The organism is Streptomyces sp. NPDC002793 (genome assembly GCF_040295485.1).
Lineage (GTDB): Bacteria > Actinomycetota > Actinomycetes > Streptomycetales > Streptomycetaceae > Streptomyces.
This window is the reverse complement of record NZ_JBEOVL010000054.1, coordinates 1-44,823: the sequence shown is the minus strand read 5'-3', so window position 1 is coordinate 44,823 and position 44,823 is coordinate 1. Positions and strand designations below refer to the sequence as shown.

Genomic DNA, 44,823 nt, shown 5'->3' with positions numbered 1-44,823 from the left:
TGCGGAAGCTCCGCTGCAGCACGAACCGGATCACCGACATCGTGAAGGCAGTCCTCGTCCTCCACCACGCCTCAACATGAGGTTGGAAAAGGCTCACTGTGACGGCATTGGCCGCCGTCACCGGTGCGGTCGCACCGGGCGCCGCAGTCGCAGCGTCTTCCGAAGCGGTGGCGCAAGCCGCCGGAATCGGAACTACCGACGTCCAGCGCGTCGAGGCCGCCGCAGCGGTCCGACTCGACCCGACCCCTGATGTGCTCCTGCTCAGCGACTACGACTTCATCCACGCCATCTGGCAGAAGGCCCGGGACGCGGGTGAGGTGCTGGACTCCGTCCGTACCGCTGCTGAACAGGCGATGGGCAGCACCCTCCCCGAGGACCATGTCCAGTTCATCGTCACCGGGATCCATGAGGCCCACCAGCTCGACCAGCAGCGTGAACGGGATAAGGCTGAAGCCGAACGGGCTGCCCGCTACGCCAAATCCCAGGCGCTCCTGGCAATAGGCATCCCGGGCGCTCCAGAGCTTCTTGCACTCAGCGACGACAACTTCGTCCGCGCGATCGCGAAGCACGCTGCCTCCGGCCCTGAGGTCCGGTCTGCGGCCCTACTGGCACTGGTAGGGGAGGAGGCGGACTGGCGAGAGTTCATCATCAACGGCGCCCGCGAGGCTCACAAACGCGACGTGGCCAACGAACTCGCTGAGCTCGAGGAGCAGGACCGCAAGGAGGCCGAGCGGCGCGCGGAGTTGGCCGCCCGTACGAGCACCGCCGCGTTGTTCCGCATGGCGCCCACGGAGGCCATGCTCAACCTCAGCTCCGACAACTTCATCCGGGAACTGCTTCGCAGTGCTCCTGCCGACCTGCTCGGCACCGAGCTCTACGCCGAAGGCCAGCGTGCCGCCCTCAGCACGGACGCAGCCGACTGGAAGGAGTACATCCACACCGGTGCCGAAGCGGCGTACAAGCGCGACGACGCCGCCCGGCAAGCGAAGCTCGCCGAAGCCAACCGTAAGCTCGCCCTGCAGATCCAGGCCGCCGCGGAGAACAGCGGCGTCAACCCCAACCTGGCGGCAGGGGCCAAGAAGGCACTGGCCGGCAACGACAACGATGTCGCGAACTTCCTCAAGGAAGACACCCAGTACCGGCTCAAGAGGCAGTCCATCAAGGCGAACACCGTCGGCCCCGCCGGATACCTGCGTCAGTCCGCTGCGGACGGCGGCAAGGCGACCCTCGACGACCTGACGACCGGCAGCACACAGGCCGACCGTGAGGACGCTACCTGGGTCGTCGTGCCCGCCCTCGCCAGCAAGCCGGGTTGCTACTCCTTCGAGTCGGCACGCAAGCCCGGCTACTACCTGAAGTCAGGCTCGACGGAGACCGATAAGTTCGGGCTCCGCGTGCAAATCGCCGCAGATGACCGGAGCACGACGTTTCGTCAGAGTGCCACCTGGTGTGCCGGTGAGCCTCCTTATGGCCCCCTAACGGGAGTGGCATTCACTCAAACCATCGGTTCGAAGGAGCGCTGGCTGTCACCCACGACAGGTGACATCTACGCGCACGAGAGCTGGATGTTCGTTCTCGTAACTGGGTCCACCGCCGTTCGCTCGATGGCCACTTGGCGGATCACCTCTCCTCTCGCCTCCTGACCTGTACCCCACGCGCTCGCTCTACGGGCCGCCCCGAGACGGTCCAGCATGCGCGCGGGGCGCATCCCGCGGCCCGCGTCCGACATCCGGTCCCACCGTGACGTGACGACGGTGCCGCAGCTGCTGGGTTCGGCCTTCGAAGCCCCGTTGGCCGGAACTGGGTGGCCCTGCCCGTGCCGCAGTGCCGGCCCGTCTCCTTCAGCGACAGCAGGGGAGGCGGTCCGGCACTGCCGTGGTGAGCATCTGTCAGGCCCGCCGGTGTGCGGAGTCGGGGTGAGGGCGCGGGCCAAAGGGATGCGTCCGAAGTGGCCGACGGCAGCGGGCTCTGGGTGGAAGGGAAGACACGCGGCAGACCAGGTGTGCCCGCCGTCCTCCTGTCCCGTCTTCCGTGTGCGCGCCCCACCGATTTTCCCCTGCCGCCACCGTCGGCGGCAGGGGCTCGTGCTTCTCCCGACCGAGGGGTTTTCCCGTGACAGGCAGATTACGGCCGAGGGCCGGTGCCACAGGTATGCGAGGCTGGACGCGCACGGCGGTATCCGTGCTGATCGCCGTGGCGCTGATGTGCGGTCTGGCGGGGCAGGCCGCCGCCGAGCCGTCTTCTTTCTCTGACAAGGCGGCTGCGCTCCGGCTGCTGTCCGCTCTGCGACACCAGACACCACCTCCCACGGAACCGGTGCGGACCACGCTGGAACAGTCCGGTGCGGATCTGGACCGCCAGTTGGTTGAGGACTTCGCGGAGTTCGACGAGGAGGAGGAGGTTCGCGAGGCTGCCAAGGCAGCACTGGCGAGCACCGACCCAAGTGCCATCCGGTACTTCCTGGAGTACGGCGAGGCGGAAGCACGGCAGCGTGCGCTGGATAAGAAGAACAACACCGATGTGGCCAATCGGAGCCGGATCGAGGCACTGCGGGGTACGGGCGGCTCGTTTTTCAACGCCGAGGTCCAGCGTGTGCTGGCGGGTTCAGCGCGGGACCGAGCCGACTTCCTGGCGTTCGGTGCGGAGATCGCCCGGCAGCGGGACGCGGCCACCGAGCAGAACGAGCAGCAGCGGGCGACTGAGAACCGCAAGCGGGTGCAGATGCTTGCCGCGGTCGGTGGCCCGGAGGTGAAGCGCGCCGCGCAGGCGGCGCTGGCCAGCGGTGACGACGACGTGATCGAGGAGTTCCTGAAGACGGGGTACCTGGTTGCCGCTGACAAGGACGCCGCTGACCGGGCTGCTCATGAGGCGGCACAGAAGGAGGCGCTGGAGGCTGCCGAGCGGCTGAGGAAGCTGGCTGAGAACGCGGCCCGCGCGGCGGGCGCGCGCACCAAGCTGATCGCCGCGCACGGCGATGCCATGAAGGCGCTGAAAATCGCTTCCAACGCGATGAATGCGGCGGGTGCGGCTTCGCGGGAGGCCGATCGGATGCTCGCTGCCGACCGGGCTGGGAAGCGTCTGTCTGACTACGGGCAGGTCAAGACCGAGGTCGCCCGGCAGGTCGGGAACGCGGAGTTGGCCGCCAAGCAGGCGCAGGTGGCCGCCGGGCTGGCCAAGGCGCAGGCCGACGTGTTGGTGGAGACGGGGTTGCCGCACGGTACTCAGTGGTCGGAGGTCGCGGCGGGCACCGCGGCGGCGGTGGAGGCGGCGGTCGGAGCCGCCCGGACCGCGCAGCACGCGGTGGACGCGAGTGCGGCGAACGCCGCGGGACTGAATGCACAGAACCAGGCCGAGTTGCACGAGCAGCAGGCCATCAAGTGGCGGGCCAATGCGGAGGCGCACGCGAAGGCGGCTGCTCTGCTGGCAACCGCAGCGGCCAAACAGGCCGCGGTCGCCGCAGATGCAGCCGCTAAGGCCAAGCAGGCTCGAATAGACACGGAGAAGGCGGAGCAGGAAGCCTGGGACCACGCGGCGAAGACGAAGAGCGCCCGGATCGAGGCTCAGCAGCAGGCGAAGGTCGCAGCCGAACAGCGCGAGATTGCCGAACGCGAGCGTGACCTCGCCGACGCCGCGAGTGTGCGAGCCGAGCAGGAGCAGGCGATCGCGACCGCAGCCAACGCGCGTGCGCAGAGCGAGGGACGTACCGCCTCACTGAAACGGGCCGAGGCACAGGCCGCCGCTACCACCGCCGCTGAGAAGCGCGCGCTGGCGCAGACCCAGGAAGGCAACGCGGCCGAAGCGAGCGAGCGGGCGCGGGGCGAGGAGTCCAAGGCCGCCCAGGCGAGGAACAAGGCCTACACGGCGGAACGCCTGCACAAGGCGGAGGAAGCGAGAGCTCAGGCCGCCGAGGCGCTGGCCGCCGCGGCACGCGGCACCAGCGACGCCGCGGCGGCGCGGGCGGCCGCCGATGAGGCGCGGGCCGCCGCGAACGCGGCCGGGACAGCGGCTGTCGCAGCCCGAAGCGCTGCGGATGCGGCCTCCGGCGCAGCGACGCGGTCCCGGGCAGCGGCCATCGAGGCGACGGGAGCGGCAGCGCGGGCACGGGCGGCAGCGGCTGAGGCCACAGCGCACGCTTCACGTGCTAACGCGGCCGCGAACAAGGCCGAGGCCGCTGCTTTCGCTGCGAACGCGGCGGCGAACAAGGCCGAGTCCGAAGCGGCCGCGACACGCGCCGCGACGCAGCGGGCGCATGCGAAGGCGTCCGAGGCCACTGCGCAGGAAGCCCGGGCGGGGATCGCCGCGCATGAGACAGCCCGGCTGGCAGGGCTGGCCGCGATCAGAGCCAGCCAGTCTCTCCAAGCCGCCGGCAACACCCGGGCGGAGGCCGACGGAGCCGCCAACGAGGCAGCGACGGCGCAGGTCCAGGCCGCAATCGCTGTGCAGGCTGCTACGGCGGCCCGCTTCACAGCGGCAGGGATCGCTGCCCCGGCCGATACCGCCATCACGATGACGGCTCCCTTCACCGGTGAGGACGTTCTCGCCGATTTCGCCGCCGCAGTGGCCCGGTCCGCACTCGAGCTGGGCGCGCAGCAGGTCGCGGCAGCGGAGGCCAATGCCGCCGATGCGCTCAAGGCCGCCGATGCGGCCCAGGAGGCGGCGGAGCGGGCAAACGCGCAGGTGGCTCCGGCGTACGCGGCAGCCGCGGCGGCAGCGCGCTCGTCTGCCGCCGCGGCGCGTTCTTCGGTCGCTGCCATGAAGTCCGCTGCCCAGGCCGCAGAGGACGGTGCCCTGGCCAGAGCTTCCGCGGCACGGGCCGATGAGGCCGACGCCCAAGCCCAGGCCGACGCCAGACTGGCTCGCCGGGCGGCCGACGCCGCCGCTGCGGACGCGTCGGCCGCACGCACCGCGGCCACGCAGGCAGAGGCAGCGGCGGAGCGGGCACGGAGCGCGGCTTCCGAAGCGGAAAACCAGGCCGCGGCCGCCAACAGCGCCGCCTCCTTGGCGGAGAAGGAAGCAGGCGCGGCGCAGAGCGCCGCAGCACAGGCGGAGAAGGACGCCATCGGCGCAGCCGAACTCGCCACGTCCGCGGAAGAACACGCCAAGGCCGCAGAGACCGCGGCTAAGAACGCGGGCACCAGCGCGCGTGAAGCGGACGAAGCGGCGAAGAGAGCTGAGGCGTACCAACGCGAGCAGGAGCGCAAGGAGCAGGAGCAGGCCGCCGGAAGCAAAGAGGGGAGCGAAAGCCTCGTAACGGACGCCGAGGAAGCCCAACGCAAAGCCCTCGAAGACGCCGGCATCACCGTAGAGCAGTACGAGGCGGCGCTCGCTCTCTCGGGGAAGGATCTTCTCGACTACCTGCTGGAGAACGGTGCCGAGCTCTTGGTGGAGCTGATCGCCGAGGACATCATGGCGTGCATCGATGACCCGGACATTCCAACCTGCCTGTGGGCGATTGTCTCCGTCCTACCCGCCGGAAAAGCAATAAAAATCGCTGGAAAGATCCCGCAGATCACCAAGGCGATAATGGGAATAAATGACTTTCTCGAGAAGTCGGCCAAAGCCAAGAAACTGGTCGAAAAGAGCGAGGAAGTCATTGAGAAAGCGTGGAACAAACTTCCCGCCTGCGTGACCGACAAGAAGGAAAGCTCGCCGTCGCTCGCTTCGATGCGTCCGGCAGTTGGCGCGGAAGAACTGTCCACTTCCGCAGCAGCCGCCGAGGATCTGGGTCTCACCCGCGAGCAGTACATCGCGAAGTTGGTGGGAGGCGTACTCGCCAAGGATGAGAAGGGGCAGGATGTCAAGATCCACATGCCGAACGTGGGAGCTAGCGGCCTTGACGTCTACGGCCCCAACGGCGAGTATATCTTCGTGGGTGGAGCAGCCAAAGCCAAAAACCCGGCCGACTTCGGACAGCGTCTCAAGATATCCAAATACGCAGCCGACCAAGCTGGCGTAAAGGCTATTTACTATTTGGCCGACAATACGCCGGATAGTGCTGTGAAGCAGGCCAAGAAGGCATTCGGGGAAGAAAATGTACACATCTTCACACTGCCGAGCTGTTAGCCGTGGCTGACGCATTCATCCGGTGGTACCGGGAAACGGCAGCCGTCTCGGTTCTCGACGAGCAGGCCAAGGTGTTCAAGGAGCATGGCATCGCGCTCGCGCATCCGGTCATGGGCGCGGCGACGGTGCTCAACGTCGAAGGTGACGCCGTCCTCATGCGCCAAGAGGAGCTCAGCCGGCTACTCGGTCTGCGCATCGCGCCTTTGACGATCAACTGGTGGTTCTCCGCGGACACCAATGTGACGGACGCATACGCCTACGAGCCCCTCGGCTGCGAGATCCAGACTTTCTTTCTGGACGGCCTTCACCCCGAAGAGGTGGAGCACGTGGAGTCTGCGGTCATCGCGGCCTCGGTGGCACTTGACGTGCCAACCCGTGCGGTGATCGTTGACCGGCGCGGTATCTCCGATCCGGACGACTGGGACTCGCTCACCTTGTACGACGGAGAACCAGCCCCGCGGTTCCCCGACAGTGTGTGTGCCCAGGAGCAGATCGCAGATAAGATTCTGCAGACTTCACCGGGACTCCAAAAAATGAAGGGGAGGGGCGGACTGTACCGGCTCTCCCCCGCCCACCCGGTCTGACCTGCCCAACGCCGAAGGCCCCTGGTCGCGATTCCAGCGAGGCCTTCGGCGTCGTGGTCAGCATAATTAGGTCATAACTGACTTTTCGCCTACATCAAATGCCCTCTGAGATTCAGCAGGAACCGTTGTGCCACGTGACTGCGGTGACGTTCACGGGTAGGTAGAAGATGTTTCCGGAGTTACTGGGAACGCACAGCGTGAACGTCGACTTCGACCCGTCCGGCCAAATGTAGTAGTACTTCAGGTCTGCGTTGCTGGACGTGTGGTTGTAGTAGGTGAGTGCGGGGGCGTCCCCGGACCACTCCTCGGCGACGGCCACTGATGGGGTCTCCACGGGCGCAGGCTCAGGGAAAGCCCAGTGGGCCCAGACGCAGACCTTGCCCTGCGGGCAGTTGCCGGGGGGCCAAGCTTCGTCGGACGCCCCGTTGTCGGCGGCTGAGGCTCCCGGCGCGGAGAGCATGGCGCCTACGAAGGCGGCGGAGGCGAGTCCAAGGGTGAGGGATCGTGAATGCACGGATATTCCCATCCTGGTCTTTGCGTAAACGAACAAAGCGAAATGTGAATTTATCAAGTTGATATTGAAAAGTCAAGATGTAACCTTTCGGGTTATCGCCCCCATATTCGGTATGTCGCCTATGCGGCCTTGCGTTGAGGACGGCTGGGCCTGGACCTGCGATGTGCCGTCTTCGTGCCAGAATCTTTTTCATCTTGATCAGGTGGCGAGTTCGAGGGCGGCGATGGCTCGGACGACATTACTGAGCCTCGATCCGCCGAGTGAATTCTGATCTTGGGTTTCGGGTGCTTTCGCGTGTGCGGGGCAGGCCGGTTTTCCGGATGACCGTTCCGGTGGCGGGTTCTCCGAGGTTCATAGCCGAAGGAGGCGCCCTGCTTGGCCGGGCCGTAGACCTGCTTGACCTTGGAGTCGATGTCCACGAACCCCACTTCGTCACCTTCGGGACCAGGCCCGTGTGCGCGGCCAGATTGCAGGTGAACGCGCGTGTCGCGGACTGAAGCTGTCGTACGTGTCCCCAGGTGAATGCGCGCGCACCGTCGAGCGGTACGTGAAGGACCAGATCAAGAAGCCCCGCCCCGACGTCGCCAAACGCCTGGACCGTGAGGTGAAGGACCGGTGGCAGCCGCAGATAGCCAAAGAGAAGGCGACGTCCACGGGCGGCATCATCATCGACACCCGCGCCCGCCTCGGCTACACCGCCCCGATCGGCTCCACCCACCAGGACCGCATCCGCCACCTGACCATCGCCCTCCCGCCGGTCCACGCAGCCCGCCTCTTCGACGCCCAGGAGCAGAGTGCGTCCGACGCCCGCCTCCAGGAGATCGCGGCCGAAGCGCTCAAGAGGTCTACTTCCAGGACGGCGGCCGCCGCGCCGGCTCCCTGGACGAGGTCCGGTTCACCGACATCGAGCACCTCGAGTTCGACCTGTAGCAGACCGCACCCTCCAAGAACCCGGCCCCCGGACCTGCACCGATTCCCAGCTCAGGTTGATCGCACACCCCATTCGGGTGATCGAAAGGATGCGACTATTCGTGGTCCCCAGGCTCGTGTAGCTGTCCTGCGATCGAGGCCAGTTGCACGAACCTGGGGGCAGATGGCCGTCATGGGGCTCCGACTTGTCGGTGGCAGCATGACCGAGGCCCGCCGCTGGTGCTGTCAGGCTCCGGATTCCTGGTTCTGTTCCGCCTTCCAGGTGGCGGTGACCGTCAAGTGCGCCTGTCCGCTGCCACTGACGATGCCCAGTTTGAGGTCGTGCCCGAGCTGAACGCCAAAGGTGACGGATACTTCCGCGGGCGGGGTCGCCCCTGTGGTGATCGCGTCGTGCACGTCCTGGACCAGCGAGCCGAGGGGTTGCAGCGTGGTACGCAAGGCGGCGACGGCGGCGGCCGCTCGCCCTCGCCTGGAGACCGGAACGAGCTGGCCGATGCCGTCCGGTGCCCCCTGCTCCGCGTCGGAGGAGGGACTCTTCGCGGGCCGGATCAGGAAGTGGACTGTGGTTCCGTCCGAGAGAGCGAAATCCTGTGAATCGGTCATGCGGATCATTCTGCGGGAAGGACCCCGGCCGGACAGTGGTGTTGCCGGACTCGGTCGCGGGATCTTCTCGTGCCTCCAGGTCAGGTGCAGGGAGGCTGTTCCGGGGTTCCGTCCGGCAGGAGTTCACGCTCGGCGGGGGTGTAGTCGCGGGCCGCGACTTTGCACAGGGCGCGGAACTGGGCCTCGGGACGCAGGTCGAAGGTCCTGCGCCGCAAGGTGAAGGACTCCTTCACCCCTCCGATGAGTACCTCCAGACGGTTCCCCTGCACGGAGGCCACCGCTCCTTCGGGGACGTTCAATGAGGCGGAGTTCTCGGCGTCGGTCAGGTCGTGGATCGTCACCCGGCCTCCCTTGTAGGTGAGGACCCGGTCCCCGGCACCGACGCCGATCATGTACCCGTCCGTGGAGCTGGTCGCGCTGCCGGGCAGGGCCTTGCCCCGGTCGACGTCCCACACCCGGACCTTCCTGCCGCTGGTCTGGACGGCCAGACGGGTACCGCGCTCGTCGAAGGCGAGAGGGCCGGGTGACGGGTCGTCGCTGCTGATGAACGGCGCTGAGATTGGGAGCCCCGTCATGGTCCTGATGTGCCGGGGCGTGCGAAGGTCCCACAACACGATGTCGCCGAACGCGGCGCCGCGCCTGGTCACCGCCACGACCTGCCCGGGGTGGTGCGGCCGGGGGACGAGTCGGCCCTCGGTGAATATGTCGTCGAGGGTGCCCATGCCGGACCGGTCGGGATCTGGGTGGGCCGGGACCGGCCTCGTCAGCAGGGCCCCATTGGCTGTGTCGACCCGGGCGAGGCGTCCGTCGAGCGTCAGCAGGGCGATCTGGCTGCCGCCCAGGGCGGCGACTTCCTCCACCTCACCTCCCTGGTCGTATTCTTCCTTCTCCGCCGCCTTCGCCCCGGGCAGCGCACCGTCGAGAGGCACCTTGTCCTTCAGGCTTCCTGCCGGGTACGCGGCGAGCAGGTTGCCACCCCTGCTCCATACCACGACCCGTCGTGAATCTGCGGTCCAGGAAAGCGTCCAGGACGGCGCGTCGTCGATGAACGGGAGTGGCACGGACTGCCGCCGGGCGCCGGACGTGCCGACGACCTGCAGGCTGCGCTGGTCCGCGATGGCCATGAAGCGCCCGTCCGGGGACATGCTGGTGGCCGCGTCGCCGTGCGTGGCGGGGAACTGCTTGCGGTCATAGCGCTCGGCACGCACGACCATGAGCGCTGTGCCGAGCGGTACCAGGACCGCCGTCCCGCCGTCGTCGCGGGGGCACCACCGCGAGGCCCGCGTCGGAGAGATCCGTATCGCGGGCGCTGGGAACGCGGGCGATGTGGGTCTGCCCGGTCCCGAGGTCGGTCAGGATGCTCTCGTCGTAGAGTCCCTCGTCGGTGCCGCTCGAGGATACGCTCGACGACACGTGGAAGCGCTGAGTGCTGTCCGCGCCCCAGCGGACGTCGAGCAGTTCGGTGCGACGGCCGGGGGCGGTTCCCAGGGGCCGCGCGTACGCGTTGTCACCGTTCAGGCCGATGAGGAGCTCACCACCGGCCGCCAGTCTGAAGCTCGAGACCAAGTTGTTCTTGACGGTGGCGGTGTATCGCAGCCGGGAGGTGCGGAGGTCTCTGATCTCGAGGCGCTTGTGGCCCGGGTCGGGGGAGCTGATGGTCGCGACGGAATCCGGGTCGGAGGTGAAAGCTGCCTCCTGCGCCCCTCTCTCGGGGACGAGCCCGTCGGGTACGCGGATGGGGGCGCCCGATTTGGTCTCCCATGCCTCGGCGAACGGGGGCGGGCACTTGGGAAGGGGGGAGCAGCGGCCGGAGGGTTTTGCGGTCAGCAGGAGTCGCTTGCTGTCGCTGCTGAAGTCCAGGGTGCCGTTGATCGTTCCGGCCGCCGGGTGGATCACGGACAGCGACTCGGGGCGGGAGGAGCCATCCAGTCGCCACAGGAGCACGGCATCGGACGAGCTCGAGGCGGCGAAGAAGCGGCCGTCGGGGCTCAGAGCCTGTTCGTGCACCAGCCCCTTGGGTACGCCACTGAGCTCCCGTGCGCGCGGCGTGCCGCTCAGGGCGCTGGTGACCACGGTGAACCGGGGGCTGTCGCTGCTCCGCATCGAGGTGACCACCAGTACGCGGCCGTCCGGGGTGGACCTCATGCTCGTGGCACGTCCCTTCCAGACTGAGGGGTGACTGGCCAGCAGGTGCTGTCCGCGGACGTATTGGTTCAGCAGGGCCTGGCGTGTCGTGGCGGTCGGCCGGGCGTTGTAGGCAGCCAGCGCGAGTTGCAGTGCCGTGGCGGGATCGTCCGGGGGGCGCGCCTCGGATGCCTGGGCGAGGAGGCCCGCCGCCTGGAAGCGGAGCTGCCGTTCGGCGCTCTGCAGGCCGCTCCAGGTAAAGAGTGCCAGAACGACGGAGAGCACCGTGAGCGCGACAAGCGCTCCCACTGCGCCCCTGCGCACGAGGGTCCTGCGCCGGGAATGGCGGCGGCTCGACTGGATGTAGGCGTGCTCCTCCGCGGAGACGTCCTGGCTGTGTCCCTTGAGCTTGAGGTCCGCCTCGGCCAGGTCCGTGCCGCTGAGCAGACGCGTGGGATCGCTCTTCCGCGCCCGCCAGCGCTCAGCATCGGCGCGTAACTCCTCTTGCCAGGCGCGGAAGTCCCGGGACTCCACCAGCCAGGTCCGAAGGAGCGGCCAGAATCCGATCAGTGCTTCGTGCGCCAGGTCGACGATCTCCTCCTGTCCTGATTCCCCTGCGGCTTGCGAGAGGACGAGGAGTCTCCGCGATGACCGGGTCAGCTCGCGGGCGAGTTCAAGGAGTTCCGGAGCGAGATCGGTGGTGCGGGCGGGCCTGCGGACGAAGGTGTCGCCGTCACCCGGCCGGGCCAGCTGCGCGAACAATCTGGGAGCAAGCTCCTGCTGCTTCCGTTCTAACTGGGAGTAGACACTGTCCGCGTGTCCGGCCAGGGCCCCCGCGATGCCCTTGAACGCGTCATAGGCGGCATGGGTGAGCATCGAATTGCTGCGCTGGTGCCACAGCTCGGTCAGAGCGAACTGGACCAGAGGCATCCGCCCGGGCTCGTCACCCGCGTCCGCGACGATTCTCTCGGGCAGTCCCGGCTCGAACCACAGCCCCGGCACGGCATCGACGGGAGCAGTCACCGCGCGCTTCAAGTCGTCGTCGCTCAGCGGTGCGAGAAATCGCACGGCCTCGCTGACAGCGTCGGACGTACCGACCGTCACCAGCGCGTCGAGGGAGTCGGGACGTGCCGTGGCGACAACCCGCAGGGCTGTCGCACCCCGTCGGCCGGCAAGGCCGGAAAGCATGTGGAACAGCTCGCACGCCTCGGCGGGCACGGCACGTGCGTACTCCTCGAACTGGTCCACGAAGAGCACGTGCCCGGCACTCGGGCCGCGGGCCAGAATCCGTCCCCGCAGCGCCACGAGGACGTCCGGGCCGTCGGCGAGGAGCCAGGCCAGTTCCTCGGTCCTGACGAGGCGTTCGATCTCGTCGAGCCCCGGTTCCAGGACATCGGTCAGCACGTGGGCGAGAACGGAGGTCGCCCTGGCATCCGGGACAGGACGCAACTCGGACACCCTGACGCCCTGGTCCCGTAGCCGGGGCAGCACCCCGGCACTCATCAGGGAGGACTTCCCACACCCCGAGGGCCCGACCACCAGCACCACTGGCCTCTGTTCAAGAGCCTCCAGCATCCGGGTGGTGTCGGCGTCACGACCGTGGAAGAACTGCGACTGTTTCTCGGTGAAGGGCTCCAGCCCCCGGAATGGGCAACACGTCGGCATGATGTGCTCATCGATCAGATCGGCCGACGGCAGCAAATAGGCAGTGCTCTCCCCTCGGTGAGCGGCCACGGTCATGCCGACGACCCCGCCCTGGGCGCCGTCCCACACCGGGGATCCGCTGAACCCTTCCGTGACACGGGGCCCGGGCAGGTGCGCCTCCATCTGCAGGAGCCCCGCAGCCATGCCGGCGCGCAGAGTGCCACGCACCCAGACTCCGTGATCCGCACCGTCCGGGTGACCGAACGCACGGAACGGGTGCTCCCAGACTCCGGTGCCGTCGACGAGCCCCACCGGCCTTGCCCCCTCGACGGGCCGGTCGAGCCGCAGCAGCGCGACATCGGCTCGCCCGTGACGCCAGGAGACCACGCTTGCCCGCGCGGAGGGCCGGGTGGACAGGAGCGGGAAGTCGAGACTCACCGACCCGCTGGGGGCCTCGCCCATGGGCGCCGGGAGATCCAGGGCCTCTTCGACGACGTGTGCACAGGTGCACACCAGGTCCGCGGCAATCAGAAATCCGGCCCCGGCCACGTCGCCGTTAACCGAGAATATCCGCACCTGCGAGGCCCCCAGGACGTCACTCCGAAACTCCGCGGCCATGGCGCTGCTCCCTTCCCGTCCGGATGCCATACCACGATCCACCGCTACCGCTGGAAAGACAACTTGCCGCGCTGGTACCACTGTTGGCGTCACGCCGAGGCTGTCGGTGCCGGTGCGCCATGACACCTACCGCAGCTTTCGCAGACCGTCAGGAACTGGAGCCCGTCTGGGGCTTCACCCCCGCACTCTGAACAGCAGGAGGCCCTCACCGATCGCGGTGAGGGCATCTTGCCGTGCCACGGCGAGCGGCGGCCGGTACGGACAGCCGCCGACCGTGGTGCGGGGTGGTGTCAGTCGCCGATCTCGTGGGGGAGTCCGTCGTCCAGGACGATGCGGATCGTCTGGCCTTCTCCGTCGAGGGCGGTGAGCTCGGCGGCGATGCGGTTGTAGGCGGTCATGGCGAGCGCCCAGTCCGCTTCCAGTGGGGTGGCGGCGGAGCGCGTCTCCCACAGCTTGATGAGCAGGCCGATGAGGGAGCGGCCGGACAGGACGGTCTGGACGCGCCCTTCCTTGACGTCCTCGACCGAGGGCGGGGTGCGGAAGTGGTCGTGGTCGACGGCCAGGGCGGTGAGCCACTCCCAGGTGTCGCGGTGCGCGATGAGGTCTACGGAGGCCACCCCGGCGGCCTTGAGCAGCAGGACACCGTGGTCGACCCGCGGATCTTCGCCGCCGGTCGGCGCAAGGGCGGAAGAGGGCGCTGCGGGCGTGCCGTTGCCCTGGTAGGCGGCCTGGATCGCATGCTTGAGAGCGTCGTCCTGGTCCCGGTTCTGGCGCTCAGGTTCCGGCTGTGGCGGCTGCTCCTGGTTGCTCTCCATGGCTCCCCCCTGGGAGTCGGTGTCGGATGAGCTGGGCGGTGCCGTTGCGGAGGCGGCGGGCTCGTGGCCGGGCTCAAGGCTGGGCTCCGGGGCCGCAGGCTCCACCGGTGTTGGTCGCCGGTGTCGGGTTCGTCGGCCGGCCTCTGGAGTTCCCCGAGGGAGCGGAGGGTGTCGGCGAGTTCCAGCAGCTGGCGGAGCTCACTCCGGGTTTCGCTGAGGTCGCTGATCATCCGGTCCTGGCGGCGGCGTACCTCGCGGTTCTCCTCGCGCAGTCCGGTGACGCCTATCTGGACGGCCTCCATGATCTTCAGGCGGCTCTGGGTGACCTCTGCGTGCAGGGCGGTCAGCCCGACCGTCTTGTCCTCAAGCCGGGCAACCGGCGCCAGCAGGGCCCGTATCGCCTCCAGTTCCTTCATAACGCTGGGTGGGAGGTTTGTTGGTGTTCGGTGAGGCGGCTGGCCTGGTGTGTTGCTGGTTTGCTGAGTGCGTTGTGGCAAAGGGAGTCCCTGTTCGATGAGCAGGGGCTTCTTCATGTGCGGGGCATGATCGCGAGGGGGTAGGGGCAGGCAGCGGGCGGCTTGTTGTGGATCGAGGAGGTCGTGATGCCGTGGGTGCTGGGGTTGATGGAACGACGTGAGGCGCGGGCGAGGCAGGACCTGGAGTCCTGGACGGAGGTCCTGGAGCAGGCTCAGGCGGAGGTGGATGCCGCGCGGGAGCGAGTCGAGCGGGCCCGGGTGGGGCGTGAGGAGCTCGTGTCGGCGCTGGCCGAGGAGAGCACGGTGAATACGCCGGCTTCCGTGCCGTGTGGTGGTGAGGTGGCTGCCGCTTGGAGCAACAGTGTTGGGGCGGATTCGCAGACCGGGCGGCGGGCGCAAGTCCGCTGCCGAGCGCGACCCTGGTCTGCTGGCGGCTCTCGAGTTGCTGATCGAGCCGCGTGCGGTGGGTGATCCAGTGTCCCCGTTGCGCTGGACCACCGCCTCGCTGCGGGACTTGTCCCAGGAATTGACCGTTGCTGGTCATCCGGTCAGTGCCCCGGTAGTCGGTGGTCTGCTGCGTGCTATGGGCTTCAGTCTGCAGGGCATGGCCAAGAGGCGGGCCGGCAGTCAGGTGCCCGACCGAGACGCCCAGTTCCGTCACATCAACACCGCTGCCGAACGTTTCCTGTCGCAGGGCCTGCCGGTGGTGAGTGTGGATGCGAAGCAGAAGGAACCGATCGGCTGCTTCGCACGCCCCGGCCGCACCTACCGCCCCAAAGGGCAACCGATCACCGCTCCGGATCACGACTTCTTCCGCCCCGACACCCCGTTCGCCATTCCATACGGCATCTACGACCTGGGCCGCGACAGCGGCTGGGTGAATGTGGGCACCGACCGCAACACCGCTGCCTTCGCGGTGGAGTCCCTGCGCCGCTGGTGGAAGGTCCAAGGGCGCCTCGATCATCCCAGCACCGATCGCTTGCTCGTCACCGCCGATGCCGGAGGGGCCAACTCGGCGGACTCCCGCCTGTTCAAAATGGGCCTGGCCGACTTCGCCGACGAGTCCGGGCTGAGTATCACCGTCATGCACTTCCCACCAGGTACTTCAAAATGGAACAAAGTGGAACATCGTCTGCTCTCCCGGATCACCCACAGCCTGCGCGGGCAGCCGCTGACCAGCTACGAGGTACTGCTGGAGACCATCTCGGCCACTCGCACCAGCACCGGACTGACCGTCCAGGCCGTGCTGGACGAGAACGCATACCCCACCGGGCGCGTGCTCACCCGAGCCGAACGCCAGAGCGCCGAGCGACGCGTCGAACGCGATGAGTTCCATGGTGAGTGGAATTACACCATCGCCCCGCAGGACCCTGGCCAGCAGTCTCCGGAAGATTCACGGGCCGAGTCGGGCCCTCCGATCCCGGCCGGGGCCACCTTCCTCCTCACCCACCCCGCACTCACTGGCATGACCCGAGAACACTTCGAGCAGCTCGTACTCCAGCTCGAACCGTGCCAACTGCTCCTGACCGAAGCCGAACGCCAGAGCGCAGACAGGGACGGTCGCGGCCGCAACCCCGGTTTCGGCACCCTCGATCACCGCCACCGTGTCCTGGGCGCCGTGCTCCGCAGACGCAACACCGTCACCTTGACTCTCGCGGCCGAACTGATGGGCCGCAAGCGTAACGTGCTGAGCTACCACGCTGGGAGGTCCAAACCGATGCTGGCCTTCGCCGGACCCGAGCTCGCCAGAGTCCTCGTCTTCCACATGCCCCACCCTCCCCGCACGCTCGAAGCCTTGAAGCGCCTGATCGAGCACCACGATGAGATCAACTCAAGCAGTAGTTAAATTACGGGTCCTCTGAACCGCTTCCAGTGTGTCGCCGACCTCCAGCGCCGTTACGGCGTGAAGCGGCTGTGCAGCATCCTCGGCGTCAGCCGCTCGAGCTTCTACTACTGGCGGCGGACGGCCGTGGACCGGGCCGCCCGGCAGGTGGCCGACGCGAAGCTGACCGCCCGGATACGGGCCGTGCACCACGAGTCGGACGGCGCTTACGGGGCCCCGAGGATCACCGCCGAGCTCCGCGAGGAGAACGGTGTCGCGGTCAACCACAAGCGGGTCGCCAGGATGGTGCGGGCGTCCGGGATCGAAGGGGTCCGGTTGCGCCGCCGGCACCGCACCACCGTCGCCGACCCGGCCGGGGCCAAGGCCCCGGACCTGATCGGCCGCGACTTCACCGCGGACAGGCCGAACACGAAGTACGTCGGCGACATCACCTACATGCCCGTCGAGGGCGGGAAGTTCTGCTACCTGGCGACCGTCATCGACCTCGCCTCGCGCCGTCTGGCCGGCTGGGCGATCGCCGAGCACATGCGCGCGGACCTCGTCACCGACGCCTTGGCCGCGGCGATCCGCACCCGCGGCAGTCTCGCCGGATCGATCATGCACACCGACCACGGTGCTCAGTACACCAGCAGGATTTTCGTCGAAGCCTGCAGGTCAGCAGGGGTGCGGCGGAGCATGAGCGCGGTCGGGTCCAGTGTGGACAACGCACTCGCCGAGTCCTTCAACGCGACCTTCAAACGCGAGACCCTGCAAGGACGAAAGAGCTGGCCGACCGAGCGCGAGGCCCGACTCGACGCCTTCCGATGGCTCCACCGCTACAACACCCGCCGCCGACACTTCCGCCTCGGGCAACGATCACCGATCGCCTTCGAGAACGCCCTCCACCGCACACCAACTAACGCTGACACAAGCCGCTTAACCCGTGTCCAGGATTCGGGGTCAAGGCCCGACCCTCTGCTGCCCAAAGTGCTGGACAAACGCTGCTATTACAAGTGAACGAAGCCACTCCCGCCGAACGGAAGGCCACAGTCACTGTGCCGGCTGTACGGCGAGCGCCCGGGAGTCCGCGCTGTCGTCGGCCGTGTTGAGAAGGGCCACGTCGTGAGGGTGGAGAGCGCGGAAGCCCATACCTGCCGCCGCCCCGCCGAGGAGGTTGGCGAGCAGATAGATCCAGAGAGCGGACCAGTCGAACAGGCCCGCCATGGCTCCGCCGAGCGCCACAGCGGGGTTGAACACGGCCCCTGAAATCCCGCCCACCGTGACCGCGCCCGCCAGTACGGTGAAGCCGATGGCGAGACCGTAGAACGAGTTGTCGGGGTGACTCGAGCTGGTCGCCACGTTCAGGACGACATAGGCCAGTCCGAAGGCGAAAAGCGCTTCGACCACCAGTGCGGCGGCCAGCGCGCGGCCGGAGAACGACAAGGGCTGCACGGCATCGGCCGACACGGCCCACCGGGCGAGCGGTCCGGCTGCCAGGGCGGCCAGCGACTGGGCGCAGACGTACCCCGCCGCGGTCGCTCCACTGATCCGGCCGCGAAGGAGTACGGCGAGGGTGACCGCGGGGTTGTAGTGCGCGCCGGAGACGTGGCCTCCGGCATAGACCATGACCATCAGGATCGCTCCGACGGCCAACGGGGCTAACGGAGCCTTGGAGAGCACTACCGTGCCCACCGTGAGGACGAGAAAGAAGGTGCCGATGAACTCGACCGCATACCTGCGCATTGGGGGCTCCTCAGAACACGGGTTCGGGGGCTGACTCGCAGACACGTCGCGTCCCGGCCACACGTGTGCAAGTGCACGCTGGGGCCTGAGCGCAAGAACGCGATTGCATCGGAAACGTAGTCACCACCAAGGCACCGGGCCCAGGGGGTTGCGTCTTACGGAAGAATGACATCGGCCGGAGGACATCCGCCCGCCACCTGCAACGGACCTGGTGCGCGTAGTGCCGACGCTCTTGAGTCGGGAAAACAGCCCTGCCGGAGGTCGCACTCGCCGACTGAGCGGGGCAGGTGCTGCCCGGCCCGGTCTGCTGGCCGGGAACTCGTCCCACCCGGGCCACGGTGGGGCATTCGGTCGGCGATGTCCGAACCATGCATCCTTTCCGGGGATCGAGCGAGAAGACTGACCGCGTCCGACGCCTTTCTCGGGATCCGCGTCCCTTCAGTCCCGCAGTCTGCTTCCGGATCTCGTTCCGCCCGGACGGGGCGCTTTGCCACCCGCCGCCGCCCGTCAGGTGGGGCGGGGGGCGGTTGGGCCCTCCAGGGCTGGGTGAAGGGCATGCGATCTTTCCTTTGGTCCGGGGCGTGCACGAGTGGGACTGCACGTTCACCGCAAGGGGTGGTTTGGTCAATTGCTCCTTGCTTGTCTTGAGGAGAGGGAGCACGGTTTCGGGTGCTGGGTGAATCAGGGATGACTGCGCTCGGCGGACGGTGGGGACTGCTGCACGCGTAGGTGACAGTGGGGTTATGCAGCCAGGGCTGCGGGTGGGGTCATGATGGCTTCGTACTCGACGGGGGTCAATCGGGCCAAACGTTTCTGGCGTCGGCGGCGGTGGTAGGTGCGCTCGATCCAGGTCACGATCGCGAGCCGTAGTTTCTGGCGGGTGGCCCAGGAACGGCGGTCGAGGACGTTCTTCTGCAGCAGCGCGAAGAAGCTCTCCATGGTCGCGTTGTCGCCGGCTGCACCGACTCTCCCCATCGATCCGAACATGTTGTGACGTGCGAGAACGGCGACGAATTTCCGTGAGCGAAATTGCGACCCGCGATCGGAATGAACGATGCATCCAGCGACCTGGCCCCGACGGGCCACCGCGGATTCAAGAGCCCTCACGGCGAGGCTGGACTTCATCCGGGCGTCGATGGAGTAGCCCACGATGCGGCCGGAGTACACATCCTTGACCGCGCACAGGTAGAGATTGCCCTCGCCGGTGGCGTGCTCGGTGATGTCCGTCAGCCACAGCCGGTTCGGCCCGGCAGCAGTGAAGTCCCGCCGGACCCGGTCGTCATGGACCGGCGGGCCGGCCTTGGTGTTCTTGCCTCGGCCTCGGCGTTTGCCGAACGCGCTCCACCAGCGGTTGTCGCGGCAGATCCGCCAGGCGGTCCGCTCGGCCATGGCCTCACCGGCCGCCCGGGCCTCGTCGGCCAGGAAACGGTGTCCGAACTCCGGGTCGTCGCGATGCGCGTCGAACAGGGCATCGGCCCGGTATGCCTCGGCCCTCTCGGTGTCGGTGACCGGTGAAGCCAGCCACCGGTAGTAGGGCTGGCGGGCCAGATTGAGCACCCGGCACGTCACCGCCACCGGCACCCGGTCAGGGGCAGCGGCGGCGGCCAGCTCGCGGACGAGCGGGTACATCATTTTGACGGCAGGTTCGCCTGCGACAGATACGCCGCGGCCCTGCGCAGGACCTCGTTCTCCTGCTCCAGGAGCCGGATGCGCTTGCGGGCCTCGCGCAGCTCGGCCGACTCACCCGACGCTGTCGCCGGCACGGAGCCGCTCTCTTCGGTGTCGGCGCGGCGCAGCCACTTCGACAACGTGATCGGGTGGACGCCGAAGTCGGCGGCGATCTGTTCCAGCGTGACGCCGGGCTCGCGGTTGCGTGCGACCCGCACGACGTCCTCGCGGAATTCCTTGGGATACGGCTTGGGCACTGCGACATCCTTCCAGGCCGCCTCTCAGCAAGCCAGGTCAGGTGTCACCTATCCGTGCAGCAGTCCCTCTGTGGGTGCTGCCCCTCCCGTCACAAGGTGTCCCTGGATAGCTGGTCCAGTTGCACGGCGACCGGCCGCCCCGATCACCGGAGCTGGGACCGCCGCCAGTCATAGACGCGCAGCCCTTGGCACCGTCGCCGTCTGAAGTCAGCCCGCTTGTCTCTGACCCCCGCGTCCCCTGTGCGGATTCGGCTGCCTATTGTGCACGCGGGCCGGGTCCGGGTGCCGACAGTGCTGCCGCGGGTGGCGGCGGCAGCGGCCTTGAACGGCACGCGCACCAACGTGAGTCAGTCCACGTCCTCCAGGATGCCCGTCTCTTTGTCGGTGAGGCTGTCGAAACAGGACTCCTTCGTCGCCATGGCGGTGGATTCGACCCAAGGGTGCATGCTGCTGTGCCGGGCGTTCAGGATCCAGCCCCGCTTCTTGTACGTGGCTATGACGTAGACACTGCCGTTCTCCGTCGGCACGTCCTCGGTGGGCGTCGTCTCCTTCCAGCCGTGGGCGCCCAGGTTGGCCAGCATGGCGGCGAACTGCCGACGGGCCCTCGCAGCGGTGGCCTCGGAGGCGCCCGTGGCGTCGTCGGACGACCAGGTGACCACACAGGGTGACAGCCGGGCCGCGAGGGCTGCCACCTTCTGGTCCTTCTCCGTGGCCGCCGCTCCGGCCGAGTGGCGGGGCTTCGGGAAGCCCGCTTCGGTCTCTCCCTCGGGGAGACCGGCCGCCACGACGGCAGTGTCCATCTCCTGGCGTACGGTGTCCTGCCCGAATGGCGCCTGCGTCGAGGGCACGGCGGCGGATCGGGCGGGGTGTTCAACGGCGTCTCCGCAGCCGGCGACAAGCACCAGCCCGGCGACGGCAGCCGTCCATCCGGCTGCGCGCGCAAGGCGCCTCACCAGTCGTCGCCGATGTCGAAGTTGGCGGCGATGGGCGTGCCGAACTGATCCAACGCGATCAGCAGGTACGTGTCCAGGGCGTTCAGTCCGTCGTACAGCTTTTCGGCGAGTTCCCAGGTCGCCACCTGCTCGGACCGGGAGATCGGCAAGGCGGCCGCGGGGACCTTGTCCAGGGGCCACCCCTCTTCGGGATCGTCCACAATCACATGCACACTCATGTCGTCGTTCTCGAACCAGAAGCGGTAGCCCCCTGTGGGATCCCGTCCGTCGTCGGTCACCGAGAAGGATATGCCCAGGGCGCGCTCCACATCAGCGCGCAGTGTCGCTGCGAACGCCCGGCAGTTCCAAGCGGAATGCGCCGGGCCGACCCGGATGTCGATATCGGCCTTGTAACCGGTTCCGTGTTCCTCGAATTTTCCCACGCGTTCTTCCTTGTGTCGCAGAGGAGAGAGGCGGACGCCCGGCCAGTTTCACGCCGGGCGCCCGCCTCCCGCTGTTTGATACCAAGCCTGAGGTCAGCCCACGTTTTCGTCCACGATATAGTCGCGGCCGAAGATGATGACCCGCTGCATCACTCGTCCAGGCTTGTTGAACTGCCTGAACCCTTCCCTGGCGTCCTTCTCGCTCGTACCGCTCTGGCGTGTGTCGATGACGACCAGATCGACCTTCTGCTGCCTCTCCGAACTGCGCAGCGCGTCCCGCACCCGCGTCATCTTATCGCTATTCAGCGACTTGAAGTCGGTCCGCTTGTCGTCGACCCAGGCGTCACCCGCGTGCGGTGGCACCTGGTCGTCATTCCGGGACATCACCTCATGGCCCATGATCGCCAACGTCAGGGCGATCTGAAACTCGCCCGGCTTGTCGAATCCAAATTGGCTGGCGCCCTTCTTGGTGTTCTTGCGCTTCCAGGACTCGTCGATCCGCTCCATGATCTCTTCAGCTTCGTCGCGATCCATTCCGCCCGTCAGCGCGTCCCGCAGATCGTCACCGAGGTTGAACGCGCCGCAGCCGTCCCGCGCGCCACGGCGGCACATGTCCTCGTTCATCTCCTCGACCATCTCGTCGAAGGGGTTGGAGAGGTCGTACTTCCCGTCGAGGATCTGGTTCACCCTCTCCTTGCGGAGCATCGCCGCGATCTCATGGTTGGTGAAGAGGATCTGCTCCATGTAGCGCGAGTAGCGCGCCGCGCCCGGCGGGGCGCTGCCGGAGCGGCCGTCCTTGTTGACATACGAGGTGCCCGCGGTGCTGGTCCCCGACTTGTTCGGCTTCTTGCCCTTGGCCTTGATCTCGGCCGCGGTGTCCGGGCGGCCACCGGTGCAGGAGATCTCGCCGGTGTGGCACTCGGGCACGCCGAGTCCGGACGGGTCGGCGACGGTCGTCGGGTTGTTGTTCGCGTAGCCGTAGCCGTTGAGCGACTGGTGCTGATCCGGCATGAGCAGCGGGTCGATGCTGAGGAACTGGCCCGTGGAGGTGTCGTACTCGCGGGCGCCGACTTGGGTGAGGCCGGTGGAGCTGTCGGTGCTCTTGCCGAGGAAGCCCTTGTCGTTCGGCCAGGTGCCCACGACGCTGCCGCGGGTGGTTCCGAAGGGCGTGGTGTATCGCTTGCTGAGCGTCTGTGTGCTGTCGCTGGTGATCGAGAGGGCGCTGGTGCCGTGGTGGTCGCCGGAGAGGTAGTGGACCTTCTCGGTGCCCGACGCGTTGCTGCGCATCGCGATGTTGGCGCCGCCGACCGTGTAGTAGCGGTTGGCCCAATTCTTGCCGCTCTTCAGGTGGACCTCGGTGGCTCCGAGGTACAGCACGGTCTCGTCGTCCGTCGCGGTGCTGCGGCGGATGAGGAGGGTTCCGTCGGCGTCGTAGAGGTAGTTGGTGGCCGCGGTGCCTTCGGTGAGCTTGCTGAGGCGGCCCTCGGGGTTCCAGAGCAGGGACTGTTTGGTGATGGAGCCCGCTGACTCCACGCGGGTCTCGGTGTTGCCGGCCGCGTCGTAGGTGTATTGGGCGTTCGCCGCCGGGTCGCACGTGGCCGCGGTCGTGGTCGACTTCAGGGCGTGCTTGCGGGCGGGGTCGTAGCAGTAAGTGGTGGTGACCGGGGTCGGGACCGCTGTGTTGCGGGTCTCGGTGGCCCGCTGGCCGGACACGGTGTAGGTGTAGCTGGTCCAGTAGGGGGCCGCGCCGCCGAGGTTGGCCACGGTGCGGCCGGCCGTGGAGCAGTCGGCCGTCTTCGGCGTCCAGACCTCGCTCAGGCGCTTCTGGCCGTCGTAGGCGAAGCACTGGAGGTCGGGGCCGGCGCCGGTGTCGGCCCGGTCGAGGATGGCGGTGACGTTACCGGTCTGGTCGTAGCGGTACTCCAGGTCCTGGATGGGGCCGCGGGTCTGGTCGTCGGTGGCGGACGTCAGCAGCCGGCCGGTGCCCGCTTCGTAGGTGCGCGAGATGAACACGCGCTTGGCGGTGGTGGACGTGCCGAGCTGGTACTCGTGGACCTGTCCGAGCGCCGAGTAGTCGACGCCGAGCAGGTAGCCGCTGATGCCGGACTGCTGGACGGGCAGGCCCGCGTTGTTGTAGAGGGTCTCGACCGTTTCGGCGGCCAGTCCGCCGGCCGCGGGCTCCTTGGTGTTGTTGACGGTGCCGTCGAGCCGGTAGGCCGTGCCGAAGGTGAGCGTGGCCTGCGGGACGGCGCCCGAGGTGACCAGCGGGTCGTTCGCCGGCAGGGTCAGCGTGGTGCTGGTCGGTCGGTTCAGGCTGTCGTAGGCGTCGACGGACTTGATGTACGCCTTGCTGTTGACTTGGCCGACGCCGCTTTCGTAGCGCACGGACTGGTCGACGTAGCCCTTGAGCAGGGTGTCGTACGTCCAGGAGGCGAGCTTGTTGGCGTCGGTGCGGCTGGTGTGCCAGAGCCCGGTCTTGCGGCCCAGTTCGTCGTAGCCGTAGTAGAGGTACTGGTTCTTGGCGTCCTTGGTGTGGTCGACCTGGTCGAGGACGGTGTATTTGGTGGTCGTCGTGCCCTTGTCGGGGTCGGTCGCGGTGACCTGGCGTCCACCGAGGTCGTAGGTGTACGACCACTCGGACCCGTCGGGGCCGGTGACGGTCTTCTGCTTGCCGTCCAGGGTGTAGGTGTAGCCGACCTTGGTGTAGGAGGTGCCCTGGGCGGCGCCGTACTCGGTGTCGTTCGGGTTCGGGCCCGCGTAGGTGCGGGTTTCCTTGGTGCGGCCGAGCACGTCGGTGATCACGCGGGAGGCTGTGCCGCCTTCGAGGGCGCTGGTCGCCACCGAGTCACCGGTGTACGTGGTCGTGGTGTCCCACTTCTTGACGCCCCACGACGACAGCGTCGTCTTCACCGCGCGCGCGGCGCCATCGTAGAGGGTGTCGTTCTGCTTGGGTGACTGCGCGTACTCCACGCCCGTGTAGGTGCTGTTGGGCGCGGTGGCGTTGTCGTAGGCGTCGTTCTGCGTGGTGACGGCGAGACTGCGGGAGTCGTACCGGGTGTCGCTGAGCACCCGCCCGCCGCCGGCCGCAGCCGGGACCTGGGTCTGGATCGGGCGCAGCAGCGAGTCGTACAGGGCGTACGAGGTGCGGTAACTGGTGCCGTCTGCCTGGAGTTGGGCGACCGAGTTCCAGGACGGCTTGGTCTGGCTGATGCCGTAGTCGTACTTCGCGTCCGGTGTGTCGCCCGCGGCCTTCGACCGGTTGGACAGCCAGGTCGCGGTGAGCCGGCCCAGCGCGTCACGGGTGTACTCGGTGCGCTTGAGGTTGGCGTCGAGGGTGTAGGTGACCGTGCCTCGCGCCGGGTCGAAGTAGGTGTACGACTTGTGGGTCTGGCCGTTGGACGCCAGCTTCGGGTAGGTGACGATGACGCCGGTCACCGGTCCGCCGGTGGCCGGGTAGTAGGCGGTGCTGGTCGCGGTTCCGGCGGCGTCGACCACCTTCAGCGGACGGCCGAGCTTCGCTGTTGCGGTATCGAAGGTGGTGGCGGTGACCGTCTGCCAGGACGTGGTGCCGGGGTTGCGGTCGGCGGTACCGCTTGCGGCCGGGTAGCCCTTGGGCTGGCCGGTCCAGGTGGGCAGGCCGAGCGTCGGCGTCTGGTCGGCCTGCCAGCCGGTCGCCGCGGGATCGTCGAAGACGACGGCGGCGTCGGACAGGACGTCGCCGCGGGTCTGGGAGTCGGTGGGCAGGGACAGCTTGTCGTCGGTGTCCGCGCACTGCTTGGCCACCGTGCGGGTCCGGGAGATCAGCGAGGTCAGGCCCTTGGCGTCGTTGCGCGCATACCAGGTGCGCGTGCAGCTCTCGTCGCCGGTCGCCGACCAGTCGCCGTGGTTCTCGCTGTGGGTGACCATGCCGTACGTGTCGTCGTACGTGCTGGAGGTGGCCGTGGTCCGCCACTTCTGCCCTGCCGTCAGCCAGGTCCGTTCGTAGCTGCGGGCCGTGCGCACGAAGTGCGCCTTGGTGTGGGCGTACGACTTCTGCTGGCTAGCGGTCTGCTTGGACCAGAAGTTGTTGACGGTGAACGCGATCGGCGTGGCGCCGTCGTAGGTGATCTCCTGGCGCAGCTGCCCCGCGTACTGGTCGGAGTCGGTGGCCTGGGAGAGGGTGACGCCCGGCATTGTGACCGGGTCGACGCTCCCGGCGCGGGTGGTGCCGTCCGCCAGCTTGTCGCCGTTCATGCCCTGCATGAACAGCTTGACCGTCTTGGAGCGGACGGTGCCGACCTCACCGGTGTACGCGGTGACCTTCTGGTAGCCGCGCCACTCGGACCAGGTGCGCTCCTTTTCCTTGGTGAAGGGGTCGTTGTTGTAGTGCCAGGCCGGGGTGTCGTACGTGTAGCTGTACTCGACGGCCGGGTTCTTGGCGGCGGTGTCGCTGGTGGAGACCGCAGTGACCCGGTACTTGTGGAACCAGTCCAGTGCCGGGTCGCCGCCGTTGATCGCCCAGTACACCGGGTAGCAGGACATGGTGTTCTTGTCCGCCGAGGCCGGCATGCTGGTACCGCGCACGCACTCGGGGTGGGCCAGGTCCACGGTCGTGACGGCGCCGGTCTCCGAGGTGATGGTGGAGATGCGGGGCCGGGTCAGCGGAAGGATGTCGCCGCCGCCGGGCTGGGTGCCGCCGTCGACGCGGTTGGGTCGCTGCTGGTAGGTGAAGCCGACCTCCGGCAGGGACTCGTCCGTGCCGTTGAGGCCGGTGCGCTTGAGCGCAGTGAGGGTGAGGACCTGGTCGGAGCTGTTGCCGATGTCCTGGCCATCGAAGAAGGCCTGGGTCAGGGCGAAGGAGTCGACCGGCTTGAAGGCGTCCGGCTCGGCGGCCGTGGACCACCAGTGGGTGCGGATCTCGGTGAGGCGCTTGCGGGTGAAGAAGGCTGGGCCGCTGGACAGGCAGTCCGTCTCAGACGCCGAGCAGAGTGAGTCGAAGGGTACGTCCGGCCAGTTGACGGCGGTGTCCTTGGTGAGCGACTCGCACGAGGAGGCCGTGCAGCGCTCCTTGTGGCCGAAGGTGACCTTCGCGGAGGTCACACCGGTGAACAGGGCGTCGGCACGCTGTCCGTAGCGGATCTCGGTCGGGTAGCCGCCGCGGACGTAGGAGGCGAGGGCCGTCTTGTCGCCGTTCTTGGCGTAGTGGTTGCTGTCCTTGGTGTACCAGTACGTCGCCGCGTTGCCGTGGACGTCCTGCACGAGGTCGAGGTTCCAGCGCCAGGCCTGGGTCTTGGCGCGGCCGGAGTAGCCGGTGCCGGAGGAGTATCCGGGCTCGCCGCTGTCGTCGCCGAAGACGGGGGCGGTCCAGGTGGAGTCGGTTCGCTCGGTGCCGGCGCCGGGCAGCTTGTTCAGGCCGAAGGTGTAGGTCGTGCCGTCGCCGGTGACGACCTTCCAGTACTCGCCCTTGCCGTCGCCTTTGCCGCTGACGATGTCGTCGCCGTCGTCGCCGTTGTCCGCGCCGACCTCGTGGAAGACCTGAGAGGCGTCGTCGTTCTTCAGCCGCCACTTGCCGGAGGTGTCGTCCTTGACCAGTTCGTTGGCGACGCCGTTGAGCACGAGCGAGGCGTTCTCGTACTTCCAGCACAGGTCGTGCTTGCCGTTCTGCCCGTCGTCCTCGCACGAGCCGTACTTGCGCTCGATGTAGGACTCGGTGAGCGAGAAGCCTTCACCGATCTGGGAGGCCTGGTTGTTGGTGTTGGCGGTGCGGCCGTCGATGGAACCGGAGTCGTACGCCAGCGTCAGCGGCGGTACCGGGCCGGCCGGGGCCGGCGGCAGGGTCACCGGGTAGGACCATGTGAAGGAGCCGGACGACTCGCCTGCCTGCCAGGCGGAGGAGGCGGACAGCGGCGTGGCGGCGAGGTCGCCCGCGCCGGCCGGCGAGGTGGTGCCGGACTCGGCCGCGAGGGCCATCACCGTCGGCGTGGAGCTCGCGGCGACGGCGATGCGTGCCGTCACGGTCTGCGCGCTCGCGTCGTTGTCGGACGCAACGGGTGTTGTGGTGCGGCAGGCGGCCTTCTCCGGGGTGGTGAGCACGCACGCGGGCAGCTTCACCAGGCCTAGCCGGGTCGCCCAGTTGCCGCCGACGGCGGAGCCGAAGGAGCTGTAGTCGACCGTCAGCCGGGCGGTGCCGCGGCGCTCGGTTCCGACGGTGAACAGCAGGCCGGTGATCCCGGCCCGCTCGGTGGCCCGCCGATCCAGGACGCGTACGGTGGCCGCGCCGGAGGCCCGCTTCGCGCCGGCCTTCGGATCGGCGGTGACGTCCACGACGGCGTCGGCTGACCGCTGAGCCAAGGAGTCGCGCGTGGCCCCGGCGGCCGGCCAGGAGGCGATGCGCTCGTCGCGCGCCTGGGTGATCAGGCGCTGGTTGGCCTTCTCGTCCCGGGCGACCCTCGTGCGGGCCTTCTTTGCGCCGAGTCCGGTGACGGGGTGGACCTTGCTGACGCGGGTGTCGGCGGAGTCTGGGGCGCCGGGGCGGTCTGCCGAGGCGGCCACACCGGTGGGCACCACCGGCGCGGCGAGCAGTGTGAGGAGGAGAGCACCGACGACCGGCCGTCGGCCGGTGCGGTTCCCTCCCCTCGGGGAACGTGGTCTGAACACGGTCTGCTTTCTGGTGGGAGGTGGAGAGAGGGGTATGGCAGGTGGAGAAGAGAGGAGCTTGAGAGGAAAAGGGCGTGAGAAGAGGAAGGGGGCGCGGGCTGTGCGTCCCGCGCCCCCTTTTTCAGGGATGAGACAGGCCGGCCCCGACGGCCGCGATCAGTCGCCGACCACGGCCGACTTGTGGTGGGCGCTCTGCACGGCGCCCGCCCACAGGCGGATGTGGTGGACGCGGCCCGGGACGTGATTGCCCCACGCGCTGTTCAGCCAGCCCTTGCCGACCGCCGCGCCACCGCTGCTCGCGGTAGCGGTGAAGGCGGTGGGCTCTCCCTGGCGGTCGATGAGGAAGAGCGAGCTCTGCCGGGTGTGGGCGTCGTAGGCGCCGGTCAGTTCGACCTCGGTGCCGAGCACGGCGACCTCGTCGCTGCGCACCGACACGTCGGATCCGTCCGCGCTGAGCCGGCCGAAGTGCCAGCGGCCCAGCGCCCACGTCTCGGAGAGCGGCTCGCCGGTCGTCTCGTCGAGGACGGGGTCGCCGTTTTCGTCCAGGACCTCGTGGCCGGTGGTGTCGACGCCGGTCTTCTCGAACCACAGGCCCCAGGAGGAGCCGGTCGCCGTGCGCTGGCCGAGGATCTGGGCGCGGTAGCTGTCCGGCTTGTCCTTGAGCGCGGCCCCGTCGACCACCGTCTCCACGGCCACCGTGAAGGAGCCGGTGGCGTCGACGAGCGGCGCGCCGAACTCGGCTCCGCCGGTACCGTCCAGGACGACGGACTCGCCGTCGAGACTGGCGCCGCCGTGGAGGGTGAGCGTGGGGCCGTAGTTGCTCGTGGTGTCCTGGAGGGTGGTGCCGGAGGCGCCGTCGGCCTTCAGGTCAGCCACCAGTTCCAGATGCGGCAGGCCGGTGCCGTCCGCGCCGTCGAGAAGCCGGGCCTCGTCGGCGATCTCCTCGGCGGACTTGGCCGCCTGCCAGAGGGTGACCTCGTCGATCTCACCGGTGAAGGCGTCGGTGTAGGTGCCCTTGTACTTGACCCGGCCGATCTGGAACGCGCCGCCCGCAGGCCAGTTCGAGGTGATCGTGTCGGTGCCCTGGAGCTGTCCGTTGACGTACAGCGACAGGAGGTTCCTGTCGTGGTCGACGGTGACGGCGAGGTGCGTCCAGGCGCCGACCTGGGCGAGGTCCTTGGCGTTGACGCGCTGGTTGCTGAGCGAGGTGCTGGCGGCGTCCGCGTCGGCCAGGCGCACGCACCAGGTCTTCACGTCCTCGCAGTAGCTGAGGAAGAAGGGGCTGTAGTAGGTGCCGTCCTGGCCGGCGACGGTGAGGTTGCGGCCAGTGGCGCCGAGGCGGACCCAGGTGGCCACCGTGTACGCGGCGGCCGTCTGGAAAACCGGCTCGGTGGTCGCGGCGTAGCCCGTGTCGGACGTCTTCAGCGCCTGGTCCTGGCCCATGACCGCGGGGGTGGTGTCGGTGGCGGGCTCCTTGACGATCTCGCCTCGGCGTCCGTTCGGCGTGCGCACGGCACCGGACAGGGTCAGGTTGTCGCGCAGGGTGCTGTCGGTGGTAGAGGTGTCGACGGCGGCACCGCCGGACTCGTCGAAGTTCCAGTGGGCGACGGGCTTGGGGCCCTCGCTGACCAGGAACCGGACGATCTGCTCGTCGCCGCCGAGCGGGTAGGCGGTGGACTTCGCCTGGACGTGCAACAGGTAGGTGCCGGAGGACGGCGGGGTGAAGGTCGCCTTGTAGGTGGAGCCGGTCTTCCAGTCGGACCAGGCGGCGTCGGTGGAGAGCCGGAAGCGGTAGCCGTTGTTGGTGCTGGTCTCGCCGGGGGCAGGACCGAACACGGCGGTGCCGGCCTTGCCGGGCCCGCCGCCGGCGACGCAGCTGCCACCGGACACGCACTCGCTGTACGTGGTCCAGGACGTGATGCTCGGCTTCTGCGGTGCCTTGCTGTCCACCCGGAAGTAGCAGAAAGGGCTGGCCGCACTCGTCAGGGTGCTCTGGTCGCTGTTGTAGTAGGACTTGGTGAAGGACTGGTAGCGGTAGAGCTTGCCGTCCTCCAGGGCCGTGTCCCAGTCCTTCGTCTGCGCCGGGAAGCTCTTCAGCGTGCTGCTGTACGCGGCGAAACCGCTGGTCGGCTTGTACGAGGTGGCGCTCGGTTCGGGCGCGTCGGCCCAGGTCGTGCCGCTCTTGACGTCGACGTCGAAGTAGATGCGCAGACGAGCCCCGGACTCACCGCCGGCGGCCGTCTCCGGGGTGGCCAGCAGGTCGGGCCTTGGGTCGGTGATGGTGCTCGGCGACGACTCGGTCTTGCTGCACACCCGGCTGGCACCGGCCTTGATGCCGTACTCGGTGGGGGTGGCCGGCTTGCTGACGTAGTCGACCGTGAGGACGGCGTCGTCATCGAAGCGCTTCCAGGAGACGGCGTCCGACTCGTCCTTGGCCATGAGCATCAGCGTCAGCCGCGGGAACGAACCGTTGGCGAAGGACCGGACGGTCGGCGTGAGGTTCTCGTCCGTCTCCTCCGCGTTGTCGGCGAACCGGATCGGTGCCTTGGGCTGCGAGGGGGAGCAGGCGTCGCCGCGGCCGGCGGAGACATGGCGGTCGCCCATCTGGTCCAGCTTGGTCGGACCCGGCCACTTGCTGGACGAGGAGATATTGTTGGTGCGCTCCAGGTCGACCCAGCGCGCGGCGCAGGAGAACGACCAGGTCTCGGTGACCCGGAACTCGGCGGTGAGGACCTGCTTGCCCTTGAGCTTGTCAGGGGCGAACTCGAAGTACATGCGGTTCACGTAGCCGTTGCCGCAGTAGTACGAGACGCCGCCGATCACGGCGGAGCCGCACTTGCCGACGCTCATGCCGTTGGTGCCGCCGGAGAAGTTGTAGAAGACGTCGCCATCGGAGGAAAGCACCGTGCGCTCGGACTCGTTCAGCTCGACCGAAGGGTCGATGTAGAGGGGGAGTTCGTTCGCGGCGGTGTCGGTCAGGAGCGCGTCGTCGGGGGTGACGTGGAGGGCATCGTCGTCGAGGACGACACCCATCAGGGCCGTTTCGTCGCCAGGACCGGGGCCGTCGATCGGGTCCGCCTGGTCAGGGCCGGTCACCGTGACCGGGGCGGGCTCGGCGTCGTCGGTGGCGGTGGCGCCGAGCGGGCGCGTGCCGGCGGTCTGCGCCGACGGGCCGTCGTCGGCGGAGGCGGAGGGCGAGGCGGCAGAGGAGGAGGTCTGCGCGCTGTCGCCCGCGGAGTTCCACATCTGGGCGCTCGGCGAGCGGAAGACGACCTGGCCGTTGCCGTCGACGGCTTCCATGGTGCCGGCGGCGCCAGCCCGCACGGAGAGGCCGTCGATCTCCAGGCCGTAGCTGATGGTGCGCAGTCCGGGCGCGGCGGCGGCCTCCAGCGTCTCGACCTCAAGGACCTGGCGGAAGCCCTCGGAGGTGGCCGTCAGGATGAGGTTGACGTCGGGCCGGACGTTCTCGTAGACGGCGCGGTTGCCGTCCAGGCGCGGCTCGGGCAGCGTGCCGGGCCAGCCCAGGGAGACCGACCGTCCCTCCTCACCGATGGTCACCAGGCCTGCGCCGGGGCCACCGCCGGAGAAAGTCATGTCCACGGCGGCGGCCCGCGGGGCGACCGAGCCGTCGGCGCGCTTTTCCAGCGTGGCGTCGGGCTTAGTCCAGCCGCCGTCGGTGGTGGCGACCCGGACCGGGACGATCGACTTCTCCAGGGTGAACGTGCCGCCGTCGGGGTTGGCGAACACAGTGTCCCGCTCGGTGCGTTCCTCGATCACCTCCACGCGTTCGCCGCTCGCCTCGGCCCGGGCCAGCGCCTGTTCGGAAGGGGACAGGGCGGTGGCGGCTTCCGACGGCGCGGCGCTCGCCGAACCAGTGGTGAGCGGCAGGCCCGGAACGGCCGTCAGCGCGAGCGCCAGCACGACTCCGGCTCCCGCCAGGCGCGCTGCGCGCCGTCCAATCGGTGTCATGAGGGTCTCCGTATGAGCGAGGACATGGGCTGCACCATTTCGTGAGGACGCCCACACCGTGGGCAGAACAAGAGAACAATCAGCACACACATTCGAATTACAGGGGCGACCAATGCAGATCCCCGCTCGCGGACGAGCGTCAGTCGAAGGCAGGTACCGAGAACGTCAAACGGCGGCGAGCGACGGCCCGGCGGCCAGACGGCGGATACGTGACGTGGCCTGTCAGATCACTGACGGCAGTGACGTCCGAACCGGTCCCTTTGCATTGGACGAACAACGAGCACTCCCCTTGCCGCACCCCACCCCTGACGTGCTCGCAGGAAGCGTACATGGCGTGTTCACGTTTGCCGAGACCCTGCCCGACAAGCTCCCATCTGCTGAAATGTGGCTCTTGTGGCCCGAGTTCAGCCGTCGTGCGACTCTTCACCCGACACCCGCAAAGCCCGCGCCCGTCCCACGCTGAACCGGTCCGCGTTCCCCGGTGCGAACATCCACGAGGCGGCAACTGCCATCGAGGTCGCAGTAGTTGCCGCCTCGACTTCACACACCAAAACGCCATTGACCTCAATACACGGAAGGTCGTCGTCCTCGGTCTGCGGATGAAAGGGGGCATCCCTATTCGCCTGCTCGCATTCCCCCCGATCGGGGAAGCAGTAGTTGAGCGGCACCGTGCGGGTCCAACCACGACGGGTGATCTCCTCGGCGTGGATGCTGTATCCCTCGTCCGGCTGGTTGTCGTGCTCGGGCCTGTGGTAGAGCCGCACGACCCCGAAGTCGTTGGTGGGCGGATGCTCGGAGACCCCTTCCTGACCAACGATGTTGTTCCAGACCTGACGCACGTACGTGGCGAGATCGGCCAGCGCGGAGTTCTCATCACTGTGGAGTGTCGCCACGTCTTCGCGGCGGTCCCAGCGGCGCAGCAACCAGGCCTGGCTCGCCGAGCGCGGGCTGATGAGGCTCACCACTTCGGGGAGGAGGCTGCTGGCCAGCATGCTCGGCGAGCACGGCCCCGCGAGCGCGGTTGAGCATGTCCTTCTGGTGCTCGGAGAGATCGCTGGGGTCAATTTCCTTCCACAGGCTCCACAGCTGTCTTCACGAGACAATCGAGGTCCAGCGGCTTGAGCTTGACTCTGTCGGGGATCTTGGAGTTTCCCAGTGGCCCAGCATGATCAGCGGGCATGCTGGGATGGTTCCGATGACCGATGCAGCTGCGTGCTGACCGGCTCCTCGACCTCGCGCCGGCCCCTCGCGTTCGTCCTGACACCCGGACACTACGGTGACGGACCTCAGCTCGAGCGGGTCCTGGAGCAGGTATCGGTGCCCCGAACCGGAGTCGGCCGGCCTCGCACCCGGCCCGACCGTGTCCTAGCGGACAAGGCCTACACGTCCCGCAGAAACCGCCGCTACCTGCGACGACGCGGCATCCCGCACACGATCCCCGAACGGCGTCTTACGCTGCCCCAAAGCCACTAAACCAGAGTCATCTCTTCACACATTTTGTCGTCGGAGAGTGTAACCGTTTCGCTCACTCTGCTGCCGTTGCCGTCGCAAATGATGCTGCAGAGTACCAGCTTCTCTACATCTATGGCCCGTCAGCCGTCGGAAAAACGCACCTCCTGCATGCGATTGGTCATCATGTAACCAGCCTTCGTCAAGGTGCACGTGTTGAGTATGTATCGGCCGAGGAGTTCACAAACGGGTTCGTGCATGCGGCGAGGAGTGGCAGGATAGGCGAGTTTCGGCAGCGCTATCGGAGCACGGACGTACTTCTCGTCGACGACGTGCAGTACTTCAGTAGCAAGGATGTTACGCAAGAGGAATTCTTCCATACGTTCAATGCGTTATACAATGCGAATAAACGGATCGTGCTTTCTTCTGACAGGCCGCCTAAGGGGATGTCATCTATAGCAGACCAGCTTCGCAACCGCTTTGAGGGAGGACTCACTGTCCTGGTCGAGCCGCCCGAACTGCTGACCCGCACTGAAATTTTGCATGCGAGGGTGGCGCGGGACCATCTGAGAGTCCCTCCGGAAGTGATTGATCTCATTGCGCTCAAGGTTCAGCGCAACGTGCGAGAGTTGGAGGGCGCACTCACCAGGGTGAACGCGCTCGCCATTTTGAACCGAGAGCCGGTGAGCGTGGACCTCGCTAAAAAGGTTCTAGAGGCGTTGGTCCCGGATCAGCGGCCCTTGCGCGGGGTGGAATCCTTGCGTTTAATTCTTGGGCAAACCGCCGAATATTTCGGCTTGACCACGTCGGAGTTGTGCGGGGCGAGTCGAAGTCGGGTCCTTGTGACGGCACGGCAAATAGCAATGTATTTGTGTCGCGAACTCACTGATCTACCTCCGAACGAGATTGGTGCACACATTGGTGGGCGCGAAAAGGACGCCGTACTGCATGCCGAACGCAAAGTTGCTGCGCTAATGGCGGAACGCCGCTCGATCTATAATCAGATCGCCGAACTCACGCAGCGAATAAAGAACATTGCAGAGTTCGACGGAGGTGGTCCGGTTAACGCGGGATGATCGAGGCCGACTCATCTTCTCAACTGCGGAGCGCAGCGCGGATGGTGAAGCAGAGCGGCCTGGTGTGATCGGCATCGGATCACTGGACAAGCTCACCGCCAACGACAAGAGAGCGGTGAGGAGACGGGGCGGCGATGATTCTGGAGGCCCACGCCCCGCACGCCCAATGGGCATTGGGCGGCCAGTGATCGCGTCGGAGCGCCCAAAAGGGATATGCGACCTGAGACCTCGTCCGGCTACCGTTCCGGCATGACGACCACGCCCCGCCCGCGCTTCTCCGTTCGTGCCGGTCTTGCTACGGCTCCCGAACATGACGGCCCCTTCGAGGACATGCCCGAGCACCTGACGAAGCCGCTGCAGGAGTGGGTGACCTACGCGCTGGGCACTGAGGAGCTGGCCAACTTCATGGACGAGGAGGAAGTGGAGCGCACCATCTGCATACGGCTGCGCATGTCGCCACCGAAGGGCCTCCAGGTCTCGGCGCCCTATTACTGGACTCTGACCCATGCCGAGGGCACGGATCTGCTGGACGTAGTCGATGCGGTGCTCGCCTACAAGGTCGGGCGCGAAGTGCGCGACCCGGAATCGATCCGCAGGCTCAGCGGTCTGCTGGACGAAGCGGGGTCTGCCTACCGCGTCGCTGAGACCTCGGACGGGCTCGAGGAACGTGTCACTCCGGGCGTGCGGGACGCGGTTCGCCGGACCATCGCGGATGCGGCGGTCGCACCAGCCGCTGGATCGGCCGCGGATCATCTCGCCGCCGCGTGGCAGGCCGCCTACGGGCGCAGCCCGGACCCGACGCGTGCGTACAGCGAAGCTATTAAGGCGGTGGAGTCCGCAGCGCACAGCGTCGTCCAGCCCAACAACACCAAGGCCACACTTGGTTCCATGCTGGGCGAGATCAAGAATGCCCGGCACAAGTTCACCACCGTGATCTCCCCTCCGGGCGACAACCCGATTGCTCCTGCGGAGGCGATGATGCGCGCGCTGTGGGAAGGCCAGACCTCACGTCATGGCGCCCAGAGCGGCACCGTTGACGAGACCCTGGAGGCCGCCCGCGCAGGCGTGCACCTCGCGGCCACGCTCGTGCAGTGGTTCGTCTCCGGAGCAGTCGCCCGCTCCTGACCTGCCCTTCGAGCCGCTGGCCTGTCAGTGACGGCCGATGCGCTGGTGCAGTTCCGTCTCCTTCGTGGTGGCGACATACCGCCCGAGATAGCGAGGTACTGCTGCGCGCGCTCCAGGACCGGCGTGCCGGGGAGCTCGGGTCCGTGTACTGCCTGCTGCACGAGATGCCGAACGGCCACCACCGCGTGAAGGGCAGCCTCGATCCGGGCACCGCCCGGCGTCGCTCCCGTAAGCCCTGACGGCAGCCCTAGAACGTGGTGGTCGTGATCCTCCACCACGCCGGAGTCGACCGAGGCGACCAGGGTGGCCTGGACCTCCATCAGCATGTTCACCACGGCCTCCCACTGCTGCAGAGCCGGTCGCTGCGAACGCTGCTCCTGCATGTACTGCCTCCGAATGTCCCGAGTGAGATGGTGCGCCGGCCGCTCTGGCGGGTGGATCAAGGGACGTCGCCATTCCAGTCCCTTCGGTCGGTGTCGTCGGCCCGCGGTTCGTAGTCGGCGCGGCCGCCAGGACCGAACTGTCCCTGGTTGGTGATCAGCATGGCGCCGTCGGTGCGTTCCCGGGGGTGAGGCCGGTGACGTCCAGGAGCTGACCATCCAGCGGCCCGCCGACCAGTTCCACGTAGTCGTGTCCGGGCACGGCGTAGGCGTGAGGGTCGTCGTGGCCGGCATCTTCCCGGCACCCCATGACGAAGGCGGTAGGCATCCTTAAAGCTGTGATGTACGTCACGTAGTAGCCGGAGGGTGGCGCTGGGACCCCTCACCTCTGTGTGACAGGGGGTACTCCCCAGCCTGCGACATCGAGGCCTCCATACTCCGAATCACGATATGGCCTAGGCCATATAACCCCAGGTCAAGTGGCCTAGGCCCTTGTACAGGAGGCCCTGTGATCTGTCATCGTGAGGTGGTCGCCGCCGGTGACTGAAACCACCGATCAGCCATCTGGCCGGACGTGCCCACAGGTCACTGACGGATCAGCCCTCGCATAGCCCCGCTCTCCGGCAGGGCTCTACCGGCTTACCCGCTCCCCGCCCATCGCGCTGGCCCGCCCCCGCTCTGCCTCCCCAGTCCGTTTCCGGGGTGCGGGGCGCTGCTGTCTGCCCATCCAACCCGAGCATCAGTTGCTCCGCCCGACGTCCATTCCAGGGGGAAACGCATGACCTCCGTTCCGCAGAACCCGCCGCCCGCCGGCACGCCAGCCCCGGTCACGGCCCCGTGGGTGGTGGCCGCCCTGTCCGTCCTTGCCGCATTGGTGGGTGTCGCGCTGTGCGCCGGGGCCGCCGTTCTCGTATGGGTCCGCCCCGGTGCCATGGGCCCATTGACCGCCGGCCTGAGCACAGCGGTCTTCCTCGTCGGCATGGGGGCTCTGCTCGTCGCGGTGCTCGTAGCCGCCCGCCGATAACTACCCGTCCGAGGCTGTCATCACCGCCGACGTGTAGGCGGGGAAGGAGCTCTCGTCGGCCGATCCCGGACCGGGGTATGACCTGCCCGTTTCATGGGCTGGGGTGCCTCCCCGGACGCCAACCTAACGCACTGACTAGTGCGTTGACCTGCAGTGATCCGTTTGTATGACGCCCTGTGGTCTGTCATCGTTGGCGTCTCAGCCGTCCGATAGTCAGGGGGTGTTGCTGGTCCGCTGCGGCATGCCCGGGACCCAGGGTTGCCACTGGTAAGGACCCGGCCCGATCCGTGTACGCCCAGCTGCGATGAGGAACCCTCACCTTCAGCAATTGCTGGACGCACAAGCAGGGGCGTCGATCAACCGTCCGGCCAGCGGTTCGCCGATCAGCGCCGCACTCCGTGCTCCATGAGTTTGGCTCGCGCTTCTGCGGCGGCCAGTCGCGCTGCGGACTCATGAGATCGCAACTTTTGGACAACGACTGGGCCTTCCTGGTCTGAATGCCTTCTGTCACCCCGGCTTGTCGGGGGCGGGAGGACTTTTTTCTCTCCCGGTCCGCGGACCGGGTAGGGGACTTTTTTCTTCCGAACCGCCACCGCCTTACCTCCGCACGCCCACAACCCAGGAGACGCCCATGGACTACCTCGCTCTGCTCGCCACCGTCGTACCGATTGCGCTCATCGTCGCTCTGCTCTGCGCCACAACGGTCTGCATCATCGCCATCTGCCGCGCCCACCGTGGTGACATTGTCGCGGTCCTCAGGGCGCTCCCCGGCCTCGTCGCCGCCCTGCTCCGGCGGAAGCCGTGACCGCCCCCGGTCAGGCCTCCCGCCAGTTCCTGCTCACACATCGGGTTCGTGCAAGCGACCCCGCGTTCGGATTCCCGGGGCCTGCTGAACACTCGGGCGCAGAGGCTGCTGCTGTTCCCTGTCTCGATGACACGGGCGGCGGGCGGGACGTGCCTCCCCGCATGAGCCCATGACCTACTCGATGACGAAGAAACGAGCGGCAACCGCCCTCGCGGCGGAGTACAAGAGCGTCTGAAGCCGGGCTTGCGGGCGTGTCGCCGACCCAGTGCAGCCGTTCTGCATTTACCGACCTTTCCCGTGTACAGGCGCGCGCCCGCCCGGCCCGAACGTGCCGAGCTCGTTGATGAGCGCCGTACCGTCCAGCAGCTGCTGCACGGACCACCCGGTGATACCGAGGCGCTGCCCATCCAGCGGTCCACCGATCAATGCCGCGTACCGGTGCCCGGTCACCTCGGTGTCGGGTTCGCCGAGCTCGCTCCCGTAGATCCTCATCCGCACATCCTCGCGGCGGCCGGCCACGCCGGGGGCGGGTTCGGGAGCTCGCGGGTATCTCACTTCCTTCAGCAGGGAGAGGAAAGGGTGTGACGCCGGTCACTCAGCCAAACAAATCCGGATCTCCGCCCCATAACCAAGCCACAGCGGATCGGCAGGGAGCAGGTGTTCGCGTCGGTGTACCGGGCGTTCCACTCCATCGAGGACTTCGAGAGAGAGGGGGCAGCCCGTTAGCACCGTCGCGTCTTCCATTCAAGAAATCCGCGTCGCGAACCTCGTCGGCCCGATTTCTTGAATACGGCCCGCCGCGTCGGAAATCTGTGCTCCCTCGACCCGAGGGTTGCGGGCCTAACCCCTCGGTCCTCGAAGGTGCTGCCACCACCCCGCGACACCGTTCGTCAAGCGCTCGCGAATCCGTCTCTACGCCCCGTCAGGTCTCGTTTGGCAAGGGGTCGGATCGGATTTTCGCGGGGGTTCGATTCGGCGGTCGGTTCGAGGACTGTGGCCTCGCGCTCAACCCGGAGTGCACCAATGATCCCGATGGGGGACATCATGATCACCGTTTCGAACCCGATCCAGCCCGAGGGCGCTCTCGCGACTGTGCCCGACCCGGCCGTGACAGAGCGGGCGGCGTGGGTGCTGCCGGTATCCGTCATCGGGGTGGTGGTCGTGCTGCTGGCGTGCGGGTTCGGCGCCTTCCTCATCCACGAGTACCCGGTCCTCAAGGAGCCGCTGTCGATGGCCGTGGGCATCGCGACGCTCGCCGGCCTGGTCGTGAGCACGGTCGTGCTCCTGCACCGCAGGCGATGAGCCCGTGGAACGTTCTCGGACTTCAGGGTGGCAGTTGTTACCAACCATTCCTGGAGTACCCCGGCCGCCACCGTCGGAACACGAGGTGGAGAGGCATACGGCCGGGCCGGAGCGGGTTCGTCCGCGCGCCGGCCCAGACCCTCGGCGTCTGGCCGTCACGTGTCCGCCGCCCCGGCCGCAACAGGGCTTTCGGGCCCTGCCGCGCCTCTTGCATGGCGCCGTCGGGCACAGATGTCGTCGCAGTCCTGTCCAACCGCGCCCCTCCCCACCGAAGGGGTGGAGCGCAGCACGCTCTCCACCCCGCACGCCCCACCGGCGTACTCGATGGAAGGAAGCCCCATGTCCACGCTCAACCTCGTCCTCGTTCTGCTCGTCGGGCTGCTCCTGGTCCTGGTGTCCGGGCTCGTCCTGGCTGGCCTGGCCTACGTCACCCACCGCCACCCCCGCCTGGAGAAGCCCCTCACTGTCGCGTTCGGAGGTGGCGGCGTCCTCGTCGCGGTCGTCGTGGGCCTGGTCGCCGTCGTCGCCCTCACCCGGTAATGCCCGGCCGTGCCCCCGGGGGACCTGATGACGGGACGACAGACACGGCTCCTGCCCGGCGTGATGGCGCTGTGTACCGCTGTGACGCTCACGCTGACCCTGGTCGGTTGTGGTGGTGGCAGCGATGACGCGAGGCCGCAGACGCTCCCCTCCAGGGTCGCTTCGGCCCCCTCTGTGTCGGCGTCGACGGATCCGGCGTCGGCGGAGAAGACGGCGGTGCTCACCGCGTACTCCTCGATGTGGGTGGAGCAGATGAAGGCGTACCGCAAGGCCAGTGCCGAGGGCACCAGGCTGGAGCGGTACGTCACGGCGGAGGCGCTCGGCCAGTTCCGTAACGACCTGGACCGGATGAAGACGGCCGGCACGGTCGTGCGCGGCGACCTGGCGCACGACGACACCACGGTGACCGCCGTGGACATGGACGCGCAGACACCCACCGCGACCGTCCAGGACTGCCTGGACATCTCGAAGTGGCAGACCTACAGCACCAAGAAGCAAGAGGTGCTCCCCATGCCCAGTGCTCAGCCGCTCCGGTACGTCGCCACGGCTACGGCACAGAAGTGGGAGGACGGCTGGATCATCACCGCGTTCACCCCGGACGGGTCACAGTCGTGCTGAAGCAGGCGGCGGCCGCTGCGGTGGTCCTGGCCGGCGTCCTCGTCCCGGCTGGGCACGCGGACGGCGGGCAGGCGGGCGGGATCTGCGACGGCGCGGCGCTGACCATCACGGGTCTGCGCCTCGGACGGCGCCGGCGCGCCCTGTGCGGGAGGCAACGGTACGGACGCCGCGCCTGCCGGAGCGTCGGGCGGGTCTTCCGGGGCGTCGACGCCGTCGTGTACGTACACCCGTCTCGATCCGCAGCCCCCCCTCCGAGAACATGTTCTGGAAAGGCCACACCAGATCGGAGGGGGCGCGGTCTACGGGGTGAACTGCCCGGGCCAGCAGGGCGCGCGGACGGTGTGGATCGCGGACGGGAAGGCCCCGGACGCCGCGCCGGTCATCGACCCGGAGGCCGTGGCGCGGCAGGCGGCAGCCTCGATGCGCCTGGACGGCCCGACGGTCGCCAGCCCCCGGGCGGCGGGGACGTACGTGGTCGGGATGCCGATGTGGATGTGGGCGACCAGGACGTCGTCGACGTTCGGTCCGGCGACCGCTACGGCCACGGCCGGCGGCGTCACCGTCACCGCCACGGCCAAGGTCACCCGGGTGCGGTGGGCGACGGCACCACCGTCACCTGCCACGGCCCCGGCACCCCGTACGCGAAGTCCCGGGGCGGGCACCTCTACGAGCGGCCCTTTTCCGAGCAGCCGGGCGGCCGGTTCAAGGGCACCGCGACCGCGCACTGGACCGTCACCTGGACCGCCCCCGCCCTGGGCGACGGCGGCCAGTTCACCGAAACCCGCGCCACAGGGTTCACCGCCGACGTGCGCGAGGTCCAGGTCCTCAACTGACGCCGGTAGGCCGCTGACCTGCCGTGGGGAGTTTTCGCGGTGAGTGGACCCGCCGTGGTGAGTGGATCCGAGACCGTGGTGAGTTTCCCGGTCGGAAACTCCCTACCGCAGGTCAGGAGCGGGTACGGCCACTCACCACGAGAATCCGCGGCACCCTCGACCACTGGAAACGTTTGTTGTCGAATCTGCCGCATGACGCGCAGGTGGTCGGCAGGGGCGGAGACCGCCAGATGACCGGAGCGGGAGCTCCGTCGCCGGTGCCAGACACCAGCCTCCCGCTCCGGGCCCCGACACCCTGGCACACGGACAACCGCGGCGGCTGCCGGGCTGCGGTCCTCGAGGCCGCCCACATGGCCCGGCACGCTCGGCTGCGCAGCGAGGGCATGCGCGGCCGGCGCTGCGCTGGCTCCTGAGGGCTGCGGCGACCAGACACCCGGACGCGGGCGCGCACCATCCCCCCAACATCCCCGGCGACATTCCCCCCAACATCCCCCCAACATCCCGCGCGCACGATTCAGCCCGACGCCCGCACAACCCCAGGTCAGACCCCGGATTCCCGGCGGTGAGTACTCAGACTTCCCCTCTTCTACCTGGCTGCCTGGCTCTGGGGTGGTGGTGTGGTGGCTGGTGTTGGGCGTGGTCTCGGGAAAGCGAGGGCGCTGCGCTGGCCTTCTTCTCCGGCCCGTCGCGCTGCTCCGGGCCGGGCCGGACTCCAGGCCGGCACTCCCTGCTGCTCCTCACCCGCCGGGCTGGCTTCGATACAGTGCGCGCCGTGGATATACCCGACTGGTTCAAGTGGATCTTTCTCGGCTTGGCCTTCTTGCAGGTCCTCGGACTCGTCTCCGTCATCCGCCGACTACGCGAACTCGACTCTGGCATGCGGGCCAAGGCACGTTTCGATCTGGTGGACTCGATCGGCACCATCTTGTTCTTGGGCGGCGCGTACCTGAGTCTCGAGGCTTCAGAATCCTGGTTCTGGCTTGGCCTCGCTGGCTTCGCCCTCGTGGGCGCCGGCTACGCCGTGAAGGGAGTCCATCTCCTCCGCGCCCGCCGTCGCCCCACAGCCTGATCCAGCTAGGGCAAGAGCCGTCCACGACAACTTGGTGGCACCAAGAAGGGCTCCTCTTCCTCCGATGGCGCCCGGCGAACGAGGCCCCAGGCGATTGCTCCCCGGGTGCCACGAAGCGGAAGCCGTTCGAATCCGGGACTCGCTCAGGTGACTCCCGAAGTCGCGAACATCTGCTGTCGGTTTTGCCCTCGGCGCGGCGTGACAACAGCTGTGACGCTATGTGTGACGACATGTGCGACACGATGTGCGACAAGACCTGTGCCGCTATCTGTGACAGCCACCGCGCGCCGCGCCTCGCTCAACGGCAGGTCAGGCCCCGGTTTTTGCGTGGTGGGTGCTCGGACTTCCCCTTTTCTCCTGGCCTGTCCCGCTGTGTGGGGTGGGTGGGTGGGTGTGGGCTGGTGGCGGGCGTAGTCTCGGGGAATCGGGCGGCGCTGCGCTGGCCCGTTCTCCCGGCCCGTCGCGCTGCTCCGGGCCGACAGCCAGCCAGGCAGCCGTAGGCTCGGGGTATCACCGCTCCTGGTGAAAAGGGCCAGCCTCGGGACTGATCGGCCCACGTTGCGTATCCGGCCTGAGGTAAGTCGTGGTGTCACCGTGTGTGGTCGTCGAAGGCGCCATCATCTGCTGGCACAAGACCCCCAGTCGACCGCCGCCTGTGCTCCGTTCCATACCATCCGCTGGTGATATCCCGTTCTTTCTCTACGCCGCGCCGCCGCGTCACAGCCGCGCTCACAGTGATGGCCGCCGTTGTCGCGTTCGGGTCGTGGGCGCTGTGGCCGGTCTATGACTCGTCGTGCGTCGTCTACTCCGGGGCCTACGTCCCCATGAATGCGCCGAAGGCCGAGGCCGACGCTGCCGTGCAGCGGGCTTACGACAAGGACCTCGCCGACGGCGCGTGCGGTCCCAAGCGGGCGCGGTTCCACAATTGGACTCAGTGAGGTCAAGACGGGGGAGGGCTGCGGCGGCCCGATGGGCGGCGCAGCGACCAGACACCGAACGGGGGCGCCCAGCATCCGGGGGTGGGTGGGCGTGGGCTGGTGGCGGGCGTGGTCTCGGGGAACCGGGCGGCGCTGCGCTGGCCCGTCTCCCGGCCCGTCGCGCTGCTCCGGGCCGGCGACCAGGCGGCGGTGCTGGTGGTGGTCCTACTCCGGCTGCGACGCCGGCCGCGAAGCCTCGTCGTCCGCGCCGAGCTCGGCGGCGTACTTTGCCCGGGCGTCGGTGACGGCCCGCTCTCAGATCCAGGCGCCGCCCCCGTGCGTCCGGGCCAGCCGCGCGGCCAGGCCCCGCTCGTAGCCTCCGGCCCGGCGCAGCTCGCCGAGGGCGACCTGGACGGCCTGAGCGCGCTCCTGGGACACCGGACGCCCTCCCCGGGCTCTCCTGCCCCGCACCGCTCTTACGCCCGGAGACGCCCAGCCTGCCCGTCCCTACGCCCTCCTGGTGAGCAGCCCAGAACTGCTCTACCGCCTGCTGGTCGTAGTAGTCGATCCGGTCGACGGTGATCACCCGGTCCGGGTGGCGGCGCTCCGGCGGCTGCTCGTGGCGCAGCGCGTACCACCGCGCGACAGTCGAACGGCCCGCCCCGGTGTACCCCATGATCCACGCACGACTCACCAGGGCGCGTCCCCCGACGACCCGGCGCAGCCGTACATCATTTTCGTCGATCAGCTCCATCAATCCACTCCCGTTCCGTACGTAGAATGGAAGCGCTCCGCTCGGGTGAGTGGGCGCAGCTGGCGGGGGAATGATTAGAATTCGAGTTGCTGCTCATTTCTAATTGCAGCATTTCCCCGCCAGCCTGAAAACAATTGTGCGCGCGGCCTCCTCCGGAGGAACGGCGCACGACCCTACGGGTCGTCACGACACCGAAACCCTACGGGTTTTGGAAACGATTCCTCAGAATTCTCGCCGGTAGAGCCTTGGGAGCCAATCATGTATGAAGTTGTCCTTGCGGCTCGAACTTCGCACTCAGTGAACTACGGGGAGCTCGTCGGGGGAGCGCTATTCGCTCTCCTTGGGGCGATGTTGGCGCTGAACGTGAGAGGCTGCGCCGAAACTGCTGCAGATTTCCTAGGGAACAGGCTTTTCTCGGCTTTCTATCACAATGGCCTCATCCTGAGAGTTCCTGCCGCCGCCTTTGCGATACTGGGTTCCATTCTTTTCCTGATCAACCTGAAAATTCTCCTCTTCGGATTCTGACTAGTAGTCGCTTTCGCAGAATGCGCGTATGCGCCCGGAGCTGTCGAGGCTCGGTGAACCTGCGCATATTTGGTTGGGTACTGCGCAGTTTCAGTGATCCTCGGTATGTGGTGGCGGGGCCGTGCCGTTCGGCGGGGGCTATCGAAATTAACGGTCTCTACCCCGGACTGTTACTGATGCAGGGTGGTGTGTGCTGAGTCCAGTTCTTAGCTACGTCCGAGAATGATGCACGCGGCTCATACTCCGGTCGAGACGACCGACCCCCTCTTGCTGATGCGTAGTTGTCCGTGACGATGGGTCGAATGCTGCGGTGCGTGTCGTCCGGGGCTGAGCCTGCCCGCACTGCGGAGCCGTGCGGGCAGGCGCCCTACCGCCCCTTGACCCCCCCCCGTCACCCACGGGGCCCGCAGGCGCCGGACACAGTCGCACCACACCCGGGTGTGGTGCGAGAATTCCGGAGGAATTCCCAACCCCATTCCGAAGGAATGGGGTTGAAAGCCCGTAGGGCTTTATCGTCTTTACGACCCGTAGGGTCGTGCGTCGTTCCCCCGGAGGGGGACGCGCG

At 67.8% G+C, this 44,823-nt stretch carries 29 protein-coding genes and 6 pseudogenes; 19 read left to right on the top strand and 16 right to left on the bottom strand.

All coding sequences use genetic code 11. The features are described 5' to 3' along the window. Window positions 1–98 precede the first annotated feature (98 nt). The 3 genes from ABT001_RS32025 (at window position 99) to ABT001_RS32015 (ending at window position 6,647) form a co-directional block, all read left to right on the top strand. Window positions 99–1,643, top strand: a complete 1,545-nt coding sequence (locus tag ABT001_RS32025; RefSeq protein ID WP_351284810.1) for an AbfB domain-containing protein — start codon at window positions 99–101, stop codon at window positions 1,641–1,643. 538 nt (window positions 1,644–2,181) lie between these two features. Continuing rightward, on the top strand, window positions 2,182–6,063 hold the full coding sequence (locus ABT001_RS32020; RefSeq protein ID WP_351284808.1) for an ALF repeat-containing protein: 3,882 nt from the start codon (window positions 2,182–2,184) through the stop codon (window positions 6,061–6,063). A 2-nt stretch (window positions 6,064–6,065) separates the two neighbouring features. Further along, on the top strand, window positions 6,066–6,647 hold the full coding sequence (locus ABT001_RS32015) for a hypothetical protein (RefSeq protein WP_351284806.1): 582 nt from the start codon (window positions 6,066–6,068) through the stop codon (window positions 6,645–6,647). Between the two features lie 112 nt (window positions 6,648–6,759). Here ABT001_RS32015 and ABT001_RS32010 read toward each other — a convergent pair whose 3' ends face one another. Further along, on the bottom strand, window positions 6,760–6,981 hold the full coding sequence (locus ABT001_RS32010) for a hypothetical protein (RefSeq protein WP_351284805.1): 222 nt from the start codon (window positions 6,979–6,981) through the stop codon (window positions 6,760–6,762). Between the two features lie 709 nt (window positions 6,982–7,690). Here ABT001_RS32010 and tpg point away from each other — a divergent pair. Further along, window positions 7,691–8,091 (top strand): annotated as a pseudogene (gene tpg / locus ABT001_RS32005) (telomere-protecting terminal protein Tpg); the annotation flags it as partial. 225 nt (window positions 8,092–8,316) lie between these two features. Here the strand turns inward: tpg and ABT001_RS32000 are convergent. The 4 genes from ABT001_RS32000 to ABT001_RS31985 form a co-directional block, all read right to left on the bottom strand. Continuing rightward, window positions 8,317–8,694 carry a CU044_2847 family protein gene (locus ABT001_RS32000; protein ID WP_351284804.1) on the bottom strand — a complete coding sequence of 126 codons (378 nt, stop codon included), beginning with the start codon at window positions 8,692–8,694 and terminating at the stop codon, window positions 8,317–8,319. A gap of 80 nt (window positions 8,695–8,774) precedes the next feature. Beyond that, complete coding sequence (locus ABT001_RS31995; RefSeq protein WP_351284802.1) at window positions 8,775–9,908, bottom strand: WD40 repeat domain-containing protein; 1,134 nt, start codon at window positions 9,906–9,908, stop codon at window positions 8,775–8,777. Further along, window positions 9,883–13,080 (bottom strand): nSTAND1 domain-containing NTPase, encoded by a 3,198-nt coding sequence (locus ABT001_RS31990; RefSeq protein ID WP_351284800.1) that lies wholly within the window; start codon window positions 13,078–13,080, stop codon window positions 9,883–9,885. The genes ABT001_RS31995 and ABT001_RS31990 overlap by 26 nt, the downstream gene beginning before the upstream one ends. A gap of 290 nt (window positions 13,081–13,370) precedes the next feature. Next, on the bottom strand, window positions 13,371–13,895 hold the full coding sequence (locus tag ABT001_RS31985; protein WP_351284799.1) for a hypothetical protein: 525 nt from the start codon (window positions 13,893–13,895) through the stop codon (window positions 13,371–13,373). Window positions 13,896–14,002: 107 nt separating this feature from the next. Between ABT001_RS31985 and ABT001_RS31980 the strand changes: the two genes are divergently transcribed. The 3 genes and pseudogenes from ABT001_RS31980 to ABT001_RS31970 form a co-directional block, all read left to right on the top strand. Beyond that, complete coding sequence (locus ABT001_RS31980; protein WP_351284798.1) at window positions 14,003–14,455, top strand: hypothetical protein; 453 nt, start codon at window positions 14,003–14,005, stop codon at window positions 14,453–14,455. Between the two features lie 268 nt (window positions 14,456–14,723). Then, a pseudogene (locus tag ABT001_RS31975) lies at window positions 14,724–16,217 on the top strand (ISAzo13 family transposase); the annotation flags it as partial. A 12-nt stretch (window positions 16,218–16,229) separates the two neighbouring features. Further along, window positions 16,230–17,087, top strand: a pseudogene (locus ABT001_RS31970) (IS3 family transposase); the annotation flags it as partial. 156 nt (window positions 17,088–17,243) lie between these two features. Here ABT001_RS31970 and ABT001_RS31965 read toward each other — a convergent pair. The 7 genes from ABT001_RS31965 to ABT001_RS31935 form a co-directional block, all read right to left on the bottom strand. Next, on the bottom strand, window positions 17,244–17,936 hold the full coding sequence (locus ABT001_RS31965) for an MIP/aquaporin family protein (RefSeq protein ID WP_351284794.1): 693 nt from the start codon (window positions 17,934–17,936) through the stop codon (window positions 17,244–17,246). Window positions 17,937–18,677: 741 nt separating this feature from the next. Next, window positions 18,678–19,861, bottom strand: a protein-coding gene (locus ABT001_RS31960; protein WP_351284792.1) for an IS3 family transposase whose coding sequence is annotated in 2 segments (ribosomal slippage) — window positions 18,678–19,571 and window positions 19,574–19,861 — 1,182 coding nt in all. Because the reading frame shifts where the segments join, the coding sequence is not laid out codon by codon here. 347 nt (window positions 19,862–20,208) lie between these two features. Continuing rightward, on the bottom strand, window positions 20,209–20,661 hold the full coding sequence (locus ABT001_RS31955) for a hypothetical protein (RefSeq protein ID WP_351284790.1): 453 nt from the start codon (window positions 20,659–20,661) through the stop codon (window positions 20,209–20,211). A 149-nt stretch (window positions 20,662–20,810) separates the two neighbouring features. Beyond that, window positions 20,811–21,236, bottom strand: a complete 426-nt coding sequence (locus tag ABT001_RS31950; RefSeq protein WP_351284789.1) for a hypothetical protein — start codon at window positions 21,234–21,236, stop codon at window positions 20,811–20,813. Window positions 21,237–21,329: 93 nt separating this feature from the next. Further along, complete coding sequence (locus ABT001_RS31945; RefSeq protein ID WP_351284788.1) at window positions 21,330–27,872, bottom strand: RHS repeat-associated core domain-containing protein; 6,543 nt, start codon at window positions 27,870–27,872, stop codon at window positions 21,330–21,332. A gap of 156 nt (window positions 27,873–28,028) precedes the next feature. Further along, window positions 28,029–31,841 (bottom strand): LamG-like jellyroll fold domain-containing protein, encoded by a 3,813-nt coding sequence (locus ABT001_RS31940; RefSeq protein ID WP_351284786.1) that lies wholly within the window; start codon window positions 31,839–31,841, stop codon window positions 28,029–28,031. 404 nt (window positions 31,842–32,245) lie between these two features. Further along, window positions 32,246–32,833 (bottom strand): hypothetical protein, encoded by a 588-nt coding sequence (locus ABT001_RS31935; RefSeq protein WP_351284784.1) that lies wholly within the window; start codon window positions 32,831–32,833, stop codon window positions 32,246–32,248. Between the two features lie 163 nt (window positions 32,834–32,996). Between ABT001_RS31935 and ABT001_RS31930 the strand changes: the two are divergent. The 3 genes and pseudogenes from ABT001_RS31930 to ABT001_RS31920 all read left to right on the top strand — a co-directional run. Beyond that, window positions 32,997–33,281, top strand: a pseudogene (locus ABT001_RS31930) (transposase); the annotation flags it as partial. A gap of 38 nt (window positions 33,282–33,319) precedes the next feature. Next, window positions 33,320–34,366 (top strand): annotated as a pseudogene (gene dnaA / locus ABT001_RS31925) (chromosomal replication initiator protein DnaA); the annotation flags it as partial. 249 nt (window positions 34,367–34,615) lie between these two features. After that, entirely contained in the window at window positions 34,616–35,491 is an 876-nt protein-coding gene (locus ABT001_RS31920) for a hypothetical protein (RefSeq protein ID WP_351284782.1), read from the top strand. A gap of 439 nt (window positions 35,492–35,930) precedes the next feature. Here ABT001_RS31920 and ABT001_RS31915 read toward each other — a convergent pair. Further along, window positions 35,931–36,199 (bottom strand): annotated as a pseudogene (locus ABT001_RS31915) (hypothetical protein). 450 nt (window positions 36,200–36,649) lie between these two features. Here ABT001_RS31915 and ABT001_RS31910 point away from each other — a divergent pair. Continuing rightward, the gene (locus tag ABT001_RS31910) at window positions 36,650–36,895 is read left to right on the top strand and encodes a hypothetical protein (RefSeq protein ID WP_351284781.1); all 246 of its coding nucleotides are present in this window, start codon (window positions 36,650–36,652) and stop codon (window positions 36,893–36,895) included. A 631-nt stretch (window positions 36,896–37,526) separates the two neighbouring features. Continuing rightward, complete coding sequence (locus tag ABT001_RS31905) at window positions 37,527–37,700, top strand: hypothetical protein (protein WP_351284779.1); 174 nt, start codon at window positions 37,527–37,529, stop codon at window positions 37,698–37,700. A gap of 282 nt (window positions 37,701–37,982) precedes the next feature. Here ABT001_RS31905 and ABT001_RS31900 read toward each other — a convergent pair whose 3' ends face one another. Then, window positions 37,983–38,192 (bottom strand): hypothetical protein, encoded by a 210-nt coding sequence (locus tag ABT001_RS31900; protein WP_351284778.1) that lies wholly within the window; start codon window positions 38,190–38,192, stop codon window positions 37,983–37,985. Between the two features lie 552 nt (window positions 38,193–38,744). Between ABT001_RS31900 and ABT001_RS31895 the strand changes: the two genes are divergently transcribed. The 3 genes from ABT001_RS31895 to ABT001_RS31885 all read left to right on the top strand — a co-directional run bounded on the left by ABT001_RS31895 (window position 38,745) and on the right by ABT001_RS31885 (window position 40,160). After that, entirely contained in the window at window positions 38,745–39,002 is a 258-nt protein-coding gene (locus tag ABT001_RS31895; protein WP_351284776.1) for a hypothetical protein, read from the top strand. Between the two features lie 339 nt (window positions 39,003–39,341). After that, window positions 39,342–39,542: a hypothetical protein gene (locus tag ABT001_RS31890; protein WP_351284775.1), complete on the top strand. Its 201-nt coding sequence runs from the start codon at window positions 39,342–39,344 to the stop codon at window positions 39,540–39,542. Between the two features lie 27 nt (window positions 39,543–39,569). Beyond that, the gene (locus ABT001_RS31885; protein ID WP_351284773.1) at window positions 39,570–40,160 is read left to right on the top strand and encodes a hypothetical protein; all 591 of its coding nucleotides are present in this window, start codon (window positions 39,570–39,572) and stop codon (window positions 40,158–40,160) included. A gap of 299 nt (window positions 40,161–40,459) precedes the next feature. Here ABT001_RS31885 and ABT001_RS31880 read toward each other — a convergent pair whose 3' ends face one another. Beyond that, on the bottom strand, window positions 40,460–40,744 hold the full coding sequence (locus ABT001_RS31880) for a hypothetical protein (RefSeq protein ID WP_351284771.1): 285 nt from the start codon (window positions 40,742–40,744) through the stop codon (window positions 40,460–40,462). A gap of 9 nt (window positions 40,745–40,753) precedes the next feature. Between ABT001_RS31880 and ABT001_RS31875 the strand changes: the two genes are divergently transcribed. The 3 genes from ABT001_RS31875 to ABT001_RS31865 all read left to right on the top strand — a co-directional run bounded on the left by ABT001_RS31875 (window position 40,754) and on the right by ABT001_RS31865 (window position 43,000). Then, window positions 40,754–40,993, top strand: coding sequence for a hypothetical protein (locus ABT001_RS31875; protein WP_351284770.1), 240 nt, complete (start codon window positions 40,754–40,756; stop codon window positions 40,991–40,993). 772 nt (window positions 40,994–41,765) lie between these two features. After that, window positions 41,766–42,062: a hypothetical protein gene (locus ABT001_RS31870; protein ID WP_351284768.1), complete on the top strand. Its 297-nt coding sequence runs from the start codon at window positions 41,766–41,768 to the stop codon at window positions 42,060–42,062. A 680-nt stretch (window positions 42,063–42,742) separates the two neighbouring features. Beyond that, window positions 42,743–43,000 (top strand): hypothetical protein, encoded by a 258-nt coding sequence (locus ABT001_RS31865; RefSeq protein ID WP_351284767.1) that lies wholly within the window; start codon window positions 42,743–42,745, stop codon window positions 42,998–43,000. 294 nt (window positions 43,001–43,294) lie between these two features. Here ABT001_RS31865 and ABT001_RS31860 read toward each other — a convergent pair whose 3' ends face one another. Next, window positions 43,295–43,417 carry a hypothetical protein gene (locus ABT001_RS31860; RefSeq protein WP_351284765.1) on the bottom strand — a complete coding sequence of 41 codons (123 nt, stop codon included), beginning with the start codon at window positions 43,415–43,417 and terminating at the stop codon, window positions 43,295–43,297. A 574-nt stretch (window positions 43,418–43,991) separates the two neighbouring features. Here ABT001_RS31860 and ABT001_RS31855 point away from each other — a divergent pair. Next, window positions 43,992–44,258, top strand: a complete 267-nt coding sequence (locus ABT001_RS31855; protein WP_351284763.1) for a hypothetical protein — start codon at window positions 43,992–43,994, stop codon at window positions 44,256–44,258. Window positions 44,259–44,823: the final 565 nt, after the last annotated feature.

What these genes read in the sequence shown, in the direction of transcription:
- ABT001_RS31940 (WP_351284786.1), bottom strand. Translation starts at nt 31,841, where the DNA reads ATGACACCGATTGGACGGCGCGCAGCGCGCCTGGCGGGAGCCGGAGTC.
- ABT001_RS31935 (WP_351284784.1), bottom strand. Translation starts at nt 32,833, where the DNA reads ATGCTGGCCAGCAGCCTCCTCCCCGAAGTGGTGAGCCTCATCAGCCCG.
- ABT001_RS31910 (WP_351284781.1), top strand. Translation starts at nt 36,650, where the DNA reads ATGACCTCCGTTCCGCAGAACCCGCCGCCCGCCGGCACGCCAGCCCCG.
- ABT001_RS31890 (WP_351284775.1), top strand. Translation starts at nt 39,342, where the DNA reads ATGTCCACGCTCAACCTCGTCCTCGTTCTGCTCGTCGGGCTGCTCCTG.
- ABT001_RS31900 (WP_351284778.1), bottom strand. Translation starts at nt 38,192, where the DNA reads ATGAGGATCTACGGGAGCGAGCTCGGCGAACCCGACACCGAGGTGACC.
- ABT001_RS31990 (WP_351284800.1), bottom strand. Translation starts at nt 13,080, where the DNA reads ATGGCCGCGGAGTTTCGGAGTGACGTCCTGGGGGCCTCGCAGGTGCGG.
- ABT001_RS31905 (WP_351284779.1), top strand. Translation starts at nt 37,527, where the DNA reads ATGGACTACCTCGCTCTGCTCGCCACCGTCGTACCGATTGCGCTCATC.
- ABT001_RS31885 (WP_351284773.1), top strand. Translation starts at nt 39,570, where the DNA reads ATGACGGGACGACAGACACGGCTCCTGCCCGGCGTGATGGCGCTGTGT.
- ABT001_RS31920 (WP_351284782.1), top strand. Translation starts at nt 34,616, where the DNA reads ATGACGACCACGCCCCGCCCGCGCTTCTCCGTTCGTGCCGGTCTTGCT.
- ABT001_RS31965 (WP_351284794.1), bottom strand. Translation starts at nt 17,936, where the DNA reads ATGCGCAGGTATGCGGTCGAGTTCATCGGCACCTTCTTTCTCGTCCTC.
- ABT001_RS32000 (WP_351284804.1), bottom strand. Translation starts at nt 8,694, where the DNA reads ATGACCGATTCACAGGATTTCGCTCTCTCGGACGGAACCACAGTCCAC.
- ABT001_RS31895 (WP_351284776.1), top strand. Translation starts at nt 38,745, where the DNA reads ATGATCACCGTTTCGAACCCGATCCAGCCCGAGGGCGCTCTCGCGACT.
- ABT001_RS31855 (WP_351284763.1), top strand. Translation starts at nt 43,992, where the DNA reads ATGTATGAAGTTGTCCTTGCGGCTCGAACTTCGCACTCAGTGAACTAC.
- ABT001_RS31995 (WP_351284802.1), bottom strand. Translation starts at nt 9,908, where the DNA reads ATGGTCGTGCGTGCCGAGCGCTATGACCGCAAGCAGTTCCCCGCCACG.
- ABT001_RS31955 (WP_351284790.1), bottom strand. Translation starts at nt 20,661, where the DNA reads ATGGACACTGCCGTCGTGGCGGCCGGTCTCCCCGAGGGAGAGACCGAA.
- ABT001_RS31985 (WP_351284799.1), bottom strand. Translation starts at nt 13,895, where the DNA reads ATGGAGAGCAACCAGGAGCAGCCGCCACAGCCGGAACCTGAGCGCCAG.